Source organism: Hymenobacter rubidus, from assembly GCF_016734815.1.
Taxonomy (GTDB): domain Bacteria; phylum Bacteroidota; class Bacteroidia; order Cytophagales; family Hymenobacteraceae; genus Hymenobacter; species Hymenobacter rubidus.
This window is the reverse complement of record NZ_JAERQF010000018.1, coordinates 57,672-104,434: the sequence shown is the minus strand read 5'-3', so window position 1 is coordinate 104,434 and position 46,763 is coordinate 57,672. Positions and strand designations below refer to the sequence as shown.

General features: G+C 63.6%; 36 protein-coding genes. 16 read left to right on the top strand and 20 right to left on the bottom strand.

What is annotated here, in order from left to right:
• Nucleotides 1–214, bottom strand: a 214-nt coding sequence (locus JKL48_RS23160; protein WP_236668786.1) for a hypothetical protein, incomplete at its 3' end; no start/stop codon positions are given.
• Between the two features lie 132 nt (nt 215–346).
• Between JKL48_RS23160 and JKL48_RS13545 the strand changes: the two genes are divergently transcribed.
• Nucleotides 347–1,774 (top strand): D-alanyl-D-alanine carboxypeptidase/D-alanyl-D-alanine-endopeptidase, encoded by a 1,428-nt coding sequence (locus JKL48_RS13545; RefSeq protein ID WP_201983321.1) that lies wholly within the window; start codon nt 347–349, stop codon nt 1,772–1,774.
• Between the two features lie 141 nt (nt 1,775–1,915).
• Here the strand turns inward: JKL48_RS13545 and JKL48_RS13540 are convergent, their stop codons facing one another.
• The gene (locus JKL48_RS13540) at nt 1,916–4,513 is read right to left on the bottom strand and encodes a site-specific DNA-methyltransferase (RefSeq protein ID WP_201983319.1); all 2,598 of its coding nucleotides are present in this window, start codon (nt 4,511–4,513) and stop codon (nt 1,916–1,918) included.
• Nucleotides 4,514–4,643: 130 nt separating this feature from the next.
• Nucleotides 4,644–7,847, bottom strand: a complete 3,204-nt coding sequence (locus JKL48_RS13535) for a BPTD_3080 family restriction endonuclease (RefSeq protein WP_201983317.1) — start codon at nt 7,845–7,847, stop codon at nt 4,644–4,646.
• A gap of 134 nt (nt 7,848–7,981) precedes the next feature.
• Here JKL48_RS13535 and JKL48_RS13530 point away from each other — a divergent pair, with 134 nt between their 5' ends.
• The 3 genes from JKL48_RS13530 to JKL48_RS13520 are packed head-to-tail and all read left to right on the top strand — an operon-like array spanning nt 7,982 to nt 9,727.
• Nucleotides 7,982–8,347: a helix-turn-helix domain-containing protein gene (locus JKL48_RS13530; protein WP_201983315.1), complete on the top strand. Its 366-nt coding sequence runs from the start codon at nt 7,982–7,984 to the stop codon at nt 8,345–8,347.
• An 11-nt stretch (nt 8,348–8,358) separates the two neighbouring features.
• Nucleotides 8,359–9,303: an HNH endonuclease gene (locus JKL48_RS13525; RefSeq protein WP_201983312.1), complete on the top strand. Its 945-nt coding sequence runs from the start codon at nt 8,359–8,361 to the stop codon at nt 9,301–9,303.
• A 46-nt stretch (nt 9,304–9,349) separates the two neighbouring features.
• A complete protein-coding gene (locus tag JKL48_RS13520) occupies nt 9,350–9,727 on the top strand; it encodes a hypothetical protein (protein ID WP_201983309.1) in 378 nt (125 codons plus the stop codon).
• Here JKL48_RS13520 and serA read toward each other — a convergent pair.
• On the bottom strand, nt 9,724–11,625 hold the full coding sequence (serA, locus tag JKL48_RS13515; protein ID WP_201983308.1) for a phosphoglycerate dehydrogenase: 1,902 nt from the start codon (nt 11,623–11,625) through the stop codon (nt 9,724–9,726). The genes JKL48_RS13520 and serA overlap by 4 nt on opposite strands.
• A gap of 233 nt (nt 11,626–11,858) precedes the next feature.
• Here serA and JKL48_RS13510 point away from each other — a divergent pair, with 233 nt between their 5' ends.
• The gene (locus JKL48_RS13510; RefSeq protein WP_201983305.1) at nt 11,859–12,467 is read left to right on the top strand and encodes a hypothetical protein; all 609 of its coding nucleotides are present in this window, start codon (nt 11,859–11,861) and stop codon (nt 12,465–12,467) included.
• A 188-nt stretch (nt 12,468–12,655) separates the two neighbouring features.
• Here JKL48_RS13510 and JKL48_RS13505 read toward each other — a convergent pair whose 3' ends face one another.
• Nucleotides 12,656–13,048, bottom strand: a complete 393-nt coding sequence (locus JKL48_RS13505; protein WP_201983303.1) for a hypothetical protein — start codon at nt 13,046–13,048, stop codon at nt 12,656–12,658.
• Nucleotides 13,049–14,104: a hypothetical protein gene (locus tag JKL48_RS13500; RefSeq protein WP_201983301.1), complete on the bottom strand. Its 1,056-nt coding sequence runs from the start codon at nt 14,102–14,104 to the stop codon at nt 13,049–13,051.
• Between the two features lie 191 nt (nt 14,105–14,295).
• Between JKL48_RS13500 and JKL48_RS13495 the strand changes: the two genes are divergently transcribed.
• Together JKL48_RS13495 and JKL48_RS13490 are read left to right on the top strand one after the other, a co-directional pair.
• Nucleotides 14,296–14,655 carry a hypothetical protein gene (locus JKL48_RS13495; RefSeq protein ID WP_201983299.1) on the top strand — a complete coding sequence of 120 codons (360 nt, stop codon included), beginning with the start codon at nt 14,296–14,298 and terminating at the stop codon, nt 14,653–14,655.
• Nucleotides 14,656–14,734: 79 nt separating this feature from the next.
• Nucleotides 14,735–16,729, top strand: coding sequence for a M1 family metallopeptidase (locus tag JKL48_RS13490; RefSeq protein WP_201983297.1), 1,995 nt, complete (start codon nt 14,735–14,737; stop codon nt 16,727–16,729).
• A 95-nt stretch (nt 16,730–16,824) separates the two neighbouring features.
• Here JKL48_RS13490 and JKL48_RS23155 read toward each other — a convergent pair whose 3' ends face one another.
• Complete coding sequence (locus JKL48_RS23155) at nt 16,825–17,268, bottom strand: DUF983 domain-containing protein (RefSeq protein ID WP_236668785.1); 444 nt, start codon at nt 17,266–17,268, stop codon at nt 16,825–16,827.
• Nucleotides 17,269–17,400: 132 nt separating this feature from the next.
• Complete coding sequence (locus JKL48_RS13480) at nt 17,401–18,261, bottom strand: helix-turn-helix transcriptional regulator (RefSeq protein WP_201983296.1); 861 nt, start codon at nt 18,259–18,261, stop codon at nt 17,401–17,403.
• Nucleotides 18,262–18,494: 233 nt separating this feature from the next.
• Between JKL48_RS13480 and JKL48_RS13475 the strand changes: the two genes are divergently transcribed.
• On the top strand, nt 18,495–19,514 hold the full coding sequence (locus tag JKL48_RS13475; protein WP_317191940.1) for a transglutaminase-like domain-containing protein: 1,020 nt from the start codon (nt 18,495–18,497) through the stop codon (nt 19,512–19,514).
• A gap of 280 nt (nt 19,515–19,794) precedes the next feature.
• A complete protein-coding gene (locus tag JKL48_RS13470) occupies nt 19,795–24,045 on the top strand; it encodes a T9SS type A sorting domain-containing protein (protein ID WP_201983294.1) in 4,251 nt (1,416 codons plus the stop codon).
• A 209-nt stretch (nt 24,046–24,254) separates the two neighbouring features.
• Here JKL48_RS13470 and JKL48_RS13465 read toward each other — a convergent pair whose 3' ends face one another.
• The 8 genes from JKL48_RS13465 to JKL48_RS13430 all read right to left on the bottom strand — a co-directional run bounded on the left by JKL48_RS13465 (nt 24,255) and on the right by JKL48_RS13430 (nt 32,071).
• A complete protein-coding gene (locus JKL48_RS13465) occupies nt 24,255–25,217 on the bottom strand; it encodes an aldo/keto reductase (protein WP_201983292.1) in 963 nt (320 codons plus the stop codon).
• A gap of 70 nt (nt 25,218–25,287) precedes the next feature.
• Complete coding sequence (locus JKL48_RS13460; protein ID WP_201983290.1) at nt 25,288–26,619, bottom strand: alpha-amylase family glycosyl hydrolase; 1,332 nt, start codon at nt 26,617–26,619, stop codon at nt 25,288–25,290.
• A gap of 147 nt (nt 26,620–26,766) precedes the next feature.
• Nucleotides 26,767–27,156 (bottom strand): SMU1112c/YaeR family gloxylase I-like metalloprotein, encoded by a 390-nt coding sequence (gloA2, locus tag JKL48_RS13455; RefSeq protein ID WP_201983286.1) that lies wholly within the window; start codon nt 27,154–27,156, stop codon nt 26,767–26,769.
• A gap of 177 nt (nt 27,157–27,333) precedes the next feature.
• On the bottom strand, nt 27,334–27,813 hold the full coding sequence (locus tag JKL48_RS13450) for a DinB family protein (RefSeq protein ID WP_201983283.1): 480 nt from the start codon (nt 27,811–27,813) through the stop codon (nt 27,334–27,336).
• Nucleotides 27,814–27,910: 97 nt separating this feature from the next.
• Nucleotides 27,911–29,056 (bottom strand): TlpA disulfide reductase family protein, encoded by a 1,146-nt coding sequence (locus tag JKL48_RS13445; protein WP_201983281.1) that lies wholly within the window; start codon nt 29,054–29,056, stop codon nt 27,911–27,913.
• Nucleotides 29,057–29,188: 132 nt separating this feature from the next.
• A complete protein-coding gene (locus JKL48_RS13440; RefSeq protein WP_201983279.1) occupies nt 29,189–29,779 on the bottom strand; it encodes a nitroreductase family protein in 591 nt (196 codons plus the stop codon).
• An 81-nt stretch (nt 29,780–29,860) separates the two neighbouring features.
• On the bottom strand, nt 29,861–30,577 hold the full coding sequence (locus JKL48_RS13435; protein WP_201983278.1) for a DUF421 domain-containing protein: 717 nt from the start codon (nt 30,575–30,577) through the stop codon (nt 29,861–29,863).
• A 33-nt stretch (nt 30,578–30,610) separates the two neighbouring features.
• Entirely contained in the window at nt 30,611–32,071 is a 1,461-nt protein-coding gene (locus tag JKL48_RS13430) for an alpha-amylase family glycosyl hydrolase (RefSeq protein WP_201983276.1), read from the bottom strand.
• Nucleotides 32,072–32,298: 227 nt separating this feature from the next.
• On the opposite strand from JKL48_RS13430, the gene JKL48_RS13425 reads away from it, so the two are divergent.
• The 3 genes from JKL48_RS13425 (at nt 32,299) to JKL48_RS13415 (ending at nt 35,427) form a co-directional block, all read left to right on the top strand.
• Nucleotides 32,299–33,339, top strand: coding sequence for a YncE family protein (locus JKL48_RS13425; protein WP_317191939.1), 1,041 nt, complete (start codon nt 32,299–32,301; stop codon nt 33,337–33,339).
• A 158-nt stretch (nt 33,340–33,497) separates the two neighbouring features.
• Nucleotides 33,498–34,238: a phosphatase PAP2 family protein gene (locus JKL48_RS13420; protein WP_201983274.1), complete on the top strand. Its 741-nt coding sequence runs from the start codon at nt 33,498–33,500 to the stop codon at nt 34,236–34,238.
• 49 nt (nt 34,239–34,287) lie between these two features.
• On the top strand, nt 34,288–35,427 hold the full coding sequence (locus JKL48_RS13415; RefSeq protein ID WP_201983272.1) for a phosphatase PAP2 family protein: 1,140 nt from the start codon (nt 34,288–34,290) through the stop codon (nt 35,425–35,427).
• 14 nt (nt 35,428–35,441) lie between these two features.
• Here JKL48_RS13415 and JKL48_RS13410 read toward each other — a convergent pair whose 3' ends face one another.
• Both JKL48_RS13410 and JKL48_RS13405 read right to left on the bottom strand, forming a co-directional pair.
• Entirely contained in the window at nt 35,442–35,987 is a 546-nt protein-coding gene (locus JKL48_RS13410; protein ID WP_201983270.1) for a GNAT family N-acetyltransferase, read from the bottom strand.
• 64 nt (nt 35,988–36,051) lie between these two features.
• Nucleotides 36,052–38,922, bottom strand: coding sequence for a TIM-barrel domain-containing protein (locus JKL48_RS13405; protein ID WP_201983268.1), 2,871 nt, complete (start codon nt 38,920–38,922; stop codon nt 36,052–36,054).
• 347 nt (nt 38,923–39,269) lie between these two features.
• Between JKL48_RS13405 and JKL48_RS13400 the strand changes: the two genes are divergently transcribed.
• Both JKL48_RS13400 and JKL48_RS13395 read left to right on the top strand, forming a co-directional pair.
• Nucleotides 39,270–40,319, top strand: coding sequence for an NYN domain-containing protein (locus JKL48_RS13400; RefSeq protein ID WP_201983266.1), 1,050 nt, complete (start codon nt 39,270–39,272; stop codon nt 40,317–40,319).
• Between the two features lie 97 nt (nt 40,320–40,416).
• Nucleotides 40,417–40,785: a hypothetical protein gene (locus tag JKL48_RS13395; RefSeq protein WP_201983264.1), complete on the top strand. Its 369-nt coding sequence runs from the start codon at nt 40,417–40,419 to the stop codon at nt 40,783–40,785.
• Between the two features lie 148 nt (nt 40,786–40,933).
• On the opposite strand, the gene ggt is transcribed toward JKL48_RS13395, so the two are convergent.
• Nucleotides 40,934–42,688 carry a gamma-glutamyltransferase gene (ggt, locus tag JKL48_RS13390; RefSeq protein WP_317191938.1) on the bottom strand — a complete coding sequence of 585 codons (1,755 nt, stop codon included), beginning with the start codon at nt 42,686–42,688 and terminating at the stop codon, nt 40,934–40,936.
• 239 nt (nt 42,689–42,927) lie between these two features.
• Here ggt and JKL48_RS13385 point away from each other — a divergent pair, with 239 nt between their 5' ends.
• Together JKL48_RS13385 and JKL48_RS13380 are read left to right on the top strand one after the other, a co-directional pair.
• On the top strand, nt 42,928–44,976 hold the full coding sequence (locus JKL48_RS13385; protein ID WP_201983261.1) for an alpha amylase C-terminal domain-containing protein: 2,049 nt from the start codon (nt 42,928–42,930) through the stop codon (nt 44,974–44,976).
• A 184-nt stretch (nt 44,977–45,160) separates the two neighbouring features.
• Nucleotides 45,161–45,592: a cupin domain-containing protein gene (locus JKL48_RS13380; RefSeq protein ID WP_236668784.1), complete on the top strand. Its 432-nt coding sequence runs from the start codon at nt 45,161–45,163 to the stop codon at nt 45,590–45,592.
• A 102-nt stretch (nt 45,593–45,694) separates the two neighbouring features.
• On the opposite strand, the gene JKL48_RS13375 is transcribed toward JKL48_RS13380, so the two are convergent.
• Nucleotides 45,695–46,756 carry a DUF6807 domain-containing protein gene (locus tag JKL48_RS13375; protein WP_201983256.1) on the bottom strand — a complete coding sequence of 354 codons (1,062 nt, stop codon included), beginning with the start codon at nt 46,754–46,756 and terminating at the stop codon, nt 45,695–45,697.
• Nucleotides 46,757–46,763 lie beyond the last annotated feature (7 nt).

Here is a 46,763-nt window from a genome sequence, read left to right as displayed (position 1 = left end):
ATGGATAAGCGAACAGGACGCTAAAAACTGGTTTGGCCATTGTGGCTACCACGTACACTAACTTGAAACCCGCTCTAATTATGAAGTTGCTTGTGTCGGATAATGGAAAGTCGACAACAACCGGGCGGGGGGCAGTTTTGATTTTTTTGTTGCGCTGGTCCCTGAACGTCATGCCGAGCGTAGCCGAGGCATCTCGCGTGCCGAAGTAATTCAATGAAAATAATTAGTGGCGGCACGCGAGATGCATCGGCTACGCTCGGCATGACGTGCTCGGTAGTGCGGTCAAATACATAATTCCCACCCCAAAAAGCCACCCCAGCCCAGTTTGCTGCGTAAGTTGCGGCCGATGCTACGTTCCCTTTATTTCCTCTTATTGCTCACCCTCGGCGCCACCCAGCTACCCGCCTGCGCCCAATCCAACCCCGACAAGCCGGCGGCCGTGGCCGAAATCGGCGTGCCCGGCAAGCCGCTGCCCTGGCTCGATTCCATCCTGTCGGCCTCGCCCATCCTGGCCCGGCACCAGGTGGGCATGAGCCTGGCCTATGCCGACAGCGCCCGCCCGTTCTACGGATTTCAGGATACCAGGTATTTCACCCCGGCCAGCACCATGAAGCTGTTCAGCTTCTACACCGGCCTGCACCTGCTCGGCGACTCGCTGCCCAGCCTGCGCTACTTCTCGCGCCACGACACGCTGTTTTTCCAGGGCACCGGCGACCCCACCCTGCTGCACGGCGACGTGCCCAGCCGCCGCGCCTATAGTTTCCTGCTGAACCGGCCCGAGCGCACGCTGGCTTACTGCGACATTGCCACTGTTACGCCCTTCGGCCCCGGCTGGACCTGGGACGACTACGGCTATTACTTTCAACCCGAGCGCGCGGCGTTTCCTATTTACGGCAACACGGTGCGCTTCTACGCCACGCCGCCCGCGCCGGTGCGGGCCGGCCCGCGGCCGGTGGTGGCGCCGCAGTCGCGCATTCGGGTGCTGCCGCGCTTCTTCGCGCCACTGGTGGGGCCGGCCCCGGCCGAGCTGCGCACGCCCGGCCTCGACCCCGACACGCACATCATCCGCGCTCTGCACGAAAACCGCTTTTACGTGCTGCCCACGGCCAAAAAATGGGTCGATGAAACACCCTTCGTGACGAGCCGCGGGCTGATGCTGCGGCTGCTGGGCGACACCCTGCGCCGGGCCACCAGCAATGCCGCGTGGCGCCCCCGGCCCGCGCAGGGCGATTCTATCCGTACGCTCTACGGCCTGCGCGTCGATTCGCTTTACCGCCGCATGCTGCGCGTGAGTGACAACTTCCTGGCCGAGCAGCTGCTGCTGATGTGCAGCACCAAAATCGGCCGCCGCGACTCGCTCAGCACCGGCCGCGTCATCCGCTATGCACGCAAAAATCTGCTGGGCACCCTGCCCGACCCGGTGGTTTGGGTCGATGGCTCAGGCCTGTCGCGCCTCAACCTCATCACCCCGCGCACCCTCACCGGCCTGCTACTCAAGCTGCACCAGGAACTGCCCGAGCGCCGCCTGCTGAGCTTGCTGGCGGCCGGCGGCGGCCAGGGCACCCTGCGCAAGCGCTACCACGATGCCGCCGGCCCCTGGGTGTGGGGCAAAACCGGCACGCTCTCCAACAACCTAAATATGTGCGGTTACCTGCGCACCAAAAGCGGCCGGCTGGTGGCCTTCACGTTCATGAACAATAACCACGTGGCCGAAAGCGGCGCCATGCGCAACGAGGTGGAGCGGGTGCTGGTCCAGGTGCGGGCGCGGCTGTAGGTTTGAAAACGTCTGTCATCCTGAGCGCAGCGAAGGACCTTATCACAGATGAACAGTTTGCAGCAATCCAGCCGATGCAGACAATTGTCCACTCCAGCCGTGATAAGGTCCTTCGCTGCGCTCAGGATGACAGACGTACGTCTACAATGCCAGCACCCGCGTGCTTTCCTCGCCAAACTGGCTGATGACGCGCACGGCTACGCGACGGCCCGGGCGAAGCTCGATGGGATGGGAGCGGAAGCCGTAGAGACGTTCCCAGGCGTCTTCATCCAATTCAATCCGTAGGGTTTGCTCCGCTTTTTTCTTGGCCGAGGCGCTGGCCTGACCATCCAGCTTGCTGCGCCATTTCTTAAATTCGCCCTTCTCGCCGCCGCAGAAAAACACCTGCCGCACCAGGAAGCTGGAGCCATCGTAGTCGTCATCTAGCATCCAGTAGGCGATGTCCTCCACCGAGCGGGCGGCCAGGCGGTTGTTGATGGGGTCCCAGATGTCGAGGCCGCGCACCTCGACGGTGGCAGTGCCGGCGGCTTCGTCGCGCAGCAGGCCAATTTCGGGCTCGCCGATGGTGACGAAGGAAGCGGCTTTCTTGTCCTTTTTCAGCAGACCTTCCTGCAACAGGTCTTCGCCGATGCGGGCGCGCGTCACATGGAAGGTGCCGGCGCTGGTGGTTTGCTCGCGGTTTTCGATGGCATCATCGAACGAGAAGCCCAGTACCACCAGCCAGTCGGCGTCGCCGAGCTGGCGACACTCCTTCACGGCTTCGTTCACTTGGCTTTTGCTCACGGTGCCGAAGCGCGGGCCCAGCAGGAAATAGGCCTTGCGCTCGCGGCCGTCGGCGTCGCGCCAGTAGCCCTCGGCGGGCAGGGCGGGGGAGGCGCGGCGCTCTACGCGCAGGAACACGGCCTGCTCGTTTTTGGCCCCGTTGCGCACACCCGAAGCGGTGAGCCCGGCAAACACGCGCCCCTCAAACTGGGCCTGGCTTTCCAGCTCCTCCGGCGGCGTTTCCAACTCCTCGGGTGCCACGGGGTTCAGACTTTGCAGGGTTTCGACGGTGAACGGGCCGGCCACGCGCAGGCGCTTCTTGTCTTCCTCGGGCTGGTCGTAGAGCTTTTCGCTGGCCGGCGGCTCGTCGTTGGCCAGGCTCTTGAGCGTGATGTGCGGCACCTCCTTATAGCGGAAACCCTGGCGGATATCCTGTCCGGCTTCGTCATACAGCTTATAATAGGGAAAGGAAGCCGTCATCAGCCGCGTCTTGGCGATGTTGAGGGCAATGCGCGAGGTGTCGATGGTTATCCAGCGGCGGCCCCATTGCTCGGCCACGTAGGCGGTGGTGCCGCTGCCGCAGGTCGGGTCCAGTACCAAGTCGCCGGGGTCGGTGGTCATTAGAATGCAGCGCTGAATGACTTTATTTGACGTTTCTACAACGTAGCGTTTATCCGAAGAGAAGCCAGCAATGCCGGTGTCGTCCCAAGAATTAGAAAGGTTAAAAAGAGGAAAATCTTTGAAAAACCTTTTATATCTCAAAGAATTTCCTAGGCCTATGAGTCTACCAGCCGACGCAAGTTTAGTTAAGCCTCGCTCATGAGTTGACCAATACCGATTGCCCGCGACGTAGCTCTTTCCCTGATAAAAGAAAGGTTCTGACTTATTTTCATGCGAAGAGGTTAAGTTGTCGGCAGCAAAAGCGTTCCATCCAGCCGGAATCAGTTTAGGGTTCATCTTTTCCTCGGGAGTGAGTCGCCTTTGCTCTTTTCTGTCAGGCGATTCAACCCAGTCGTAGCCACTGGCCCCCGCTCCTTGAAGGGTTTTCTGAAGATATAACTGTTGATATTTTACAACTGACTTATTTCTCGCATACCAAATAATATTGTCCGTTACTTCTGGTACCAGACTTTTAGTCTGGTTACCGGTGGTAGCATATTTAATTTGAGAACAGAAATTACCGCTCCCAAATATCTCATCCATCAGATTCCGGACGAGGTGCACGTTCTCGTCCGAAATCTGCACGAAGCAGGAACCTGATTCCGTCAGTAACTCCCGCGCCACCAGCAGGCGGTCGCGCAGGTAGCTGAGGTAAGAGTGGATGCCCAGTTCCCAGGTGTCGCGGAAGGCTTTGATTTGCTCGGGCTCGGAGGACAGGTGTTCGTCCTTGCCGTCGGTCACGGTGCGGTTGTTGAGCTTGATTTGCCAGTTGGAGCCGTATTTGATGCCGTAGGGCGGGTCGAGGTACACCATTTGTACCTTTTTGTCGAGGCCCTCGCGCTCCAGCAGCGAGGTCATCACCGAGAGCGAATCGCCGAGGATGAGGCGGTTTTCCCAGGCGGCGTGGTGCTGGTAGTAGCTCAGCGGCTTGTCGAGCTCGTCCACAGTCTGGTAGTCCTGGCCGAAGAGGCCGAGCTGGGCGTTGGCCTGGGCCAGGCGCTCGCGGTAGAGCCGCGACATGAGCTCCTGCGGGCGCACGTGCTCGTGGCGGTAGAGCGAGCGGATGTCGAGCTTGAGGTAGTCGGGGCGGTCGTCGCCCTCGTGCTCGTACTTGCCCAGCCACTTCAGCTCGGGGTCCTGCCCGCGGTGCACGACCGGGTTTTTGTCGAGCAGACGCGCGGAATGGCCCTGCACCTTGGGGTTGAATCGCTCGGCGCCGGCCTCGGTTTCAGACGGAATGTAGGTGCGCTTGTCCTGGTGGGTGTAAGCGGTGGGGTCGGCGGCGGGCGTGGGCGGGGTAGCAGGTTTTTTTGGCATGGGGAAGGAATATTGGCACGTCATGCTGAGCGCAGCCGAAGCATCTCGCTCGCATTGTTGGGTCGATTGGATTACTGCTGCACGCGAGATGCTTCGGCTGCGTCAGCGTGACGTGCTTTTGTTGTGGACGCTACAGCGCCTGGATTTTCGCCACCAGCTGGTTGCGGAAATACTTCTCGCTCTCGCTGATTTCGACGAAGGCCCAGGGCTCGTCGGGCGGCAGGCCGAGGGCGGCCAGGTCGCCGTTCACGGCGGGCAGCCAGTACTTTTCGGTGTAGAGTTTCTTGGCCTGCTTGTCGCGGTTCATGCCCGTCACCTCGATTATCAGGTTCACCGTCTGGTCGCTTTGGGCGCGCACGCGAGCGATGAAATCCGGCAGGTAGTTGCCGGGCTGGCCTTCCTTGAGGTAGGGGATTTTGAAGTCGAGGAAGGCGTTTTTGACGTAGCTCAGCACCTGGGGCAGGTCTTCGAGCACCTTGGCGCAAATCTGCTCCCAGCTCTGGGTGTCGGCCACCACGTAGTTGACGTGGCTTTTCGTGGTTTCGAACACCGGCCGGGTGGTTTGGCCGTGCACAAAGCGGGTGCTGCCCTGGGCGTTGTAAGGCATGGGGACCGGCCGGATGCGGCGCTCCTCGTTGGGCTGACCCACCGCAATGGCCTGCCGGATGTGGCTGGCCACGGCCTTGCTGTCCCAGTATTTCACCAGCCGCTTGAAGGCCGGGTCGGTCTGGTGCACCAGCGAGAGGCACTCGTGGTACCACTGCTCCACGATGCGGCGCACCGGGCCGAAATACTGCATGAGGGGCGCGCCGTCCACGTCGGAAAAGTGGTAGCGCATCACCTCGTTGGCCACGTAGTACACCGCCTCGTTGTCGCGGATGCGCTCGTGGGCTTCGAGCCGCATGTTTTCGGTACTGCCCGAAAACGCCGACGCCAGCTCGGTATGGGTCGGGATTTTGGAAAAGTCCAGCTCGAACTTGCCCACGGCCGCGAAGTCGGGCACGAGCGCGCCGGTGCCCAGCTCCTCGCGGTAGCCGGCCAGGTTAGGGAAACGGATTTCGAGGTGTTCGCGCGCCGGCAGCGCCCGGATGGGCGTAATCTCCTCGCCCTCGGGGCCAGTGCCGCCCCCGCCCTTGCCCCGCCGAAATGCCTTGAAAGGAATGCCGATGATGCGGGCGTACTCCGGTGGAAACTTGTACTCCACGATGCGGGCCTTGTCGGCCTTGGTGGCGCCGGTCACAGCCTCGCCGTTTCGGTCGTAGCCCTGCAGCTCGTAGTAGCGGCGGCGCAGGGCGCGGCCCGCCACCTGCTCGCATAAGAGCTGCGAGCCGAAGGCGCGCAACCCCACGATGTGCGTCACGGTGTTGGCGTCCCAGCCTTCGGTGAGCATGCTCACGCTCACCACACAGCGCACGTGGGCGCCCAGCTTGCCGGGCCGGCCCACGGTGTTCACCACCTCGCGCAGCAGGTCGGCCTCGGTGAGGTCGTCGGCCGAGCGGTCAGGGTAGAGGCGGCGGTATTCCTGCCGGAACTGGCGGATTTCGTCTTTGAATACTCGCCGGAAAGCTTCGTCTACCTGCCCGCTGTTTTCCAGCGCGTCGGAGTCGATGAGCAGCGTGGGCGGGCGGTGGCGCGGCGACTTGTCGGGCAGGTAGTTCGAGAAAATGTCGTGGTGGCCCAGCGCCACCTGGCGGCCGTGGGTGGGGTCGTCGTACTCGTAGCCGGCAATGTGCTTGTACACCTCCTTCGACACGCCGGTGTTGTTGCACACCACAATCAGCACCGGCGGGGCGCTTAGCAGCTCGGGGCGGCGCTCGCCGCGCTCGCGCACCCCCTGGTCGTATTCCTCGTAGTGGGCCACCAGCTGGTCGAGGGCCGTGACGAGCAGCTGCGGCAGCTCGGGCTTTTTTTCCACGTAGGCCGTGCCTTTCTCTTTGCGCTCGGTGGCTTTGCCCATCTTGGGCAGGGCGTCCTTCACGTTTTCGTAGAGGTTGCGCAGCACCGGCATATCCAGCTGCTGGGTGTCGTCCTTTTCGGGCAGGTAGGGGATTTTCACCAGCCCGCTTTCGATGGCTTCGACCAGGCCGAAATCCGTCACAATCCACGGAAACAGCGTGTACGGCTTGTAGCCGGAGCCCTGCAGGTAGTAGGGCGTGGCAGAAAGGTCGTACACGGCCGTGAGCTGGAAACGCTGGCCCAGTTCGCGCAAGCCGCTGAACCACACGGCGGCGCGGGCGTTTTCGTCGGCGGCTTCGCCCGAACGGGCAACCTCACCCCCGGCCCCTCTCCCGTGGAGAGGGGAGCCTGATGACTTTTTTTGGCCTTTGGTTTTTGGTGGAGCTTCCTGCGGCAGGTAGCAGTGGTGGGCCTCGTCATTCAGCACCAGCAGGCGGCTGCCGGGCCGGAAACCGCTGAGCAGGCGCCGGAAAACCTGGGCGTAGTCCTCGTATTCTTCCTGCTTTTTGCCGTCGGCGCCCACCTTGCCGTCGAACACGCCGCGCTTGTTGCCTTGCAGGGTGCGCGGCTCAAACTGGTGGTAGTTGGCAATGACCAGCCGGGCGTTCAGCCCCTCCAGCAGGTCCTCGTACTGGGCGGGCACCAGCTTGCGCTCGTGGTAGTAGTCCTGCGCGTAGTTGCGGTCGGAAGTGGTGTCGGCGCGCAGCACGCCCAGCCGGTCGCGGATGGTGATGCCGGGTGCTACCAGCAGGAAGTTGTCGGCAAAGCGCACGTCCTGCCGGTACTGCTGGCGGTTGAGGTAATGGTAGAGGATGAGCGCGGCCATCACCACGGTTTTGCCGCTGCCGGTGGCCATTTTGAAGGCAATGCGCGGCAGGTGGTCGGCCGCGTGGGCCGATACTGACTGCTGGCCTTCGCGCAGCTGGCCTAGGATGTGGCTGCCGGCATTGGAGCGGGCGGCCACCTCATTCAGCCAAATGGCGGTTTCCACGGCTTCGCGCTGGGCGAAGAACAGCTTCTTGCGGGGCGAGTCGTCCTCGTCGGGAAACCAGAAAGCCAGCAGCTCGCGCGTCACGCGGGTGGCGTCGGGGTAGCCGGCGGCGCGCCAGAGGCCCACCTCCTTGCGCACCAAGTTGATGAGGTGCGTGCCGTAGGCCGCGGCGGCTTCGTTGAAGGCAAACACCACTTTCTGGCCCTTGTGCCGGCCCGGAATTACCTGCACCTCGGGCACGAACAGGCGGCGGCCGGGCTCTACGTTGGCGTAGTCGAGGTTGCCTTCCAAGTCGGTGGCGTAGTGCCGGGCGGGCGCCAGATAGGGGTTGTTGAGGATGGGGTTGTCCGGCAGGCGGACAGGGGTAGAATCAGGGCGGCTGTCCATAAGAGAAAACTTATGAGACAAATATGAGACAATAATGTCTCATAAAATCGGCTATTGATTCAAAATGGTGAAATGATAGGTCTGTAAGCGACTGGTATGCCTTGTCACCTTTGGCTTTTCTAGTCAGACCCAATATGGCCAAGCAGAACCGCGGGGCAATTGTGCACGAAGCCGTCCTTAAAAGCGGGAAGAAAGCAGCCCAGCTGTGCCAAGCCCTTGGTATTAGTCGAGCCACCCTTAATCGCCGCTACCAGGACTCTAACTTGGACTTTGACTTCATCAAGCGGGTGGGTGAAATCATTTACCACAACTTCGCCGAGGAGTTCAAGGAGTTGGTCCCGTTGGCTGCCGAGCCGTTGGAGGTGTATCAGCTTTCCAGCGTGGAGGAGTTCAAGGATAAGCTCCTGCACGTATATGCGCTGTATTTGGAAAAGGTGCGGCAGTACGACGAACTGAAAGCGCAGTACGATGCGCTGCTGAGCGAGCGTGGGAATTCCTAAATCCAAGCGGTATGAACTTCTACGTTGGCAATACCGACCGTCGATGGTTCGACTTTCTGCGGCAGGAGCCTCGGGAAGATGTGAACTTCTGGAAGCCTTCAGGGCAAGGGTTTGGGGCGGTGCCGCCAAATTCTCCGTTCTTGTTTCGCCTTAAAAATCCCGTGAACGCCATTGCCGGCGTGGGGTGGTTTGCGCGGCAAGTGCAACTGCCCATCCCGATGGCCTGGGACGTTTTCGGCCCCCGCAACGGCGCGGCTACCTGCGCGGAATTTACCGGGCTTATCCGGCAAAACCGGGCGCAGCCGCTGGAGCCCGGCAGCAACATCACCTGTCTGGCACTCAACGCCCCCATTTTCTTTGACAAGCAAGACTGGCTGCCCGTGCCGGCCGATTTCAGACCCGGCATCGTGCAGGGGAAGGTTTATTCTACGCAGGATGCCATTGGCTGGCAGTTGTGGCGCGATGTACAGGCAGTGCTGGCCCGTTATCAAACGCCCAACGCGTTGATTGAGCAGCCCTTGCTGCAGGAGGTTGCCGGCCAGCTACTAGAGCCGGCCGTGGCCTACCGCGAAGCCGTGACCAAAGTCCGGCTGGGTCAGGGAGCATTTCGGGCCGCGGTGCTGGACGCGTACGGAAAAAAATGCGCCATTTCGGGCGAAAAAACCTTGCCAGTGCTCGATGCGGCCCACATTCGACCTTATGCCGACGCCGGTCCCAGCACCTTGGGCAACGGCCTGCTGCTACGGTCCGATTTGCATACGCTTTTCGACAAGCATTACCTGACCGTCAATGCCGATACGCTGGTCGTTGAAGTCAGTCATCGCATCCGCGAGGAGTTTTCGAACGGCAAGGAGTATTATCGTTTTCAGGGGCAACGCTTAACTGTCCCCAAGAATGTAATGGACCGGCCCGCTCAGCAGTTCCTGCAATACCACAACAATCAGTTCAAAGGGTAGGCGAGGAGCGGTGCTACTTTTGCGGGCTCACGCAATTCGGTTCTTCATGCCCGCTCCTCCCCGCCTGCGCCAGCTGCGCCGCGACAAAACCGTATTTGGCTTCGTCGTGAACGTGGTCCGCCTCGACCTGGAAGAAGACGAGCGGCTGGCCCTGCAGCCGGGGCTGCAAGACGCGCCCGACGAGGCCCTGCAGCACCTGCGCCGCGTCCGGCAGTACTGGCAGGGCGTGGCCGCCATTTACGTCATGCGCAAGAGCCACTGCTCGCCCGATGCCGCCGTGCGGGTGACCGAAGAGCTGCGCGATGAGCTGGGCGACGAGTTGCCCGAGGCAGAAATCCGGGCCGTGCCCCTGCGCGAGGTGCTCGACGTGCCGGTCGAGCACCTGCCCGCCTTTCTGCGCCCGCCCGCCGGGCCGGCCGCCTAGTACAACACCCGGAACTTGATGGTGTGCTCCACCGCGCGCAGGGCCTGAATCACTTCCTGGTCGTATTGCCGGTTGATGTCCGTAATCACGTAGCCGATGTGCTCGTTGGTTTTCAGGTACTGGCCCAGGATGTTGACGTGGTGCTGGGCCAGCACGTTGTTGATGTTGGCCAGCACGCCAGGCACGTTGGCGTGGATGTGAATGAGGCGGTGGGCCTGCTGGGCGGGCAGCTGAATGTTGGGGAAATTGACCGACTGCTGCGTGTTGCCCGTGTTGATGTACTGCATGATGCGCTCCGGCACAAACTCGGCGATGTTGCGCTGGGCCTCGGCCGTGCTGCCGCCAATGTGCGGCGTGAGCAGCACGTTGGGCAAGCCGCGTAGCTCGCTCTCGAAGGCCTCGTGGTTGGTTTTGGGCTCGTACGGGAACACGTCGACGGCCGCGCCGCCGAGGTGGCCGCTACGCAGAGCGGCGGCCAGGGCGGGCACGTCCACCACGTGGCCGCGGGCGTTGTTGAGGAACAGCGCCCCCTTTTTCATCAGGGCGAATTCGGTGGCGCCGATGTAGTTTTCGTTCTCGGGCCGGCCGTCGATGTGCAGCGTCACCACGTCGGATTGCTGCAGCAATTCCGCCAGCGTGCGGGCCTTCACGGCGTTGCCGAGCTGCAGCTTTTCGGCCACGTCGTAGTACACCACCTTCATGCCCACGGCCTCGGCCACCACCGAAAGCTGCGAACCAATGTTGCCGTAGCCCACGATGCCGAGCGTCTTGCCACGAATCTCGAACGAGCCGTTGGCCGATTTGTCCCACTCGCCGGCGTGCATTTTGGGGTTCTTTTCGGGAATGCGACGGGCCAGCACAATGATTTCGCCCAGGGCTAATTCCACCACCGAGCGGGTGTTCGAAAACGGCGCATTAAACACGGCCACGCCCTTTTTCATGGCGCCGGGCAGGTCAATCTGGTTGGTGCCGATGCAAAATGCCCCGATGGAAATCAATCGGTTGGCGGCGTCGAGCACGCGTTGGGTTACTTGCGTTTTGCTGCGAATGCCGAGAATGCTTACCCCTTCGATGCGGGCAATCAGCTCGTCCTCGTCGAGGCCGCCTCGTACCTCTTCCACCTGGTAGCCTTCCTGCGTGAACAGCTCTTTGGCGCGGGCGTTAGGATTCTCGAGCAGGAGGACTTTAATGCGGTTTTTGGGGTACGAAAGAGTCATGGGAAGTTTTAGTTGGTACAAAAACTCGTCGAAGGTTGGGAGCACTTCGTCGGCGCGGGCCACCACGGTGGGGCGGGCCACGTTTTCGGTATAAGCATAAAAGCGGTGGGCCAGGCCGGCTTCGCGAATCTGGTAATCGGTGTAGCCATCGCCGAGCACGTACACCGGTCCGTCCAGGTCGAGCAGCACCAGCTGGCGGATTTTGCCGCCGTCGCGGCTCAACACATTGCTGGGGTCGCAGCCGGTGATGTTGCCAGCGGCATCAAAGGTGAAGGTATTGGCCAGCACATGGTCGGGCGCAATGCCGAACTCGGCCACCACCGGCTCAATGAACTCGCGGAAGCCGCTGCTCACCACGTAAATGCGGTCGGCAAACTGCTGGAAGAAGGCGCCGTTGCGCCGAATGCTCTCGCTCACCTTGGTTTTGAGGCGGGCCACCAGTGGCGCCAGGTGGCGCTCGTTGGCCCCCAACAGGGCCAGCCGCCGCGCCAGCGACTCCTGGAAGCCAATTTCGCCGGCCATGCCTTGGTCGGTAAGGGCCCGGATTTTGGCCACGCGCTCGGCCGCATCGGAGCGGCCGTGCAGGGCGATGTCGGCCAGCTCATCGAGGCCTTCGACCTGGGTAAAAGTTGAGTCGAAATCGAAAACAAGGTATGGCAGGGGAGCGGCAGCGTTGGGCATGAGCGCAAAGATGCGCCCGGCAGTACCTTGGCGTGGCATTCCTCCGCCAATTATTTTTATGAAACCTGCGTGACTGTTGTTGCTTGCGTAGCTGATTGTCACTTCGGCTGCCGGGCCGCCGGCGGTGCGGGGCACATTCCGTCCGCTGACGAAGGCAACTTGCTTGGCAATGAACCGAAGTGCGGTACATTGCCGGTCCTATTGGTGTTTAACAACGACTTTGTTGCTGAGCAATGCGCCTTCGCCTTCTGAAAAAATGGGTGACGTACATCCTAAGTGGCCTGCTGGTGGCCTTTTTCGGGTTGCTGCTAGCCAGCATTGGTTCGGTGTTTTTGCTTAAACGAGATGTGCCTCTCGGAGTCACGGCAGCAAATGTGGAGGGCGTACGGCTTGGCATGAGTGCCACCCAGGTCCTGGCCATACTTGGACATCCCTACTACGTGTACTCTTATAAAGGCAGCGGCACGCATCGGATGGAGACATGCCAAGGGGCTGCCGCTAAAGACGGAGTGGTTGACGTGGAGGTGAACGACACGGTGGGCATTGTTGCCTTGCTGCGACGCGCCACCGCTGACACCGCCGTGCATAGCTGCGACCTGGGCGACTTCCGGGCCCACGACCGCAACACCACTTTTACCTATTCGCGGCCGGTGGCGTGGGCGGGCCGCTACCCCATGTTGTGGGTGCATTTTGATTCTACGGCCCACGTATCGAGTGTTTTAGTAAAAGGATACACCCCGTATTTTTTTCTGGAAGACGATAATGTGGAATACACGGCTACGGCCAGCCCAACCGCCAATCCTTACCGTAAGGAGCTTCTGCAATACTTATTTGGCCGGTGAAGTGCGCTGAAACCGGGCCAGCCCCAAGCATCCAATCTGCCAGGCACGTCGGCAGCGCATATTTCCAAAGATGCGCGCGGCACTACCTTGGCACGGCATTTACCGCTGCCAAATAAGCACCCCGGAGCCCACCTGCCTAAAAGAAGCGGCCGGCTTAGACGCGTAGCCAGCGCCTACTCGGGTAGTAGTTACGCGTCGGGGCCGGCTGGGCGGGCGGCAGCGGCCAGCCGCCGCAGCCCCTGTGCGACCAGGGACGGGCCGTGCTGGGCCGCCAGCAACAGCGCCGCAAACGGCAACAGCCACGCCATGCGCACCTGCAAGCGGTCGAGCACATTGGCCAAGTTGCCGGTCACGAAAGCATTGCTTACCAGAGCCACGCCCACCAGCACCAGCAGCATGGCGCCGGGCGGGCCAATGCGTTGCCGAATGCTCGGCTGGGCCAACCCGGCCAGCAGGCCGATTATCGAGAGCAAGTACACCCAGGGTAGTCGCTCGTTGAGGGCGGTGAAGTTCAATAGGCTCCCGTTCTGCATCGAGGCCATGTACTCCTTCAGTTCGTAGCCGTTTTGGAAGCGTTTCACCTAGGACCACGGCGGCGTATCGATGCCGCAGGCCGGTGGGGCGCCGTTGCCGTGCAGGGCATGGGTGAGCTGGCGCAGCGTGGCCTGCGCCGCCTCCGACGCCAGGTAGGGGTAGTAGCGCGGCGAGGTGAGCACCTGCCCGATGATGCCGCGGTACTCGTCGAGGTGGGCGTTCCAGCCACCGGTTTGGTTCATGGGGCTTTTGTCGCTCCACACGAAGGCGGCGGCGGTGTTGGGCAGAGAGTCGCGGTAGGCGCAGAGGGAATAGCCCTTGTTCCAGCCGCAATTGTCGTCGAGAAATTTTTCCAGGATGCCGGTTTCCGACAGGCGGCCCATGAGGAAGGCCGGGGCCGCCCGGGAAATGGCAAACTCCCCGCCAAACGCCGCGTGCAGGCCGGGCAGCACCAGCCAGGCCGCCAGCACCGCGGCCATGCTCAGGCCCCACGGCGCCGGGCGCAGCCACCCGCGCCGAAACCAGCCCCGCAGTGCCGCCAACGCGCCAACACCGGCTACCACCAACGAAAACGTGAGGACATTGGACGAGTGCATCATGGCCGAAACCAGCGCCAGCACCAACAAGCCCGCGCGGCCCAGCCCAGTGCGCGCGTGGCCCAGCAGCACCAGCCCTATCGCCAACAGCCCAATGGCCGTGAAAATGTCCGGCATCAGCTCGCAGCTAATCCACGACAAGCCGGTGGCCCACACAAAGGCAGCCAGCAGCGCCACCCGCGTGGCCGGATGCCGGGCCCGCGGCACATACACTTCGAGGTAGCGCAGCAGCAGGCCCGCCAAAACCAGGCACTGAAAAAAGATGACAAACCACAGCGAAAAGTTTAGGCTGGCCAGCCGGGTGAACAAGCCGTAGGTGAGGGGACGGTCGTCGGGCACGCTCAGGTCCAGGCCGCTACCGAGGTAAGTGCCCGTGTCGTAGGTCACGAGCGGAAAGCCGTTGTAGAGGCCGCCGTAGAGTAGCACCAGGCTGCCGAGCAGCAGCCACAGCAGCGAGTGGGAGCGGCCCCAATGGGCCGGTGGAGAGAAAGCGTGCAAGTTGGGCAAGGAAGTCGTGTTGAGGCAGGAAAGATAAGCGGCCGCTGCACGTAGGTCCGTACGGGGCCGTTTCATTTTGGCCGGGACTTGCCACTTGGTTGGGTGAGTGGGTAGGCGCTGGTGTACTTTGCCGACGCAAGGTGCCAGAACATAATCCCCGTTTAGCCTGCGCTCAACATCCTGCTGCCGCGCTCATGCCCATGCCCCAACGCCTGCTTTTCGTGTACAACGCCGACAGTGGCCCACTGGCTGGCCTGAAGGACGTGTTCCATAAAATTCTGTCGCCGGCCACCTACGCGTGCTCCCTTTGCGCCGTAACGTACGGGGCCACATCCATGCGGCCGGAGTGGCGGGAGTTCATTCGGCAGCTGCCCGTGCCGGTGGAATTTTTGCACCGCGACGAGTTTGGGCGCGACTACCCGCAGTGGCGCCAGCACTCGCTGCCCGCCGCTTTTGCCGTGGCCGAAAACGGTTCTTTGACGCCTTTTATTCAACCAGAGGAATTGAACGCCGCCGACCTGAACGGCTTGATGGCTTTGGTGCGCGGCCGGTTGCCCTAGTACACCGGCCGTACCTTTGGTTGGGAAACGGGCGCTATCCTGCCCGTTGTTGTCGTTGTTTTATTTCTCACTCGTTCGCATGAAAATGACTATTCTGCCCGGCTGGCTGCTGGGCGCGGCACTGCTGGGCGCCGGCCCAGCGGTGGCGCAATCTCCGGCTACCGGGCCGGCCTATGATGCCCACACGTTGTTCAACCCCGCCTTTATTGAGCAGCTGGCCACGCCCACCCGCACGGCCGGCGGCCAGCCCGGCGCCCAGTACTGGCAAAACGCGGCCGACTACAAAATCGACGCCCGCCTCGATGAAAAAGCGGCCCGCGTGACGGCCACCGTCGACATCACCTACACCAACAACAGCCCCGATAACTTGGCTTTTGTATGGCTGCAGCTCGACCAGAACCTGTACCGTGCCGACTCGCGCGGGGCGGCGGCTACGGCGGTGGCCGGGGGCCGCTTCGGCAACTCGGCCCGCAATTTCCGGGGCGGCGACAGCCTGCAAACCGTGGCCATTGAGCTTCACGGCAAGAAGTTGAAGGCTAACTACCGGGTGCAGGACACGCGCATGCAAATCATGCTGCCCGAGGCGCTGAAGGCCAAAGGCGACAAACTGAAAATCAGCATTGCCTACGCCTTCAACGTGCCCGAATACGGCTCGGACCGGCTCGGCCGCCTCAAAACCCAGAACGGCGAAATCTTCGAAGTGGCGCAGTGGTACCCGCGCATGGCCGTGTACGACGACGTGGAGGGCTGGAACACGCTGCCCTACATGGTGGCCGAGTTTTACCTCGAATACGGCAACTTCGACTACACCGTGAACGTGCCGGCCAACTACCTGGTGGGCGGCTCGGGCGAGCTGGTGAACCCCGCCGAAGTGCTCACCAGCTCCCAGCAAAGCCGCCTGGCCAAAGCCGCCGGCTCGGACCAAACCGTGCTGGTGCGCTCGGCCCAGGAGGTACCGCAGGCCGCCTCGCGCCCGGCCGGCAAAAACGGCCGCCTCACCTGGCACTTCCGCTGCCAGCGGGCCCGCGATGTGGCCTGGGCGGCCTCGGCCGCCTTTGTGTGGGACGCGGCCCGCATGAACCTGCCCAGCGGCCGGAAGTCATTGGCCATGTCGCTTTATCCGGTGGAGGCGGCGCAGGACACGGCCTGGAAACGCTCGACGGAATATGTGAAAAAGAGCATCGAATACAATTCGAAGCAGTGGTATGAATTCACCTATCCGGTGGCCACGAACGTGGCCGGCATCGTGGGGGGCATGGAGTATCCAGGCATTGTGTTTTGCGGCGCCAAGGCCCGCAAAGCCCGGCTGTGGGCCGTAACGGACCACGAATTTGGCCACAATTGGTTTCCGATGATTGTGGGCTCGAACGAGCGGAAGTACCCGTGGATGGACGAAGGCTTCAACACGTTCATCAACATCTTGTCGAGCAACGCTTTCAACAACGGTGAGTATGCCAAGCAACTGAACGACACCGCCAAGCTGGTGGCCGGCAATATCCGCTACATGTCGGACCCCGCCACCGACCCGCCCTTCACCGTGCCCGACGTGACGCAGCCCAACTACCTGGGCTACGCCGCCTACGGCAAGATGGGCTACGGCCTGTTTTTGCTGCGCGCCGAAATTCTGGGCCCCGAGCGGTTCGACTACGCCTTCCGCACCTACATCAACCGCTGGGCTTTCAAACACCCGCAGCCCAAAGACTTTTTCCGGACCATGAACGAGGCCAGCGGCGAGGACCTGACCTGGTTCTGGCGCGAGTGGGTGTACAACAACTGGATACTGGACCAGGCCGTGACCACCGTGACGTATGTGAACCAGGACCCCGCCCAGGGAGCCCTCATCACTATCGAAAACCGCGGCCAGGCCGCCATGCCCGTGACCGCCGACGTGACCGAAACCAGCGGCAAAACCTCCCGCGTGAAGCTGCCCGTCGAAATCTGGCAGCGCGGCGGCACCTGGACGTTCCGCTACAACTCCACCACGCCGCTCACCGAAGTGCGGCTGAACGCCACCAAGCTGCTGCCCGACGCGAACCCTAGCAACAACGTGTGGCGGGCGCAGGTGCTGAAGTAGTTAGAAGTTAAAAGGGATGAGTTAAAAGTTAAAAAAGCCCGTCTGCATCGCCAGACGGGCTTTTTTAACTTTTAACTCATCCCTTTTAACTTCCATCACCGCCGCGCCCAGGTCTTGTTATACTGCACGCCGCCGAACAAATACAGCATCAGCGCGCGGGAGTAGCGCAGGATAACGGGCGTGAGCAGCACCGTGGCGCCGGTGATGATGGCCACGTACACCCACGTGTCGGGGTTGTCGAGCAGGTAATAAATCAGCAGGCCCAGCACCAGAAAAGTGGCCACGTTGAAGGCGAAGGTGATGTACATGGAGCCGAAATAGAAGCCCGGCTCGGGCTCAAACGATTGGCCGCACACGGGGCATTGGGCGGGCATGTGGGCAAAGTGGGTGAGGTTCAGGGCCGAGGTGCTGAACAGCTTGCCGGTGTGGCAGCGCGGGCAGCGCAGTTGGAGCAGGGCCAGCGCCGTGGAATCGACGAATTCGGAAGGTTCGGTGGGTGAGGCCATGACCGGAGTGGCGGAGGTGAGCAGGCGTGACATGGGGCTATACGGGGAAGTGCGGCCGACGCTTGATTGTGCGGCACAATTGCCGCTAACTCATTGCGGCTGACACAAAATTACCAGCCCCGGAACCCGCCGCTGCAGCCCGTTTGCGGGCACTTACAGCACAAATCAACGCTGCTGCCGAAACGCCTCGGGCGTGGTGCCGGCGTACTTGCGGAAGTAGCGCACGAAGTACGACGCATCCTCAAACCCCAGCTCGTAGGCCACCTGGGCCACGCTCAGGGCCGAGTGGCTGAGCAGCCGCTGTGCCTCCGTGATGACCCGCTCGTGGACGAGGGCGCTGGCTGTTTTGTTGAGCTGGCGGCGGCACAGGGCGTTGAGGTGGTTGGCGCTGATGTGCAGCAGGTCGGCGTAGTCGCGCACGCTGCGCTGGGTGCGGTAGTGCTGGTTGAGCAAGGCGCCGAACTGCCGGATTTGCTGCTGGGCCAGGGTGGTTTCGGCGGCGGGCTGGGTGGGGTAGTGGCGGGCGGCCAGCTCCAGGCACAGGTGCAGGTAGGAGCGGAACACTTCGGCCTGGTTGGCTTGCGGCGCCGCATATTCGGCATACAGCCGCCCAAACAGCGGCCCGATTTCCGCCTCGCCAGCCGGCAGGTAAAGCACCGGCGCGTGCGCAGCGTCGAAAAACGGATACGCGTAGAGCCGGCTGCCGGGGTAGCGGAAGAGGAAGAAATCGGTATCGAAAAAGACCACAAACCCGCGCGTGCCGGCCGCCAGCCGCCAGTGGTGCACCTGCCCCGGCGCCAGAAAAAACAGGCTGCCCGGCCGCAGCGCATACGTCACTAAATCGATGGTGTGCGTGCCGCCGCCTTCGCCGATGTAGAGCAGCAGGTAGAAGTCGTGGGCGTGCGGCTCGTTCACGTGCGGAAACCGGACCACGTGCGTTTCCAGCCGCTCGCAGTAGTAGGGCGTGCGCGCCGGCGGGGCCGGAAACGAGGCCAGCGCGAGAACCGGCGGGGCAGTGGGCTTCATGGCGCGAAGGTCGGGCAGAAACCGCGTGTGCGGAAGCGCCCGACAGCAGACCGCCCGTGCCCGCCGTACCTTTGGCCCACTGCTGGGGTCTGGTTGGCCCTGACTGGCGGGCGCTTTTCGGGGCGTCGCGTCGGCGGGCGGCGCATCCGGCGCCGGGCGCCGAGTTGCCGCTTTTTTAGCTTCAACCCAGCTTCGCCGACGCCCGCCAGCAGCGACCCGTTGCCCTCGTTGCCGTGAAGTTTTCTTCGTCGCTTGCCCCTGCCGTTCGGGCGGGGCTGCTGGCCGTGGCCGCCCTCGCGGCCCACTCCGCCGCTGCCCAAACGGCCATTGCGCCGCGCAGCCGCACGTTTCAGCTCACCAGCACGGCCACCGTGCCCGTGCCGCCTGCCGGCACCAAAACGCTGGACCTGTGGCTGCCCGTGCCCCACGCCGACGCTAACCAGGACGTAGCGGAGCTAAAGATTGAGGCGCCGGTGCCCTATACAATCGAGAAAAGCGCTTTCGGCAACCAGATGCTGCACCTGCGGCCCAGCACCGTGCCCGGCGTGCCGCTGGTGGTGAAGCTCACGGCCCAAATCACGCGCCGCGAGCACCTCAACCTGCGCGCCAACGCTCCCGCCGCCAAGCCCGCCAAGGAGAAACCCGACCCCAACCTGGCCCGTTGGCTGGCGCCCGACCGCCTGGTGCCGCTCGATGCCAAAATCAGGCAGCAAGCCGAGGAAGTGGTGGCCAACGCCAACGCCAAAACCCCGCTCGAAAAAGCCCGCGCCGTTTACGAGCACGTGGTGGGCACCGTCGCCTACGACAAAACCGGCCAGGGCTGGGGCCGGGGCGACATTTACTACGCCTGCGACGCGCGGCGCGGCAATTGCACCGATTTCCACGCCATCGTCATCGGCTACTGCCGGGCACTGGGCATTCCGGCGCGCTTCAGCATTGGGCTGCCGCTGCCGGCCCAGCGCGGGCACGGCGAAATCAAAGGCTACCACTGCTGGGCCGAGTTTTTTACGCCGGAAACCGGCTGGGTGCCCGTCGATGCCTCGGAGGCCGCCAAAGACCCGAGCCGCCGCGCCTACTTTTTTGGCGCCCACGACGAAAACCGCGTCGAGTTCACCCGTGGGCGCGATGTGGAGCTGACCCCCAAACAGGCCGGGCCGCCCCTCAACTACTTCGTGTATCCCTACGCCGAGGCCGACGGCCAGCCGCTGGAAGTGGCCCGGACGTACGAGTATTCGGACATCGCGGCCCAATAAAAACGCTGGAAAAACGCTGCAGGTGCCTCACGGCCCGCCGATGCTTTCGTAGCGTCGGCGGGCCGTGGTTTTTGGGGTAGTGGGAGGGGAGAGGGGATGGGTGATTGGGTGGAAAAGAACCTGCAAAAAAAGAGGGTCGGGGCTGCTTAAACCTTGTCCGGTGGGGCGCATCGAAGGCAAACCTCCTGGCGCCGCTCTTCCATGTGCGGGCGCGGCGGGAGGCCCAATAGCTGATTTCCTGCTCAACACTTATCTCTTCTCATTTCTTCAGTTCTGTCCAATGAAACACCGCTTACTTTTGGGTTTAATACTGCTGTTGCTCAGCACCGGCTGGGCCAGTTCGGGGCAGGCAGCTACCATCACCACCTCGGTGCTGAACGGCCCTACATTCTGCCGAACTTCGACCGTGCGCGTGGCCTACACCGTGAGCGGGTTTATTGACCCCAGCAACGTTTTCACGGCCCAGTTGTCGGATGAAACGGGCTCGTTTGCTGCGCCGGTAGCCATTGGCTCGCTGGCGGGCACGGCGGGCAGCACCATCACGGCCACGCTGCCCACCAACGTGGTAACGGGCTCGGCCTACCGTGTGCGGGTGGTGGCTTCCAACCCCGCCACCATCGGCTCCGACAATGGCCAGGACCTGACCATCACCAACATCGGCACCGTGACGGCGGCCAGCAACTCGCCCGTGTGCGCCACCGGCAACCTGCTGCTCACGGCCACGACCGTGCCGGGCGCCAGCTATTCCTGGACCGGCCCCAACAGCTTTACTTCGCTGCTGCAAAACCCCACCATTGGCAACGTGGGCGTGAACCGCTCGGGCACTTACACCGTGACGGCCAGCGCCAACGGCTGCACGGCCACTTCGTCGGTGGCCGTCACGGTGAATGCCCTGCCCACCGCCAGCGTGAACCCGCTGAACCCCATTATCTGCTCGGGCCAGTCGGTGACGCTGAACGCCAGCGGCGGCCTCAGCTACCTCTGGAGCCCGGCCACCGGCCTGAGCAGCGCCACCGTGGCCAGCCCCGTGGCCTCGCCCACGGCCTCCACCATCTACACCGTGACGGTGACCAACGCCTCGGGCTGCCAAAGCACAACCCAAACCACGGTGACGGTGCGGGCCACGCCGGTGCTCACCGTGTCGAACAACGTCACCATCTGCACCGGCACGTCTACTACACTGTCGGCCAGCGGTGCCCAAAACTACAGCTGGACCCCCACCACCGGCCTGAACAACCCCAACTCGGCCACGCCCATTGCCTCACCCACCACCACCACCACCTACACCGTGACCGGCACCAGCGGCGGCTGCACCGACATTGGCACCGTGACCGTGACCGTGGAGCCGCTGCCCACGCCCACCGCCGGCCCCGACCGGGTGCTGTGCTCGGGGCAGTCGGCCCAGCTGGGCGCCGCCCCCGTGACGGGCCTGGTGTATAGCTGGTCGCCGAGTACGGGCCTCAGCAGCACCACTTCGGCCCAGCCCACCGTCACGCGCACCAACACCGGCACGGCGCCCATCACCACCACCTACACCCTCACGGCCGTTTCGCCCACTGGCTGCGTGGGCAGCAGCACCGTGCGCGTCACCGTGAACCCGGCTGTGACCGTCAACGCAGGCCCGGCTCAGGCCTTCTGCTCGGGCGGCTCGGCGCAGCTGGGCGGTGCGGCCCCGGTAACGGGCTACACCTACAGCTGGAGCCCCACGACGGGCCTGAGCAGCGCCACCGCAGCCCAACCCACCGTGACGCTCACCAACACCACCGGCGCGCCCATCACCACTACTTACATCCTCACGGCATCGAGCAACGGCTGTTCCAACACCAGCCAGGTAGCCGTCACGGTGAACCCGCTTACTTCCGCGGCCTTTGCCTATAATGCAGCCTCCTACTGCCAGAGCAGCGCCAACCCAACGCCCACCGTCAGCGGGACAGCGGGCGGCACGTTCACGTCCGCCACGGGCCTGAGCTTGAACGCCAGCACCGGCGCCATCAACCTGGCCGCCAGCACGGCCGGTACCTACACGGTGACCTATAGCGTGGGCAGCCCCTGCCCCAGCAGCAGCACCCAGCAAGTGACCGTGGCCACGCCCGGCGCGGCCGGCTTCAGCTACGCCAGCCCCGCCTACTGCGCCAGCGGTGCCAACCCCGTGGCCACGCTGGCCGCGGGCGCCGCGCCCGGCACCTTTACGGCCACGCCTACGGGCCTGAGCTTGAACGCCAGCACCGGCGCCATCAACCTGGCCGGCAGCCAGCCCGGCACCTACACCGTCACCAATACCGTGGCAGCCAATGGCGCCTGCCAGGCCGCCACGGCCACCACGCAGGTGAGCGTGAGCGCTGTGCCAGCCGCAGCGCTGGCCGTGAGCGGGGCCACCACCATTTGCCAGGGCAGCACCGTGACGTTGACTGCTAATGGCGGCGGCACCGGCGCTACGTATCAGTTTCTGCTAAATGGCCAGCCCATTGCCGGGGCCACGGCGGCCACCTACGCCGCCACGCTAAGCGGCACCTATAGCGTGGTCATCACCAACCCCGGCAACTGCACGGCCACGTCGGCCGGCACCACCGTCACGGTAAATCCCGTGACCACACCCACATTAGCCTACGGCGCCGCCAGCTACTGCCAGAATGCCGGCACCAACCCCGGCCCCACGGTTTCGGTGCAGGGCGGCACGTTCAGCGCTCCGGCAGGCCTGAGCCTGAGCGCCAGTACCGGCGTTATCAACCTGGCCGCCAGCCAGCCCGGCACCTACGCCGTGAGCTACGCGGCGGGCAGCCCCTGCCCGGGCACGGCCACGGCCAGCGTCACCATTATGGCGGCGCCGAGCGCGGCCTTTGCGTACAGTTCGTCCACGTTGTGCGCCAGCGGCGGCAGTGCCGTGCCCACCGTCACGGGCACGGCAGGCGGCACGTTCACGTCCGCTACTGGTCTGAGCATCAATGCCACGACCGGCAGCATCGACCTGACTGCCAGCACGGCCGGTACCTACGTCGTGACCTACACCGTGGGCAGCGGCTGCACGGCCACGGCCACGGCCACGGTCACCATCACCACGGCGCCGGTGGCCACGTTTAGCTACCCGGTGAGCAGCTACTGCGCGGCGGCCCAGGGCAACGTGGCCCCGGTATTCGGCAGCGGGGCCAGCGCTGGCACGTTCTCCGCGCCTACGGGCCTGATTATCAATTCCGCCACTGGGGTGGTCAACCTGGCGGCCAGCCAGGCCGGTACCTACCTCGTCACCAACACCATTCCGGCTTCGGGGTCCTGCGCGGCTACGGTAGCCACGGCTTCCCTCACGCTTTCGGCGCCGCCCGTGGCCACGCTGGCGACCAGCGGCGCCACCACCATTTGTCAGGGCACGTCGGTACTGCTGACGGCCGGCGGGGGCGGCACGGGGGCCACGTACCAGTTCCTGCTGAATGGCCAGCCCATTGCCGCGGCCACCACGGCTACGTATTCGGCCAGTGCCGCGGGCAGCTATGCGGTGGTGGTTACCAGTGCCGGCGGCTGCTCGGCCACCTCGCCGGCTACCACCGTGACGCTGAACCCGGCCACTTCGGCGGCTTTCAGCTACCCGGCCACCGGCTACTGCCTCAGCAGCCCCGTTTCCACACCCAGCATCACCGGCACCACGGGCGGCACCTTCGCCTCGACTACCGGCCTGAACCTGAACGCTGCGACGGGGGCCATCAACCCCGCTGCCAGCACGCCTGGCACCTACACCGTGACGTACAGCGTGGGCGGTGTGTGCCCGAGCAGCAGCACGGCCACGGTCACCATTTCGGCTCCGGCTTCGGCGGCGTTCAGCTACGCCAGCTCGTCGTTGTGCGCCACCGGCTCGGCCGTGCCAACGCTGGCTACGGGGGCCAGCGCCGGCACTTTCTCCTCGACCACTGGCCTGACGCTAAACACTGCCACGGGGGCCATCACGCTTTCCTCGTCTGCGCCCGGTACCTACACCGTGACCAACACGGTGAGCAACGCCGGGGCCTGCGGCATTGCCACGTCCACGGCTACGGTGACCATTAACGCGCTACCGGCGCGCCCAACGGTATCGGCGCAGTACAATGGGCCAACCACCACGCTCACGAGCAGCGCCGCCACCGGCAACCAGTGGTACCTGAACGGCGTGCTCATTCCCGGTGCCACGGGGACGACCTATGTGGTGAATTCGGCGGCCCAACTGGGTACGTACACGGTGGTCAGCACCTCGGCCCAGGGCTGCGCTTCGCCGGCTTCGGCTCCGCTTGTGGTTACGGCCACGGCCCGGCAGCTGGCCGATGCCGCGCTGCAAGTGTACCCCAACCCCACGCCGGATGGGAAACTGACCTTGGAATTGGGCAATGTCCACCAGTCGGTCCAGCTCACGGTGCTCAATGCGGTGGGGCAGGTGGTGTACCGGCAGCTATTGCCGGCCGCCTCAACTACCCCCCAACCCCTCGACCTGAGCCAGCTGCCCACGGGTGTGTACCTGCTGCGCGCCGCCAGCGCCGATGGCACGGCCACCCGCCGCTTCGTACGGGAGTAGCTTCGAGTAGATTGTTGAACAAAAAGCGCCCCGCCGGTTATCATCGGCGGGGCGCTTTTTATGTAGTTATTCAGGCCGTGCTCCTGCTTTTCGGCTTAAGGCCTTGGTCATCCGGAGCAGCGCGAAGGACCCCGTAGTTGGTTGTTATTCCTTTCGGTACAAGCGTGACAAGGTCCATCGCCCTGCTCAGGCTGACAAATAAGCTGACGCTACGCTGCCTTTACCGGCTGGGCCTGCTCCAGCGTGGCCAGGTCTTCGGCCGTGAGCAACAGTTCAGTGGCTTCGAGCAGTTCCGTGACCTGGCCCACGCTGGTGGCGCTGGCGATGGGGGCCGTCACGGCGGGCGCTTGCATCAGCCAGGCCAGGGCCACCTGGGCGGGCGTGGCCTGCTGGCGGTCGGCCACGGCGTCGAGGGCGGTGAGCAGGGCCAGGCCTTTTTCATTCAGGTATTTCTGGCCCACACCGGCGCCGCGGGGACTTTGCTGCAGGTCGTTCTGGTCGCGGTACTTGCCGGTGAGGAAGCCGGCGGCCAGGCCGTAATACGGAATGGCGCTGATGTTTTCTTCGAGGAGCAGCGGCGCGAGGTTCTTTTCAAAATCCTCCCGGTCGTACAGATTGTAGAGGTTTTGCAACGTCTCGTAGCGCGGAAAACCGTGCTGCTTGCTGGCCGCCAGCGACTCCTGCAGGCGCTCTTTGGTGAAGTTGGAAGCACCGATGGCGCGCACCTTGCCTTCCTTCACCAGCTGGGCGTAGGCTTCCAGGGTTTCCTCCACCGGCGTGGTCGGGTCGTCTTTGTGCGACTGGTAGAGGTCGATGTAATCGGTTTGCAGGCGCTTGAGGGAGCCTTCCACGGCGCGCAGGATGTAGTCCTTCTTCAGGCCCTTGTTTTCTGGGTTCACTTCCCAGCCCACTTTGGTGGCAATGACGACGTCGTCGCGCCGGCCGCGCCGCTGCAGCCACTTGCCGATGATGGTTTCCGACTCGCCGCCCACGTGGCCGGGCACCCAAACGGAGTAGCCGTCGGCCGTGTCGATGGCGTTGCCGCCACCCGCCACAAAGGCATCGAGCACGGCGAATGAAGTTTGCTCATCGGCTGTCCAGCCAAAGACGTTGCCGCCCAGCATGAGGGGCGAAATGTGCAGGCCGGAGCGGCCCAGTTCACGGGTTTGCATAGCAAAAGAAGATTCTGAGGAATGAGCGTTTCTAACTGGCAAATGCCCCCGAAGGTTAACGGGCCGGGCCTTATTCAGCCACCAGCACGCGCCAGCCGTGGGCGGGCACCGCCATTTGGTCGCCGGTTCCAAACGCCAGGGCTTCGTCGCTGAACAAGTCGCGCCACTGGCCGGGCACGGCGGGCAGCGCGCGGGCTTCAGCCGCGATGTTCACGGCACACAGCACCGCTGCCCCGCCTTTGCTGCGGCCGAAAGCATACACCTCGGGCGGGCCGGGCAGGCGCTGGAACAGGCTGCTGGGGTCGCCGTTGCGCAGGGCCGGGTGGCGCTGCTTGAGCGTCAGGAGGCGCGTGTAGAAATCCTGCAGCGGATAGTCGCCCCAGTCAATGGTGTCGCGCTCAAAGAACTCCAGCCGGCGGTTCAGGGCCGCTTCCTGGCCCGAGTAGAGCATAGGCATGCCCGGCACCAACGCCGTGAGCACGGCAAAAGGCAGCGCCAGCGGCCCCAGCCTTTCGTACTCGGTGCCGTCCCAGCTGTTCACATCGTGGTTGCTGGTGAAGTGCATCAGGTACACGCTGGGCGGGTATTTTTCGCGTTCGGCGGCCAGGTAAAGGTCAATGTCTGCCAAGGCCGCGTGGCCTTCGGCAATGCGGTCGAGCAGGTAGTGCAGGCGCAGGCCGAAGGTCATGTTAAAGGCCTTTTCGAGCAGCCGCGTGTCGGAATCAAACTCCTCCCACGTCAGCCCGCCCGAGGGGTACAGCTCGTCCCATTCGGCCAGCATAAACACCGGTTTGAGGGCATCGAGCGCGGGCCGGGCCTCGTCCCAGAAATCGGTGGGCACCAGCCCGGCCACGTCGCAACGGTAGCCGTCGATGTCGGCTTCCCGAATCCAGTAGGCCAGCGCTTCGGTCATGTAGCGGCGCATTTCGCGGTTGTCGTAGTCGAGGGCTACCACGTCGGTCCAGTCGGCCACAGGGGGCACCAGTTGGCCCTCGGCATCGTGCTGATACCAGTCATGGTGGCTGGCAATCAGCGCATTGTCGCGGCTGGTGTGGTTGGCCACCCAGTCAAGTATCACCTTTAGGCCCAGGGCGTGGGCAGCCTGCACCAAGTGGCGCAAGTCGTCGAGCGTGCCAAATTCCGGATTCACGCCGAAGTAATCACGCACGGCGTAGGGCGAGCCCAGCAAGCCTTTGCGCCCGACCTCGCCAATGGGATGCACCGGCATCAGCCACACAATGCTCACGCCCATGTTGCGCAGGCGTAGCAGGTGTTCTTCGAAAGCCCGAAATGTGCCCTCCGGCGTGAAATTGCGAACGTTTACCTCATAAATAGTGGCATGGGTGGCCCATTCGGGGTGGGGCACGGTGAAGCGGGCGGCGAGTGGGTGGTTGTCGGGCATGGAAATGGGAAGGCGATGGCGCATTCCGCTACGCGTCCCCGGTGGCGGCGGTTGTAACCTGACCGATGTAGAGACGCACATTTGCGTCTCATCGTTGAATGATAATCGCTGAAACGGCACGGACGCCAAGACGCAAATATTGTGTCGCTACACCTCGTAGAATTCCAGCGGCAGGCCGTCAGGGTCAGAAAAGAAAGTGAAGCGGCGGCCGGTCAACTCATCAACCCGGACGGGCTCGCAGGCCACGCCGTGCTGCTCCAGCTGCCGGATGGCGGCGGCCACATCGGGCACGGCAAAGGCCAGGTGGCGCAGGCCGGTGGCCTCGGGGTAGCTGGGGCGCGGTGGCGGGCTGGGGAACGAGAATAACTCGATGACGTACTGGCCATTTACCGCCAGGTCCAGCTTGTAGGAATCCCGGGCGGCGCGGTAGGTTTCGGCCACTATTTCCAGCCCAATGATTTCGGTGTAGAAGCGCTTGGAGACTTCGTAATTGGAAACAATAAGGGCGACGTGGTGCAGGCCAAGTAGTTGAGGCATGGGCAGGAGAGCAGGGCGGTAAGTGGTGAACCTGGAATTGTGGCCGGTTGGTCGGAGCCGAAGGCGGGCGCGAGTTGTAGCGCGAACTTTGTAGTTCGCGTCCCCGCGCCGCTGCAACAACTCGTTTCGGAACGCGAACTACAAAGTTCGCGCTACTGTGCAGCGATGCCGAAACTCTCAGGTGCGAATGATGTCGGTATCGACGGGCACGTAGCCCAATAGGCGGCTCATGCTCAGCACCTGGCCTTTGTGGTGAAATTCGTGCGTAAGCGTGTGGGTGAACAGCTGCAGCGGCGTGAACTCCTGCGGCTGCGCCCGGCGCGGCAGCACGAAAAGCGTCGGCTCCAGCCACGCTCCGGCGTAGTGCTGGCAGAACCCGGCCACCAGCGCATCTACGCCCGCAAATGCGGCGCGCACGGCTGCCACATCGGGCACGGTTTCGGGTTGCAGGTTTGCGGCCGCCCGGCGCAGCCCAACATGGCCCAGCCAGTGGTGATAGCAGCCGGCCACGTGCACCAGCAGGTCGCGAATGTTGCCGCCGTTCATTTCGGCCACCGGCGCAGTGAAGTGAGCGGGAGCGAGCGTGGCGCAGTAGTCCAGCAAAACCGCGCGGGCGCTGGTTACAAGCGCGTATTGTTGCGAAAAAGCCGCGTCCATAGCGAGATTAATAAACAGGCCAAACGCCGCAAACCAGCGCCGTTTCCCGGAAGAAAAGGCTCCAATTTGCGGCGCAAAACTTGGTTTTGAAAAGGAATTAGTTGGCCGCGCTCAGCAGCTTGCCGAGGGTGCTTTGCAACTCCTCGCCGCGCAGGTTGGTAGCCACGATTTTGCCCTGCGGGTCGAGCAGGAAGTTCTGCGGGATGGCCTGCACGCCGTATTCCTGGGCGGCGGCGTTGCTCCAGAATTTCAGGTCCGACACGTGGGTCCAGGTCAGGCCGTCCTTCTCAATGGCGCGCACCCAGGCCTCACGGGCGCCTTCCTTGTCCAGTGACACGCCAAGCACGGTGAAGCCTTTGTCCTTGAACTGGTTGTAGGCGCGTACCACGTTGGGGTTTTCTTGGCGGCAGGGGCCGCACCAGCTGGCCCAGAAATCAATCAGCACGTACTTGCCGCGCAGGCTGCTCAGCTTCACGGGCACGTTGTCGGGGGTGTTCTGGGTGAAGTCGGGGGCCACTGCCCCCACGGCCACGCGCTGCAGGCGCTTGATTTGCTCGGCGATGCGCTGGCCCCGCGTCGAGTTGCGCAAGTTGGCGCTCAGGCCCTGGTAGAGCGCCGCATACGGCCCCACTTCGGGCACCGACCCGCCCACATCCTGCAGCACAAACAAGCTGTAGCGCGTATCGGGGTGGGCTTTTATGTAGGCGGTGCGAATGGTTTTCTGCTCGGCTTCAATGGGCTCAAGCTTGGCTTCGAGCTGCTTCACGTAGGCTGGGTCTTTGCGGGTGGCCTCGGGCTGGGCGCGGTATTCCTTAATATAAGCTTCGTACCGGTCGTCCGACGATTTTAGCGAGGCCGTCAGCTTGGCGTTTTCGTCGTTGAGCGGCGTTCCGTGCACGGTGGCTTTCGTCGCCGAGTCGGGCGTGCTGATGGCAATGGTGCCTTGCTCCACGAAGAAAAACTCCTTGCTCGCGTCCTTCGATTTGGCCAGGGAAGTACCGTTGTGGCTGAGGATGAGCGTGGCACGTCCCGGCTCGGGCACCGCGCCCTTGAACTCGAAACGCCCGTTCTTCACGGCCGCCGAATCGACTACCCACTTTTGCGCCAGCACGTAGCGCAGGTAGGCTTTGGTGACGGCCGCCTTGGTGCCCACGGTGCCTTTCACCACAAAATTTTCGGCGGGGGCCTGCGCCTGGGCCAGGGCGGGCAGCAGCGCCAGCGCGCCGTACAGAAGCTTTTTCATAAAAATAGAAAAGAAGGAAATGAAGTTGGAATGGGATGTCGGCTCAGCGGCAAAGGTTGCTTTGAGCCACCCCAAACGGCCCGGTTAAACGTCCTAAAGATAGCCGAACCTCTAGGCGTGAAGCCGCCGCTGCTATTCGCTCACCCAGCGCGTCTTATCATGTATCGGCCCACGCTGGCCGGGCGCTGAAGGCACCTCAATGTAGCCCAGCTGGAAGAAGCCCAACAGCCGGTCGTCGGGTCCGAGCCCGAAAAAGGCTTTGGCCTCTTCGGTGTAGGTGATGCCGCCGCTGCTCCAGTAGCCACCCAGGCCGTAGGCGTGGGCTGTGAGGTGGAGGTTTTGCACGGCGCAGGCCACAGCCTCGATTTCCTCGATTTCGGGCAGGCGCGGCTCGGTGCGCTTCATGGCGATGGCGATGACGTGCGAGCACTGCGGCGGGTTGTTGCGCAGGTTGGCATGCTTGCCGGCTTTGTAGGCCGGGCCGGCCGTTTGCTCATACAAATCGGCTTGAAATTCAGCCAGCTTTACTAAGCCCGCGCCCGTGAACACGACGAAGCGCCAAGGCTCTGTTTGCTTGTGGCTGGGCGCCCAGTTGGCGTTTTCCAATAGCTGCCAGATGATGTCGTCGGGAATGACGCGGCCGGGCACAAACTGCGGAATAAACGTGCTGCGCCGCGTCCGGATAAGGCGGTTGATTTGTTCGGTATCGAAAAATTCCTGCATGCAGAAGGGAAATGGTCCAGCGTTTCAACTGCCTGGGCAGGCAGAAGTTTGGCCCGGTGGCCGGCCTGCCGCAGCCGAAAGCTAGGCCACGCGAAGCGCTTGGCTGGCGGGTAGCCACTTGGGGCAGCGGCACACGGCGCAGGCATGGGCGGCAGCCGGCGTTAGCGCGGCGGTCTGGCCGCAGTCGGTGCAGGCGTAGGTGCCGGGCTGTTCGATGTGGGTGAGGGCATGTTCCAGCGGCTCCGGCAAGATGGGCAGGCCGGGCCGCACCTCGTCGTCGGGGTAAAAAAAAGCGCTGATTTGGCCCGTGGCTTCAATGTAGGCGAGGCGCACCTGCCCCAGATGCGCTACCTGCAGCTGGCGCAGTTCGCCGAATAACTCCTTGTGGGTCAGGTTCTGTTTGCGCAGGGCTTCGTGCACAATAGCGCCATCGGCCACCAGCCGCACCGGCTTGCCCTCCAGCCAGTCGCTGAAGCGGGGATAGGCTTCGGTGAGGCGGTTGAGCAGCACATAAATCAGCATCACCACCACAAACACCACCGCAATGTGCGCCAGCGCCACGTCGTGGTAGAACATGGCATCGCCCGAAGCCGAGCCCAGCGCCAGAATGATGCTCAGTTCGAACAGCGACAACTGCCGCACCCCGCGCCGCCCCGTGATGCGCAGGGCCGCCAGCGTGAGCAGGTAGGTGACCGCGCAGCGAAACGCAACCTCGAACAGAAACGCGGGCGGCGCATCGGCCGACCACAGCAGCCGCTGCCAGTCGAAAGGCGTGATGGTATCGGCAAGCAGGGGCATGGCAGGGGAATGAGTGGTCCTGCAACCACTTACTCACTTCTGGCCGATTTGTTCCCACACCTGGTAGCCGTGGGGCGGCAGGGTTACCGGCGCCCCGGCATCTTCCGCGAGGTGCCCGGTGGTCGGGAACACCGCGCGGTAAGAGCCCGCGCCGGCCGGCAACGCAAGCGGTTGCGGCTTGTCATGCAAGTTCACCATCACCACCACCGCAGCGTCGCCCTTCCGGCGCTCAAACACCACCGTCCGGGCCGGGCTGGGCACTAGCGTAAACTGCGATTCTGCATCGAAATTGGCCAGCGCCGGGTGCCGCTTCTTCAGCTGCAGCAGCGTCGTGTATAACCCTTGCAGCGGGTAGCCATTCCACGGAATGGTGTCTTTGTCGAAGAAGCGTAGGCGGCGTTTCATGGCCGCTTCCTGGCCGTTGTAGAGCATCGGGATGCCGGGCCACAGGGTGGTGAGCACAGCTTCGGGCACAGCGTTTGCGCCCAGCCGCTCGTACTCGCTGCCATCCCAGGCGTTGATGTCGTGGGTGCTGGTAAAGGTCATCAGGTTCACGCCGCGCGGGTAGAGTTTCCGCTCGGCGGCCCAGTAGTGGGCCAACTCGGCGGTGGGTTTCTGGCCCCGCCCCAAGCTGTCGAGCAGGCCGTGCAGGCGCAGGGCGTAGGTGGCATCGAAGGCTTTTTCGAGCAGGCGCGTGTTGGGGTCAAATTCCTTGCGTGAGATGAAGGTGGGTGGGAACAGCTCATCCCATTCGGCCAGCATGAACACCGGCTTTATCTTCTCCAATTCCTGCCGGGTGTGGTTCCAGAAGTCCGTCGGCACCAGCCCGGCTACGTCGCAGCGGAAGCCGTCGAGGTCGGCGGTTTTCACCCAGTAGGCCATGGTTTCGGTCATGTACTGGCGCAGGGCGGGCTTCGAGTAATCGAGGTCGATGACGTCCTGCCAGTCGGCCACGGGCGGGCGGAACTGGCCTTTCGCGTCGCGGGTGTACCAGTCGGGGTGCTCGGTGGTGAGGTTGCTGTCCCAGGCCGTGTGGTTGGCCACCCAGTCCAGAATGACGTGCATACCGAGGCGGTGAGCAGTGTTTACGTAGTGCTGCACATCGGCCAGCGAGCCCAGGTCGGGGTTCACCGCGCGGTAGTCGCGCACCGAGTAGGCGCTGCCCAGCGTGCCCTTGCGGTGGCTGCGACCGATGGGGTTTATCGGCATCAGCCACAAAATGCCCACGCCCATTTTCTGTAGGCGCGGCAGGTCGGCCTCGGCCGCCCGAAACGTGCCCTGCGGTGTGTACTGGCGCACATTCACCTGGTAAATGGTGGCGTGGCGCGCCCACGCCGGATGCCGTATGGTGAAGGCCGCCGAGTCGAGCGCGGCAGGCGGCACGGCAACCGTGGCCGTTTCGGGAGGCGACTTGGTGCCGGACTGGCAGGCCCCCAGAAACAGCAGGGGCACTAGCAGCGCCCGCAAGGGGCGGAAAGAAGCAGGATGGGACATGGCGAAAGGTAAGAAACGGGGGATTATCTGATGCGAAAAAAGAACGTCATGCTGAGCGCAGTCGAAGCATCTCTACCGTGGAAGTAATTTGATTTACTGCTGCACGCGAGATGCTTCGACTGCGCTCAGCATGACGTTTAGTACTCACGCCTAACAACGCCTTCAGCCCAGCTACAGAATCGGCGGCGACCTTCGCAGCTATTGGTTTCACCCTAACTGCCTTTTCCGTGAAAAACCTGTTGCTGGCGGCCCCCCTGGCCCTTCTTCACTTCCATTGCCCGGCGCAGGCCCAGGCGGCGCTGGTGCCGCCCACGCCCTACCGGCTGCTCAACACCATCTCCATCGGGGGCGAGGGTGGCTGGGACTACCTCTCGGTGGACCCCGCCGGCGAGCGGCTCTACGTGTCGCACGGCACCCAAGTGGAGGTAATTGATTTGACCACCCACAAGCTGGTGGGCGCCATCCCGAACACGCCCGGCGTGCACGGCATCGAAGTGGTGCCCGGCGCGGGGCGCGGCTACATCACCTGCGGGCGCAACAGCACCTGCGTGGTGTTCGACGTGAAAACCCTGAAGCCCATCGGCGCGCCCATTCCCACCGGGCCCAAGCCCGACGCGCTGCTCTACGATGCCTTCTCGAAGCGTGTGTTCATCTTCAGCAACGACGGCGGCAAAAGCACCGTGCTCGACGCCAGCACCGGCGCCGTGGTGGGCACCGCCGAACTGGGCGGCGACGTGGAAGCCTCCGCCACCGACGGCAAAGGCCATATTTTCGTCAATCTGGAAGACAAGAGCGAGGTCGTCGAGTTCGATGCCAAAACCCTGGCCGTGCTGCGGCGCACCTCGGTGAAGCCAGGCGAAGAGCCCACCGGCCTGGGCTACGACCCCAAAGCCAACCGCCTCTTCAGCGGCTGCGCCAACGAGAAGCTGGTGATTACCGACAGCAAAACCGGCAAGCAGGTGGCCGTGCTGCCCACCGCCAAGGGCACCGACGGCGCCGTATTCGACCCCAGCGCCAACAACGTGGTGGTGTCGAACGGCTCGGGCACGTTCACCGTCATTCACCAGGACTCGCCCACCAAGTACAGTGTGGTGGCCAGCGTACCCACCGCCCGCGGCGCCCGCACCGTGGCCATCGACCCGAAAACGCACCACCTCTTCACCGCCACCGCCGACTACGGCCCCACGCCGGCGCCCACCCCCGAAAACCCGCGCCCCCGGCCCAGCATCGTGCCCGGCACGTTTCGGGTGCTGGAGTTTGGGAAGTAAAGCTACTGGGTAACCTCAAGTTGTAATCGCCCGTCATGCAGAGCGCAGCGAAGCATCTCGCGTGTGGTAGTGACTCAATCGCAGTAATTGCTTGAGCACGCGAGATGCTTCGCTGCGCTCTGCATGACAGCCTTTTCTTCTAAAAACTTACCTGCTTAATGCCCACCTTCTGGCTCCGCCTCCGTCATGCCCTGCGAGTGCACCGGGTGCTGCTGCTGGCCCTGCTGGCGGGCCTGGTGCTGCCCTGGGTGGTGTTTGTGAACGTGGCCGAGGACATTTGGGAGTCGGGCGGCTTCATTGGCGACAAGGCCATTCTGGAGTTTTTGCACGCGCACGCCACGCCGGGGCTCGACCGGCTGGCGCTGGGCTTCACCGCCGCCGGCGACCCATTGCCCATGAGTATTGCGGCCACGGTGCTCACGCTAGGGCTGGCCGTGTGGGGTACCCGCTCGCAGGCGTGGTTTTTCGGGCCGTCGGTGGGCGGGGCCATGCTGCTGAACTTGCTGGTGAAGGTGCTGTTTGCCCGGCCCCGCCCGGCGCTGTGGCTGAGCATTAAGCCGGCGTTTTACTACAGCTTCCCGAGTGGGCACGCCATGGGCGCGGCGGCCGTGGCCACGGCGCTGGGCTTTTTGTTGTGGCAGCACCGCGGCCACTGGCTAGCCTGGGCGGCGGGGCCGCTGTTTGCGCTGGGCGTGGGCTGGAGCCGCATGTACCTGGGCGTGCATTTCCCCTCCGATGTGCTGGCCGGCTGGACGGGCGCGGTGGGCTGGGTGGCGGGCCTGCACCTGCTGTTTTCGCCCGAGTTCCACGAGCTGCGGCGGCTGTGGCGCGAGGCCCTGCACCGCCGCCTGCCCACCGTAGTGGCCGCCCCCCGCGAGGCGCCGCGCCCGGCGGCGTAGCGTTGCCAGGCGCTTACTTGCCGCCGTTTTCCCGCCGCCTTTCTTCGCTATGCCCTTGCCTTCCTCTTCTGATTTCGGGATAATGCCCCGGCCCAGCCGGCTGCTGCCGGGGCTACTGCTGGCTTGGGGCGTAGTGGGGTGGCTGGCGCTGGCCGTGCTGCGGTCCGGCGGGCTGCCCTGGGATGCGCCGATGCTGCTGTTCTGGCACCGCCACGCCACGCCCGCGCTCGATGCGCTGGCCGTGTTCCTCACCGCCATCGGCAATACCTGGCCGATGGTAGGCGTGGGCGTATTGATGCTGCTGGCACTGGTCTGGCGGCGGCAGTGGCGGGCAGCGGCGGGGTGGGCGCTGTCGGTGGGCGGCTCGATGCTGCTGACGCAAGTCATCAAGGCGCTGGTGGCGCGGCCCCGGCCGGTGCTGTGGGTCAGCATTCGGCCGGAAACCACGTTCAGCTTTCCCAGTGGGCACGCCATGGACACGGCGGCCATTGCCACGGCCCTTGTTTTCCTGAGCTGGCGCGGGCGCGGCCACTGGCTGGTTGGGACGTTGGGCCTGCTGTTTTCATTGGCCGTGGGCTGGGCCCGCATGTACCTGGGCGTGCACAATCCTTCCGATGTGCTGGCCGGCTGGTGCGCCGCCGTGGGCTGGGTGCTGCTGGTGCAGCTGTTCATGCCAACTGGGCGGCTGTATCTTGCGGCTATGAAACCCTTCGTTCTACTCGCGCTGCTAGGCGTTGGCGGGCTGGCGGCCTGCTCTAAAGATGCGCCGGAGTCGCCGCCGGTGCCCGCCACTTCCGTTGTATACACGGATGGAGGCGGCAAAACAACCGCGCTGACAGCGGTTCGGGCCTCACTCGGCACGCCGCCACCTTCGGCCTCCGGGCAGCAGCGGCGCATGCTGGTGCTGCGCTCCGACTTGCCCGATGGCACCACCCTGGAGCTGCTTTATTACTACGTGGGCAGCGGTTTTCCCAGCACCACCGGCCCGGTGCGGCTCGATGAGTTCGTGCAATCAGCCAACTATCCCATTGGCGGCAATGCCAACGGCGGCACCTATTTTGGTGGCACCGCCACGAGCACGCTCACCGTCGACAGCGTGACGCCGGCCGTTTGCAGCGGGACGTTTGCCGGGCCCGTGACAATGGGTGGCCCCAGCGTGCGCCTGGTGTTCCAGCGGGTACCGCTGTAGCCTGCGCCATGGGCTCACCGGCCGGCATTAGGGTTCGGATTGGTGGCCTCGTACCAAAAGCAGCGCGCGCCGCCTTCGGTAAACTCATTGCCTTCCCGCAGGCCTATTTTGGTTAGAATGCGGCGCGAGCCCAGGTTTTCTGCATCTGCATAGGCGCAGATGCGGGGCAAATGCAACGTTTGAAATCCATAATCAAGCCAGGCCTGCGCGGCCTCGTAGCCGTAGCCCTGCCGCCAGAACTGCGGCCGAAAGCGGTAGCCAAGGTCGTAGAAATCGTGCTGGCCGTTTACGGGGCCGGCCACCCGCTTTAGCCCAGCCCAACCCATAAACTCGCCGGTGGCGCGCAGCACCACCGCCCAGCGCCCGATACCATTGGCCGCGTATTGCGCCTGAATGAAGCGAATGGTTTCGACACTCTGAGCTAGCTCGGTCACCATTTGCCCGCCCACGCCGCCCAGGTAGCGGTGCACGGCCGGGTCCGAATCGAGGGCAAACATGCCCGGCGCGTCGTCGGCCGTGAGGGGGCGGAAATGCAGGCGGGCGCAGTCAAATGGTTGCATAAAATGGGGTTTGCCCACGCTTCAGATTGTGCCTGTTAGCGCGGTTCCGGCGCAAGTTGCAAGGCTATTTCGTCACAATTAACCGCTGGTGCTGGCCCGCCGCCTCCGCCACATACACGCCGGGCGGCACGGGCTGGTGAGCCTCGTCGCGGGCATCCCAGGGCAGGGCATGGGGGCCGGAGCCAGCCGCAAGCTCCAGGGTGCGCACCACGCCGCCCTGAGCGTTGCGGATGCGCAATTGCGTCGGGGTTGCCCGCTGCGCTTCGTAACGGGTATAGCGCAAGGTGGTGCCGCCAGTGCCAAAACTGCGGCTGTCCGGGGCTTCCAGCGTCAGGACTTCGGGGGCGGAATCGGGCGCGGTGGCGGTAAGAATCTTCAAGCCGCGGATGTTCACGGCCACGCCGGCATTCATCAGGAAATGGATTTCCAGCTCGTGCTTCGCGGGGTCGAACGAAAAGCCTTCGGCCGGCACGGGCTTTTCATCGAAGTAAATAGCCGTCGGCGGGGCCGCCACCCGCTGCACCAGCAGCCGCACAAACCGAAACACCGGCTGCCCAGGGTACTCGCCGTTGCTGCTCAGAATAATATCGGTTTGGGTGGGCGTGCAGAAGCCGCGCATGGTCAGCGTCTCGTACTGATGCCGGGCCAGCGCCTGCGCCGAGTGCCCGTCGTCGTCGTACATCGTAAACTCCGATTCCGAACTGCTCGGGTCGGGGTAGTAGCGCAGCAGCAGCGTATCGGGGCGGTATAGCGCCGTGCTGGGCCGGTAGGCCGTCATCGGCAGGAAGGCCCCGGCCCGCACCAGCAGCGGCGCATGGGCCAGCGGCGCCGGCACGCCCACGGTGCGGTCGCCGGCGTAGGTGTGGTTGGTATAGAAATCAATCCAGTTGCCGCTGGGCAGCGTCACGTTGCGCCGCCGCTGGCTGGGGTTGAGCACGGGCGCCACCAGCAGATTGGGGCCGAGCAAGTACTGCGTATTGGGCGCTTCGCTTAATGAAGAATGAGGAATTAGGAATGAAGAATTGGGAACACCCGCTAATTCCTCATTCTTCATTCCTGATTCCTCATTAAACAACGCGTCATAGTTCATGCTGCGCACCAGCGGTGCGCCCTTCGTCGTGTTCTGCCAGGCCAGCGTGTAGAGGTAGGGCAGCAGCTGGTAGCGCAGCTGCACGGCGTCGCGCACGCTGCCCTTGTAAGGGTCGGGATAATAGTACGGTTCGGGGGGCACGCCCTCGCCGTGCGGGCGCAGGATGGGGCAGAGGCTGGCCATTTGCAGCCAGCGTGTATACAGCTCCGGGTCGATGCCGCCCACGCAGAAGCCGCCCGCGTCGGAGTGCATGTAGCCCACGCCGCCCTGGCCCATGCCCAGCATCACGGGCACCTGGGCGCGGTAGCCGCTCCAGGAGCGGTTGATGTCGCCCGACCACGGAAACACGCTGTTGCGCTGTAGTCCCGCCCAGCCCGAACGCGCCAGGTTGAACACCCGCTCCTCGGGAAAATCGCGGGCATATCCCTCGGTGAAGATGCTGGCCCAGCTTTGGCCGTAGGCGTTGTGCACGGCGCGGGCCGACCCGGCTATGTGTTGCATGGCATCGGGATGGTTTTCGGGCTCGCCGAGGTCGCTCCACCAGCCGGCGGCGCCTTCCTGGTGCAGCTTTTTGTAGTAGCCCCACAGCCAGTCGCGAGCCGCGGGCTTGAATACGTCCAGGATGCTGGCCGGCCCGGCCCAGAATGAACCCACCGTGAACGGCCGGCCCGCCGCCGTGGTGCCCACCAGCCCCTGCGTGCGCACGATGGAGTCGTTGCGCGAGGTCCGCATCACGTAGGGCTCCGAAATCAGGATGGTTTTCACGCCCTGCTTATTCAGGCTACTCATCATGCCGGCCGGGTCGGGGAAGTTAGGTTTGTCCCAGCTCAAATCGCCCTGCCGCTTGGTGCCGCCAAACCAGTACAAATCCAGCACCAGCGCATCGAGGGGGAAGTTTTCGCGGCGCATGCGGCTGGTCACGTTCTGCATCTCCACATCGGTTTTGTAGCCGAAGCGGCTCTGAATGAGGCCCAGCGCCCAGCGCGGCGGCAGCGGCTGCCGCCCCGTGAGCGCCGTGTAGCGCTCCAGAATTTCGGCCTGGTTCCGGCCCGTTATCACGAAGTAGCTGAGGGAAGTCAGGCCCTCGCCGCCGTATTCCAGCACGTCCTTATCAGTCTTGCCCAGGTCGAGGTAGCCGGGAGCGTGGTTGTCGAAAAACAGCATGTAACCCCGGCTGCTGAGCACCGTGGGCAGCGTAATGTTCAGGTTGGGTTCGTTGTTTTGGGAGCCGTAGTGCGCCTGGTTGTACAGCTCCAGGCGGTAGCCGCGCCGGTCCACGGGCAGGGCGCGCGAGCCGGTGCCGTACAGCCGTTCGCCCGGCGCGAGGCGGAAGCGCGCGCCCACGCCGCCGGGCTCGGGGCGGGTGGCTGGGGTGGGGGAGGCGGCTTCGCGGCGGAAGGGCCCGGCAGCTTCTGCCACCAGCGTATCGGTGCTACGTACCCCCTCGTCGTGCAGCAGACTTACCCGCAGAGGACTTTTCTGCACGGCCGCCCGCAATCCATCCACTACTGGAAAGCTCAGTGTAGTGGCAGTTTCTTCAAAAGCCACGTCCAATGGCTGTTGCTGGGCTTGCACCACGCTCACGGAACTATCGGCCCGCAGCGCCCGGCCCGCAGTCGAATACGTTACTTTGGTCACGCCCGGGGCCCACCCCTCTACCCGAAGCGCGCTGCCGTCCGTGGCGCGTATCAACAATGTGGTGCCATCGAAGATATGCGACTTATACCGTCCGCCTGGCACGGCCCGCGCCGGCACCACGCGCTGCTTAAATGGGTCGGTAATGGGCCGGTCATTATCGGCCCGCTGGGCGCGCGCGCCGGTACAGAAAAACAGCAGAAACAACACAGCTGCCGTCGCTGGACAAACAGAAAATCGGAAATGTACCTTCATCAAGAACAGGCCGGGTGGGAAGCGGCAAGTTACAGCCGAAGCCCGCAGATGAAGCCTAATTGCAGCCTCGCTTATTTCCGCTTACCAGCCACTTACAGCAGTTTCGGAGTCGGGGTACCGTAGCGCGAACTTTGTAGTTCGCGTCCCTGCGCCAGCCGCTTCGATAAGATGGCCCGGTGACGCGAACTACAAAGTTCGCGCTACTTCCAGCACCTGTATACCGACTTCGAAACCGTTGCAAACCGAACCGCACGCCTGCCCTTGGTTCGACTTTACAGAGCTGCTTCCTATACCTTTGCTCCATGTCGCCCAAGTCCGCAGCTTCTCCGTACGCCGCCGTTTTCATTGATTTCGAAAACGTTTATTATTTCCTCAAAAACCACTTTCACGACCCGCCCGACCTCAACGACATCGTGCTCGACATTGTCCGCAGCCTGCGCGAACAGCTCAGCACGCAAGGGCTCGACAGCCTCATCAGCTACGCCTACGCCGACTTCGAGCGCATGGCCACCGCGCCGCAGGGTGCCCTCTACCTCATGGGCGTGAGCACCCGCAACGTGCTGGGCACCGACCACAAAAACGCCGCCGACATGCAGCTCTGCATCGACGCGCTGGAGGTGATGTACACCCGGCCCGAAATCGGCACGTTCGTGCTCGTGGCCGGCGACCGGGACTACATTCCCGTGCTGCAGCACCTGCGCCGGCAGGCCCGGCAGGTGCTGGTGGCCGGCTTCCGCGAGTCCGTGTCCGGCGACTTGCTCCAGAACATCGGGGCCCAGCAGTTCATCGACGCCCGCGACCTGCTGGCCCCGGAGCGCGTGGCCCAGCTCGAACAACGCCGCGCCGACCGCCAGCGCACCCAGGAAGAAAGCCGCCGGCTGCGTGAGCACGGCACGGTGGGCGTGCCCTCGGCCGCCGCGCTGGCCGCCCGTACCGGCGACGTATCCAAAATGCCGTCCGGGCCCGCGGCTGCTACCAGCACCCCACGGTCCGGAACTCCCGCTGCCGTCAAACGCCCCACGGAGGAGGCCCCCGATTTTTTGCCCAGCCACCCGCTGGCTACCGACGTTGAGCGCCGCACGCTGGCCTTTATGCTGAAGGAGATTCAGAAGCTGGAAGCCAAGCAGCAGCGCCGCGTCACGGAGCTTTGGCTGGGGCCGTTTATGCGGCTGCTCACCGACGAGCTGCCCGAGCTGCCCGACTACGAGCGCCGCGACCAATTGAACCGCCTGCGCGACGCCGGCGCCATCCGTATCGAGAAGCGCGAGGGCGAGCCGCACGCGTTTTCCGTTATCATGGTCAACTACAACCATCCCAACGTGCAGGAACTCCACCCCGGCGAAGAAAACTAGCGGCCCGGCCGGTTATCTTTGGGCGTTGAAGGAGCCGATTTAGTGCTCGCTTCGGCCCCTGTTCCGTTTATTTTTTTCATCTCCACTTCTTCGCTTCATGAGCTTTATTTCCGAAGTAGAATCCAGCATTCGTGTGCTGTTTGACTCCATCAACAACGGTTTCCAGCAGGACCCCGGCACCGGCTTCAACCAGATTGACAACTGGATTTCGCACCTGCGCGCCATCGACCAGCCCGTGCTGCGCCCCATCGTGGCCGAGCTCGAAACCCTGCGCACCCACATCAGCAACAACAACGCCGTTGGCATGGCCCAAGCCTTCCAGAACCTGGGCGAGCTAACGGCCCAGTCGGCCCTGAGCACCCACAGCTTCAGCGGCGAGGGCGACAAAGCCCGCGAAATCAGCCAGAAGCTGATTGCCGCCGCCGGCAACCTGCGCCACTTGGCCAAGGCGCCGGTAGTCAGCTAGAAAAGCAAAAGATTCTAAAAAGAATGTCATGCTGAGCTTGTCGAGGCATCTCTACTGCGCAAGTAATTATTTACTATTGCAATAGAGATGCTTCGACAAGCTCAGCATGACGTTCTTTTTATTCCCTATTCCCTATTCCCTATTCCCGCTAGTACCCCAGCGCGGTATCGTCGCCGCGCGGGTCGGCGCCGCCTTCCAGGGTGCCATCGGGTTGCACATGGATGATGTCGAGCCGACCCCAGGGCAGGGCGGGGTTGAGCTGGTAGCCGCGGGCACGTAGGGTGTCCTGCGCCACGGGCAGCAGAGCGCCGGCTTCTACGTCGAGCAGGTCGGGCATCCACTGGTGGTGCAGGCGCGGAGCCGTCACCACTTGCTGGGCATTCAGGCCGTAGTCGACAATGCCAAGGATGCTTTGCAATACGCTGGTGATGATGGTGCTACCGCCGGGCGTGCCGGTCACCAGCGCGACTTTGCCATTGTGGGTGAGAATGGTCGGCGTCATGCTGCTGAGCATGCGCTTGCCGGGGGCAATGCTGTTGGCCGTGCCGCCGGTGAGGCCGTAAGCGTTGGGCGTGCCGGCTTTGACGGAGAAGTCGTCCATCTCGTTGTTCAGCAGGAAGCCGGCGCCGGGCACCACCACCTTGCTGCCGTAGCCGCCGTTGAGCGTGGTGGTGCAGCTCACAGCATTGCCGAGGGCGTCGATGATGCTGAAATGGGTGGTTTCGTTGCTTTCGTAGCTGGGCAGGTTGGCGCCGGCCACGATGTCGCTGCTGGGCGTGGCCCGGCCGCGCGAGCGCATGGTGCCGGCCCGCTGGCGGTTGTAGTCCACGTCGAGCAGTTTTTGGATGGGCACCAGCCCAAAGTCCGGGTCGCCAAGGTAGGTGGCGCGGTCGGCGTACACGCGGCGCTCGGCTTCGGTGATGTAGTGCACGGCCAGGGGCGTGTGGTAGCCGGCCTGGGCCAGGTCCACGGGCTCCAGCATTTGCAGCATTTGCAGCAGGGCCACTCCGCCGGAGCTGGGCGGCGCCATCGTAATCACGTCGTAATCGCGGTAGCGGCCGCGCAGCGGCTCGCGCCACTTGGCCCGGTAGCTGTCGAGGTCGGCCTGGCTCACGAGGCCGCCGGCGCGCTTCATCTCGTTGAGCAGCAGCCGGGCAGTTTCGCCCCGGTAGAAGCCGGCGCGGCCCTGGTCGCGGATGCGGGTGAGGGTGCGGGCCAACTCAGGCAGGCGCAGGGTGTCGCCGGGCTGCCAGTCGCCGCCGCCGGGACGCACGTAAGCCGGTACGTTGCCGGGGTTGTACTTCTCAAAATCAACCCGCGTCTTGTTGAGGCCGGCGGCCTCCTTGGCCGTGAGCGGGAAGCCTCTGGTGGCCAGGGCCACGGCGGGCTGCAGCAGCGCCGGCCACGACAGCTTGCCCATGAGCTTGTGCAGGGCTACCATGCCGGCCACGGTGCCGGGCGTGCCCACGGCCAGCGGGCCAGCGGTGCTCAGGCCGGGCACCACGTTGCCCTGCTTGTCGAGGTACATATCGCGCGAGGCGGCAGCGGGCGCGGTTTCGCGGAAGTCGAGGGAGCCGGCCGAGCCGTTCCGGTCGCGGTACAACAAAAAGCCGCCGCCGCCAATGTTGCCGGCGGCGGGCAGGGCCACGGCCAGCGCAAACTGTACGGCCACGGCCGCGTCGTAGGCATTGCCGCCGCGCTGCAGGATTTGGGTGCCAATGCGGGAAGCTTCGGGATGGGCCGACACCACCATGGCGTAGCGGGCCAGCTTGGGCGCGGCGGCTTTGGGGGGCGGCGTACCCAGCGACCCTTCAAATGCCCGCGAAGTAGAGGTGACCGGCCGCTCGGCCGAGCAGGCCAGCAGCAATGCCAATGGAATGGTGAACAGACGGTATTTCATCATCGAGCAAAATAACGGTACGATTCCACAGATTGCTACCTGGCGGGGCCAAATAGCCGCCGAGCGGAATAAAATTATGGGCGAAAGCCGGCGGACTGCCGAGTGTTCTCCGGGAAAGGAAGTAGTTTCGGGGCATTGCGTGTGCCGAAAGCCACCCGGTGTGGCCGGTGGCACCGCAGCGCATAGGCTGCGTGCATTGCCACCGGCAAATTATTACTTTTGAGCCAACCCTTTTCCGCATCATGGCCAAGTCGAAACCCACTGCCCCCGCCGCCGTCAAGCTCCAGCGCCCCGCCCCGCTGCCCCTGGTCAAGAGCGACACTTGGCTGACGCCCTACGAGCCCATCCTGCGGGCCCGTATGGCCCGCTTGCAGGCCCGGCTGGCCGAAATCAAGCATTACCACGGCTCTTTGCTGAACTTTGCTACCGCCCACCAGCAGCTGGGCCTGAACCACGACGCCGCCCGCGGCGGCTGGGTGTACCGCGAGTGGGCCCCCGGTGCCGAGGCGCTGTCGCTGGTCGGGGATTTCAACGGCTGGGACCGGCAGGCCACGCCGCTGCACAAGCTGGAATTTGGCGTGTGGGAAGCGTTTTTGCCGGATGCTGAGTTCGACCAGCGCCTTACCCACGGCAGCCGGTTTAAGGTGCACGTGGTGGCCAACGGCCAGGGCAAAGACCGGCTGCCGGCCACCCTGCGTCGCGCCGTGCAGGACGTGAGCACCCGGGATTTTGCCGGCCAGGTTTGGCGGCCCGACACGCCGTTTGTCTGGACCGACCAGAAGTTTAAGCCCGCCAAGGCGGTAGCGGAGCCGCTCATCTACGAGGCCCACGTGGGCATGGCCACCGAGGATGGCCGGGTGGGCTCTTACCGGGAGTTTGCCGAAAATATCCTGCCCCGCATCGAGGCCGGCGGCTACAACACCGTGCAGCTTATGGCCGTGATGGAGCACCCATACTACGGCTCCTTTGGCTACCACGTGGCCAACCTGTTTGCGGCCAGCTCGCGCTTCGGCACGCCCGAAGACCTGAAGTTTCTCGTTAACGAAGCCCACCGCCGCGGCATTGCCGTGCTGCTCGACATCGTGCATTCGCACGCCGTGAAAAACGAGGCCGAAGGCCTGGCCGATTTCGACGGCTCCGGCAACCTTTACTTCCACAAAGGTGCCCGCGGCAACCACCCCGGCTGGGACAGCAAGCTGTTCGACTACGGCCGGCCCGAGGTGCAGCAGTTCCTGCTCAGCAACCTGCGCTTCTGGCTCGAAGAATACCACTTCGACGGCTTCCGCTTCGATGGCGTGACCAGCATGCTCTACCACCATCACGGCGAGGGCGTGGCTTTTATGAGCTACGACAACTACTTCGGCGCGGGGGCCGATGAGGACGCCATTCTGTACCTGCAGCTGGCCACCACCCTGGCCCACGAGTTCAAGAAAGGCGCCTTGCTGGTGGCCGAGGACATGAGCGGCATGCCCGGCCTGTGCCGGCCCACTGTGGAAGGCGGCATCGGGTTCGACTACCGCCTGGCCATGGGCATTCCGGACTATTGGATAAAGCTGCTCAAGCACACGCCCGACGAAAGCTGGCCCCTCGGCAACCTGTGGTACACCCTGGCCAACCGCCGCCTGGGCGAAAAAACCATTGCCTACGCCGAAAGCCACGACCAGGCCCTGGTGGGCGACAAAACCATTGCGCACTGGCTGTTCGATGCCGGGATTTACACCCACATGCAGATTGGCGACCCGGACCCCGCCGCGGCGCGGGCCCTGGCCCTGCACAAGCTCATCCGGCTGCTCACGCTGGCGGCCGGGGGCGAGGGCTACCTCACCTTCATCGGCAACGAATTTGGCCACCCCGAATGGGTCGATTTCCCGCGCGAGGGCAACGGCTGGAGCCACCACTTTGCCCGCCGCCAGTGGAGCCTGGGCGACAACCCCGACCTGAAATTTTACCAGATGGGCGCCTTCGACAAGGCCCTGATTCATCTGGCCAAAAACACCCACCTGCTGGCCGCCGCCCCCGCTCAGCTGCTCAAGCACGACGAAACCAACCAGGTGCTGGCCTTTGCCCGCGCCGGGCTGGTGTTCATCCTAAACTTCCACGTCGAGCGCAGCCTGACGGATTACCGCTTCTGGGTGCCCGAGGAAGGCAAATACCGCGTGGCGCTGTCGTCGGACAACGCCCAGTTCGGCGGCTTCGACCGGCCCGACGAGGCGTTCGAGTACGAGACGTATGAGCACCAGCTAAGCCTCTACGTGCCCAGCCGGGTGGCGCTGGTGCTGGCGCGGGGGTAGGTGGCCCTTTTACGACTATGCCATTGGTTGGGGCGGGCTGTTGCTAAAAAGCAGTTACTATCCAAACCCGGAAATTCAGCCGCAGCGGTGCTGTTTCGGGCACCTGCTGCGTTGAATGGCTTGTCGAAAATTCATTCTGTAATACACTTAAATCATGACGAAAAGAGAGCTTACCCTCGTTGCCTTGACGGTCCTGTTGATGAGCATTCCGCTGGTCATCATGGCGAACAACCAACACCTGCTGGCCGCCCTGCCTTCCTCGGTAGTTGAGTGGAAATCCGTCAAGGCGACGCCCACGAAAGTGGGCGAGAAACGGCAGTTCCTCGACACCCCTACCGAGACCCTCGAAAACCTAGAGATTCACGCTACCACCCTGAACCCAGGCGAGTTTGCGCACCCCGCCCATCAGCACCCGGAAGAGGAGCTGATGATAGTGAAGGAAGGCACCGTGGAAGCCCTCGTGAACGGTGAGCTCAAGCGTGTAGGCCCCGGCTCATTGATTTTTCAGGCGCCGAACAAACTGCACAGCATCCAAAACGTGGGCACTACCCAAGCAACGTATCACGTTCTGAAATGGCGCACGGCTAAAACAGCAGCATCTGCCACCAAACCGTAGCTGACGGGGTCCTGGAGGCAGATTTACGTCATGCCGTCGATGCAGGCCATGGCAACGTAGAAGCAGGTGCGGCACCCAGAGTTGCCTACAACCAGCGCCGCGCTACTTGGCTGCGACGGGCTTCTGGGCGAAGGCAGCAGCGGCGGCGTTTAGCTGGTTGGTTGTCGGGGTAGTGCGGCCGTCGTCAATCAGCACGCGGTAGCGGAACGTCACCGATTCGCCTTTTTTCAGTTGCAGATTTTTCGCCGATTTGCCGTTGGTAAATATCTTCTCGCCCAGCGGGTTGGCGGCAAATAAGCCGTAGCCGCGGGCGTGCCAGAAGGTGGGGTAGTTCGGGTTTTTGGGGTGGTCGATGATGGTAACGCTGACGGAGTCGGCGCCCATTTTGCCGTAGGCTTTGCACCAGGTGCCGCGGGTGCTCCAGGCGTCGTTGCCGCGCTTGCCGGCGCTGGTGAGGTAGGTACCGTTGGCCACGTGGTCGGTGCCGGCTTTTACCACCGTCACGAGGCCTTTGCTGTCGGTAAATTTCTGGTCCTGGTCGGCGGGGATTTGCAGCGCGTGGGCCAGGCGCAGGCCCAGCAGGCCGTCTTTGGCGTCGGTGAAGGTGACTTCCCGCGCCGCGGTGAGGGTCGTCACCCGGTCGATGGTATGGGCCCGGCCGGTGCCGCTGAACTCGAAGCGGGTGGTTTCTTCCAGCAGTACCTCGTTTTGCTGGTTGGTCCAGTTGGCGTGGTAGGCCAGCACGCCGGTGGGGCCGCTGGTCGTGGTCAGAATCTTATCGGTTTTTATCCAGCCGTAGGTGGCTTTTTTCTCCTTGGCAATGGCGTAGGAGTTGTTCCAGAAATCCAGCCCGTTCACGTTTTCAAAGTTGAACCACAGGCCGAGGTGGTGCGGGTGGTCGGTGGGGTCGCCGGGCTGCGGGTTCAGCGGGAAGCCGCGCGTGACCACGGTGCCGTTGGCGGCGTGCAACGGGTAGAGCACGGGCTTTTCCAGCGAATCGGGATACAGGAAGCTGGTGAATAACTCCTTGCCTACATACACATCAATCTTCTTGGCTTTGGCGTCTTTGGTCACGCGTACCGGCTCGGCTTTCTGGGCCTGCGCATCGGGAAAGCCAGCCAGCGCAAGCAGCAGCACGCCGCCGGGGAGAGCAAATTTCTTCATCGGGAAA

Coding starts and splice junctions, on each gene's coding strand:
- JKL48_RS13545 (WP_201983321.1), top strand. CDS start 347: ATGCTACGTTCCCTTTATTTCCTCTTATTGCTCACCCTCGGCGCCACC.
- JKL48_RS13540 (WP_201983319.1), bottom strand. CDS start 4,513: ATGCCAAAAAAACCTGCTACCCCGCCCACGCCCGCCGCCGACCCCACC.
- JKL48_RS13535 (WP_201983317.1), bottom strand. CDS start 7,847: ATGGACAGCCGCCCTGATTCTACCCCTGTCCGCCTGCCGGACAACCCC.
- JKL48_RS13530 (WP_201983315.1), top strand. CDS start 7,982: ATGGCCAAGCAGAACCGCGGGGCAATTGTGCACGAAGCCGTCCTTAAA.
- JKL48_RS13525 (WP_201983312.1), top strand. CDS start 8,359: ATGAACTTCTACGTTGGCAATACCGACCGTCGATGGTTCGACTTTCTG.
- JKL48_RS13520 (WP_201983309.1), top strand. CDS start 9,350: ATGCCCGCTCCTCCCCGCCTGCGCCAGCTGCGCCGCGACAAAACCGTA.
- serA (WP_201983308.1), bottom strand. CDS start 11,625: ATGCCCAACGCTGCCGCTCCCCTGCCATACCTTGTTTTCGATTTCGAC.
- JKL48_RS13510 (WP_201983305.1), top strand. CDS start 11,859: ATGCGCCTTCGCCTTCTGAAAAAATGGGTGACGTACATCCTAAGTGGC.
- JKL48_RS13495 (WP_201983299.1), top strand. CDS start 14,296: ATGCCCCAACGCCTGCTTTTCGTGTACAACGCCGACAGTGGCCCACTG.
- JKL48_RS13490 (WP_201983297.1), top strand. CDS start 14,735: ATGAAAATGACTATTCTGCCCGGCTGGCTGCTGGGCGCGGCACTGCTG.
- JKL48_RS23155 (WP_236668785.1), bottom strand. CDS start 17,268: ATGTCACGCCTGCTCACCTCCGCCACTCCGGTCATGGCCTCACCCACC.
- JKL48_RS13480 (WP_201983296.1), bottom strand. CDS start 18,261: ATGAAGCCCACTGCCCCGCCGGTTCTCGCGCTGGCCTCGTTTCCGGCC.
- JKL48_RS13470 (WP_201983294.1), top strand. CDS start 19,795: ATGAAACACCGCTTACTTTTGGGTTTAATACTGCTGTTGCTCAGCACC.
- JKL48_RS13465 (WP_201983292.1), bottom strand. CDS start 25,217: ATGCAAACCCGTGAACTGGGCCGCTCCGGCCTGCACATTTCGCCCCTC.
- JKL48_RS13460 (WP_201983290.1), bottom strand. CDS start 26,619: ATGCCCGACAACCACCCACTCGCCGCCCGCTTCACCGTGCCCCACCCC.
- gloA2 (WP_201983286.1), bottom strand. CDS start 27,156: ATGCCTCAACTACTTGGCCTGCACCACGTCGCCCTTATTGTTTCCAAT.
- JKL48_RS13450 (WP_201983283.1), bottom strand. CDS start 27,813: ATGGACGCGGCTTTTTCGCAACAATACGCGCTTGTAACCAGCGCCCGC.
- JKL48_RS13445 (WP_201983281.1), bottom strand. CDS start 29,056: ATGAAAAAGCTTCTGTACGGCGCGCTGGCGCTGCTGCCCGCCCTGGCC.
- JKL48_RS13440 (WP_201983279.1), bottom strand. CDS start 29,779: ATGCAGGAATTTTTCGATACCGAACAAATCAACCGCCTTATCCGGACG.
- JKL48_RS13435 (WP_201983278.1), bottom strand. CDS start 30,577: ATGCCCCTGCTTGCCGATACCATCACGCCTTTCGACTGGCAGCGGCTG.
- JKL48_RS13430 (WP_201983276.1), bottom strand. CDS start 32,071: ATGTCCCATCCTGCTTCTTTCCGCCCCTTGCGGGCGCTGCTAGTGCCC.
- JKL48_RS13420 (WP_201983274.1), top strand. CDS start 33,498: ATGCCCACCTTCTGGCTCCGCCTCCGTCATGCCCTGCGAGTGCACCGG.
- JKL48_RS13415 (WP_201983272.1), top strand. CDS start 34,288: ATGCCCTTGCCTTCCTCTTCTGATTTCGGGATAATGCCCCGGCCCAGC.
- JKL48_RS13410 (WP_201983270.1), bottom strand. CDS start 35,987: ATGCAACCATTTGACTGCGCCCGCCTGCATTTCCGCCCCCTCACGGCC.
- JKL48_RS13400 (WP_201983266.1), top strand. CDS start 39,270: ATGTCGCCCAAGTCCGCAGCTTCTCCGTACGCCGCCGTTTTCATTGAT.
- JKL48_RS13395 (WP_201983264.1), top strand. CDS start 40,417: ATGAGCTTTATTTCCGAAGTAGAATCCAGCATTCGTGTGCTGTTTGAC.
- ggt (WP_317191938.1), bottom strand. CDS start 42,688: ATGATGAAATACCGTCTGTTCACCATTCCATTGGCATTGCTGCTGGCC.
- JKL48_RS13385 (WP_201983261.1), top strand. CDS start 42,928: ATGGCCAAGTCGAAACCCACTGCCCCCGCCGCCGTCAAGCTCCAGCGC.
- JKL48_RS13375 (WP_201983256.1), bottom strand. CDS start 46,756: ATGAAGAAATTTGCTCTCCCCGGCGGCGTGCTGCTGCTTGCGCTGGCT.